Source organism: Shewanella sp. NKUCC05_KAH, assembly GCF_019345585.1.
Taxonomy (GTDB): Bacteria; Pseudomonadota; Gammaproteobacteria; order Enterobacterales; family Shewanellaceae; genus Shewanella; species Shewanella oncorhynchi.
On record NZ_JAHKQZ010000011.1, the window covers coordinates 115,344 to 172,183 of the forward strand.

Sequence of the window (56,840 nt, forward strand, 5' to 3'; positions counted from 1 at the left end):
TTGTACTACTGCAACTATCGGTGCGTCAGTCACAAGTCTTATGTCACCAGCCAACACCATGATGTTTAAATTAAGACTATCTAATGGGATGGTATCGGTAAAATCCGTGATTACCTCATATACCTTGCTATCGACACTAAACCTATCAGTTACCTTATATAGGGTTTCTTCATAGCCTAGTGCAGTCTCAACCACTGCAACAGAGTGATCGATAAATACATCTTTATCTGTTTTGATCGTCATACCGTAGACGGTCGCTGTCGGTAATGTGGTAGGTTGTATATTTGTCAACTTGGACAATATTTTTGAACTAGTTTTTTTAGATGTTGCAATCAAATGGTCATGTGAAATTGTATTATCAATTGACTCACTTACGAGCATGTTTAAGTGTTTCATAATGTTCCTTTATGAAGTTATTTTCCTTATTTATCATGTTTTTATTTGGTTTGTTATTGCATTGGTGGTAATCGAGTGAGTACATAAAAAGTAGTGACATCGATGATGTATTCGGCAGGGAAGGTAGTTAAGTTTTTATGGCTTATTGAGCATGCCTATTAGAACTGATGTTATAAACTTTTTATCTATAATTTTTAGAGTTGATGATATGCCAATCATTCTGTTAACTCGACATAATTTAAGTGTTGGCGGTACGACACATAAGATGGAAGTATTCAAAATAATTAATTGTTATCAGCGTGTTGTATTGTATCAATCATGATATTGTTACCTTATAGATTTAGGTGAGAAGATAGTATATGAGTAAAGCTCTATCTGAGATGAACCAAAAAATGTGGAAGATGGAGGCAGTAGCATTTTATGCATTGCAATCTATCAAAGGCGTTGGTTTCCATACTTTATATAAAATCGCCAAGAGTGGTGTACGATTTTACGATCTTCTTTTTTCGACTGACTCTGATTCATTTCACAGTACATTAGGCATTAGTGTTAAAGATACTGCTGATGGAACCCCTTTTAACTGGGCGAGTTTTCAAAAAGATTGTTGGGGGTTTGGAGTCGAAACCGCTGCAAAATTAGGGCGAGATAAAATCGGTGTTATTTTTTACGATCAACATTCATTTCCAGCACAGCTCAGACATATAAACAACCCTCCATTATGGCTTTTTGTACAAGGTGAAATCTTGAACCTTCATAAAGCATCTATTGCAGTAGTCGGTAGTCGTAAGGCCAGTGATGATGGACTGTGGCTCACTAAGTTCGTTGTTGCTGCGCTTGCAGATTCTGAGATAGTGACGATCAGTGGATTAGCTGAAGGTATAGATCAAAAGGCACACGTTGAGTCAATGAAATTTAGTGTTCCTACCGTTGCTATTCTTGGTACTGGTATTGATAGTAATTATCCAAAAGGCTCTGACCTAATGAGAGCTGAAATTCTGTCTAAAGGTGGGACAATTGTATCTGAGTATCTATTGAAGCAGAGCTATAGTGCAGAGAACTTTGTAAGGCGTAATAGAATACAAGCAGGATTAGCTAATGCAGTCGTCCCTGTCGAATGGAAGATCAAGAGTGGTACAGCCCATACAGTTAAGTTCGCTCAAGATTTTAAACGACATTTGATAATGCCATACCTACCTAACTCTGAGATTCAAGATGAATTATCTCTAGTCAATTCGTACTCAAAAGGTAAAACTTTTTTGATCCCACATGAGAGTGGGGGATTTGTTGATCTAATTAGGGATTATAAAGCGGTAGAGTTTCAGAAAATGATTGAAAAAACTGAATCCGAAGAACAAATATCTTTTCATTTGGAATAGAGGCACATATGGCAGCGAGACTTAAGGGAATAATTCTTAGCGTAGAAGATGTTCTACTAAACAAAGGAACTGTTAACGAGAATGTGTTTAAGCAAGTTAGTATTTTTATGAAGTTTTTGAAACTCAGAGGGATACAAACTGCTTTGCTTTCTAATCAAAAATGGACTGTTACTGAAAAGCAAACCGGTAAGCAATTATGTTTATTTAAAGAACTTAAACAAATGTTTCCTGAGCTTACTATTTTTAGTCGCCATTTAGATCCAAGCATTCCAGCTAAACCTAATGCAGCATCAACAGCACATGTGTTGGATAGAATGGGATGGAAAGACACTGAGGTTGTCTATATCGGAAGTTCTGATACTGATATGAGAACTGCCGTTAATGGTAATTTGCTGTTGCTACGTGCAACTTGGTATAACAATAGTACCGATTATGGCTTTGAGTTTTCAGAGTTAAAACAGATCGCACGATTCATTGATACTCTTTGCTTGCGTGAGCACTTTTGGAGCCATGAGATTAAAGATGGTGACTTTGAGTTTTATGCTCTAGCCCCGTTTAGCACAATGAAAGCAGAATTTACACGTTATTCTGCTGATGCTCGTGATGCTGCGAAGTGGGGGGGCGGGCATCCTGATTTTTGGTTATCAGCATTAGTTACCAGTTTGTACTTTACTGGCATACATAAGCGAATCGATTTTATCGCAGCATACCCAGGCCATAAAGTTGGGGTAGGCAATGACAAAATGAATGACGACCTCATGACCTTTGCCAAGTGTTTTAGAAAGGGATACTTACACGATCTTATTGAGCGCCACACCACAGCGTTGAAATCGCAGGATGCGAGAAATAGGGGAATTGCGCTTGACCATCGTAACCAACTTAACACCATAAAATTGAATAAGTTGCCCACAAAAAACTTTAAAACAGTCTACAAAGCTGCACCGCTAAAAGAAGGTAAGACCGTGCTGTTAGTGGATGATATCTGTACAAAAGGGTATTCGTTTGAGTCTGCTAGACAATACATCGAGAGAACTGGTGCAAAAGTCATTATGGTGGCGTGGCTTAAGACAATTAATACAGATATAGAGAAGATTACTGCTTTAGGTAAGTTTGACCCCTATAAGCCTAATGTGTTCGAACGATATATGGTATTGAAAACTTATGGGTATCAAAAATATCTTGTTGATAGAATGGCTTCTGAAGAGTTATCCCAACAGTTTGATGATTTTATCAAGTGGGATTGGCCTGAAGTTGTCTTATAATTTATAAATTAATTGTACTTTGGGTGAGATATGGTTATTAAAGATAAAAATCTTAATAATATTGAAAAATTTAATAAATCTTCTATTTTATTTAATGTGGAATCATTGCGTTCTGATGCGAGTTTGTTAAAAGAAAGCTTGTCAAAAATATTTGAAAGGGTTGACCGAAAAAGTAATTCTTTAATTTTTCAAGAACAGGATGAGGCCAAAGGTAGTATCGCGTTGGTTAGCAATATTAACTCACGCGTACCAAAAATGGTGAATGCGGTAAAACCAATTTTTGTAAATATTGTAAAATGCATTAATTATACATCAATTGCTGATGATGAAGAAGATGCAATAGAACATATTGATGTCCATGGTAATACTAGATATGAGCTAACTAGAGTAGCACCTAATCTTAAGTATTTTTATAATAACAATATATCTGTTGGGTTTTCGACTCCTATATCTATGGCTGAAACTCCGAATGGTACAGAATATTTGTACTCGATTAAGAATTATTTGACAGGGTTAGTTTTGCCCCCGTCAATGAATTTGATTGAAGTCGAGGTTTTTGATTTAACACCTCAAAAAGTTAACGATATCATTGATAATTCAAGTTCAATTTCTTCTAGTATTGACAGTTACATTAAAAGTTATGGTGCATTCTTTAATAACATAAAAAAGTTGATGGATGATAGAGAGGCTGAGTATAAATCAATTCTTGATTCTATAAGTGTATCTATTGCTGAAAAAAATAGACTTGATGAGCAAAATAGTAAAACAGTTGAGTTTTTAAACCGAGTTAATGATGAAGTTAAAAATTCTCATGAAGAGTTAAGTACATTGCAAACATCTGTTTCATCGTATTCTTTGGAAGAAGAAGAGATGAAAAAGCGATTGAGTTTGCTAAGTTCAGATATTCAGGCTAATTCGGAAGCGTTAAGTAAACATAAAAAAGAAATAGTAGATTCCGATACAAAACTAACGTCATTAAAAGCAAAAATTACAGATGCAGAAAAGGATTTGAATTTATACACTTTTGACATGCATGGTTTTGATAAAGAATCAAAATTTCAACTAAAAAAATATTACATTGGCGTGTGTATTCTCTTGTCAATGTTGTTTATTATATTTGGAATTATGTATTTTAATGCGAAATCCTTTTCAGATTTAATGGATACTTCATGGAAGATTTCAACATGGGACATTCTTTTAAGTAGATTGCCATTATTTACAGCAACAGCTTTAATTATCGGTACTTTCTCTGCACTTTTATTTTTCCTTGTTAACCACATTATTGCGCTGAACACTGATAAGATGAATATGCTCAAGGCATCAATTTTAGCCGAACAAATAACAGGCACTTTAGGTTGCGAGCAAACTATGACTCCTGAGCAAGTAGTAGAGTTAAAGCGGAATACAAAAATTGAACTGCTTTTAAAAGTGTTTTCGCCAAAAGAAAGTACAAAGATTTCAAATACAAGTGAGCAAGTTGATGTGCTAGCTAAACTTTTGGATATTCTTAAACCTAAATCATAAAAGTTTATGCCGCATTATCAATATGCTGCAACATTATTATTTGAAATCAGCATATATATTAACAGGTTGCATGTGAATTGCGGAATGCGATAACGCACAGCCAATGAGATAACTTGCATTTATGTGGGCGACTTGAAGTTGAATTACTTTAAAATGAGATCTTCAAGCCGCTCAAAGGTAGTGTACCTATGAAAGTATGACTCGATTATCACCATGCTCAATGTTAGAAACATGGTCTACATAGACGAACGTTGGTTGGCGTGATGGTGATGAACAAAGTCATAATGCTAGGTAAACCTTTTCGCCAGATAGTCGATTGACACAGGGACTATGATGGTAAAAAGGTTTACCTTCTAGTGGTTTGAGCGCTAGACAAATTTTATATAAATTTAGAAGATTATACTTTCATTAATCGCATCTGCTTTCTTTATATAGGAAATGGCTTCTAATCGGTCTTTATTTATGTTGTTAAAAAACAGTAGTATTTCTTGCAGTAAGACTTCATTGAGTTTTTCTAATTTTATAATTTTAAATAGATTTAGTTTATACGTCCCATTACCTATATCTTCAGTTTTTAACTTGTTGTATTTTTTTAAGTTACGGTCGTTTAGCAACCGAAATGGTATCCATGTTATGTGATAATATACATTATACATGAAGTTGTTATAGTTATAGTTCATATTAGATTCTGAGCCTAAGATGGAACCATTATTGCTTATTGTTAAGTAAGTTTCGCCGAATAAATTTTTGATATCAATCGTATCTTTTATTGCTTCTTTATCTATATTTAGAGCTAGAAATGTGTTATCGATGTGTGGTATTAAAAAATGTTTTTTATAATTATATTCATCTATGGTTTCAAGGAATTTCAGTTCTTGAACGTAGGTTTCGTAATTTTTTGAAGCATGTGTGTAAAATTTGATTTTTGTATTTTCTTGCGCATACTCCTTTAAGTAGTGTGCAGCATGAAACTCTCTTATGCTTTTATGGATGAAGTGATATTCAAAACCCTCTTCTACAACTAGACATGTTACTTTAGTTATATCATTTAAAAATAGTTCGGCATTATCTATTTTAGAGTTTGAGAGTGCTATGGCTTCATCTGCTAACTTAACGGCTTCACTTTTTGTTAATGATGATTTTTTGGCTTTCATGCAACAAAAACAAAAACTATCAAATAGTTTAGATAATTGTGATTCTGTGAGTCCTGTTGCAAATTCTCTTTTAAACCCAGGCTTAGTTGAATCGTGTCGATAGCATAGTACCGTGAATAGTTTACTGTAAAACTCAGCTAAATTATTTGGAATTTCGTTAAATGATTTGTAAATGATAACCAAGAGTGTGAAAAGTAAAGGTGTGGTAATCACTTCCACAACGTGTGATTCGCTTGAATGTATTGCATTTAATATATTTTTGGTGTTATTTCCAGTTGAGAAAAATAATTTATTTAATAGTGGCTCGAAGTCTTCTGGTGTTAATTCATTTAAATTTGCAACTCTAAAAAATGCACTTTTTTGTATATCAGAATTTGGTCTTGATGAGATTATAATGCAGCAATTATAATGTTGGTTACAAATGCTTTCAATTGTCGTTATTGTATCATGTACTAAAGCATTAGGTATTTCATCAAAAGCGTCTAGTATTAATGAACACTTTCCTGTCGAAAGTAATGAGTCTAACTCGGTAAAATCTATATCCAAACCTATTTCTTTTAAATTATCCAATATAAGGTCGGTTAGACTTTTCTTTTCTGATATTTTTCTAAGTTCAATAAATATTGGTAGAGTTGTTGCTTTTTCCAACTCGATACCAGTGATATACCTCATTAATATTGATTTACCTTGCCCTGCAGTTCCTTGCACAATAAATTTACCATTTTCAGGAAACGAGTTTAACCCTTCGACTTTTATTTCTGTATCGTCGATTTGAATTTTAGAAGGGTAATAAAAGTCATGCAGACATACTTCCTTGTCAATTTGCCATATGGTTTTAACTTTTTTTACATTAGCAGCACTAAGATACGCATTTGTCGCATTGAGATTTCTTAATTTTTTAGCTAATGAGGCTTTGTTTGTGATTATAGGCCATAAAGAGTCTATTAGCTTTTTGAAAAAAAGTTGTTCCATCATGTGTTTATCCTTTTATTTTTCTTCTAATTATTATGCACTTATTTGTGATTTCACCCAAGACCTAAGCATAATTTTAAGGCAATAATGGAAAATATAATCAAAAGGAAATCAGGTTATTCATCGCAAAGCAACACCATAGACTTTCGGTAGGGGAGTAATGAGATTGATGTATTAGGTCTATGTGGCTAAAAATTAACTAAATTTTTCAAATGATTGACAATGAAATAGACTGAAAATCAGCTTGTTTTAGGGACTGAAAAGTCAACGCTAAATTATATACTAATCACTATATACTGTTATCCGTCGCATCGGAAACTCGAATCCCGCATTGATCAAGGCACTGCGTACTCGCTCACGGGCTTCTTTTACCGAAGCTTCGGGTAAGCCTACAAGATTAAATGCTGGTAAGCCGTTGCTGAGATGCACTTCAACTGTGACTTGAGGAGCTTCGACTCCACAACTGGCTCGGGTATTGACACAGGCTATCGCCATAAACAAATCCTTTTGTTAATTTTTTTGCGCTGAATTTGAGTGTAGCAGTAATTAATGGGAGGGGTTTCCTATCGCCTAGGTCGTTGCCCTTCTCATTAGCAAGCCGTTGACTCCGGCTTTGCTAATCGTGTGATAGGTTTGGCAATTTGCCTTATTTGAAGGTGGCAAATAGTTGATAGAAATGATAAAAAAACAAATATTGGAGTCGTGAGGTAAATATGGATATGTTGTTAGCAGAAAATTCCCCCATTCGTCAGCAGCTGCTAGAGCAAAAGTTGGCGCAGTTTAAAGACCCGCATCTTGCCCATACGCTTTCGGCATTTATTCGCAGTAGTGTCGATCTCTATCCCTGTGCAATCGAAGATTATGCTCAGTTAGGCAATAGTAGGCTGGGTGGTTTACCGGATTTGCCTGTCGGCATGGATTACCCCGTCACTCTGGTCGGAAGGGAGGAGATGTTGGATGGCTATGTTGAGAGCTTTGGCCATACCCGCGAGTTTATTAATGAGCATTGGCGGGAGGACTGGCAGGACGATTGGGAGACTGATGAGGCGCATCTTTGGGACTGGGACGAGGCGGCGCAAGCCTTCCGTGTGCCCATGCAATTTATCGCACAGCTCAACTGCAGCGACCTGAAGGCGTTTCAATCTTATTTGCCTCGAGAAGGGCGATTGTTGTTCTTTTTGGAGCGCTGGCGATTCTCGGAAATGCTTCGCGGCCATGTCTATTATGTCGCTGAGGATCAGCAACTGAACTCTGGAAAAGCGATTGCCGAACCTAAGTTCGACGATGCGGTATGTGCAAACTATGAGTATGAAGAGGCTTATCAACTTCAGGGAATTGCCAGCATTAAGATGATAGCCCCTGACATGATTAATAGTGACAACCCGCATTTAGTAAAGTTAGCCAAGGCACGTTTACAAGCGCTACCAGAACCGCAACAAGCTATGGTGCTGGAGGCCCTAGCGGTTGTGGATGATGAATTGGCACCAGAGTGGCAAGATCAGCTCAAGGGCTATGAGCTGATACAATTGAATGAGCACGGGTTTATCCCTGGTCAGATTCTCACTCAATCGCAATGGGCTAATACCGACTGGCAGTCATCCAACTTGCAGGCATTGCTGGTCCCCGAGCAGCCGCTGCCGTATTACAATGGTATCGCCAGCATTAATGGCCATGGCGATAGTCGCTATAAAGCCCCCGAACTCCATGCCGCGGCTGAATTAGGCGGCAATGCCGAAGATTATCTAGTACTGTTCAAAGTCGTCTACAGTGAGCATTCTATGCAATTGAATTTTATTATCCACCAAGCGGATTTAAAGTTAGGAAAATTCGATCGCATTTACTGCATTTATGATTATTAGTTCATTGAAAGGTTGGCTACAGCCAACCTTTTTGCTGGGCGATACGGGCTACACAGCAATAGGAGTACATCGAGACGATTGAAGGTGTATGTTGCGACCGATTAAAAGAAGAGTCACAAGCACAATTTAGTGCCTTTGAATGAATATGAGTTATAAAGGATTGATTCTGGGATAAATGATTACCACTGAATAGATTGAGTGCTTGATAGTTATATTTAATTATTTCAATCAGTTAATAGAGATTTGTCAACCTATGCCATTATATGAGGGCATCGTTGAGCAGTCTCATTTGGTTTACCCTCCACTGAAAATCATGGTTCCCCTCCCCACGACCTTGATTCAACTTGACCGCTAGGCTGCATTAACGTCTGAGTTCTAACTTGTATTCCTTTTAAGTCCCCGTCATTTTCTCCGTGGTTAGGTCGCAAGACTGACCATAAGGCCGCCACTTACCATCCCCATAAACATTCTGCTACTGAGCCACTCGAACTCCTTATACAGACAGGGTGTCGGAATAAATAGTCAGCATATAAAGTATACTTTGTATCATTTTGTGGTTTAATCGAAACATCTGCTGCCGATTTTAGCAACATTTTGGGCGGCGATGCGGTAACAAGGTTGTGAATCGATAATAATAAAGTGACCTCTTGTGAAGGATGACATTTGAGGGAACATGGTCGAGGAGAACTCGCCTATGCGTTCGTGGATGTTAGCGTGTGTGTTTATCTGTACTGCGGGTTTTGGTGGGGCAGCATGGGCAAAACTCGATGTGGTTTTTTTTAATCCTGGGGCTGTCGATGACAGTTTTTGGGGAGATGTCGACCAATTGATGTTGGCGGCATCGACGACACTCGATATTAAACTCGATATCATTCATTCCGATCGCAATCACTTCAAGATGATCACCCAACTCGATGAGTTGTTAGCTTCTGCAAAGGCGTTACCTAATTACGTTATTCTGGTTAATGAAAAACAATCCGCGATAAAAATGCTGCAGGCGCTTTATCCTCACCCTGTCTATGTGCAATTGATTTTAAATGATATTTCCCCTGGCGAGCGTGATGCCTTGCTGCAAGATCCTCATTGGCAAGAATATCTGTTACCCGCCATTATTCCCGATAATTACGCTATTGGTTCGGCGACCGCTAAGGCCTTAATGGACGACTTAGAGGGAAAGGCGGCTAAAGTTCTGTTGATTTCGGGCGATAAATCGACGCCTGCGTCAGTGTTACGTACCCAAGGCGCCAGCGACTATTTCTTTATGCAGTCCAATGCCACTCTGACTCAAACGGTTTATGGCCAATGGAGTGAGGCAGTGGCTTATGGGCAAGCGTTAACCCTGCTGAATCGTTATCCTGATCTGAATGTGATTTGGACCGCCAGTGATCGTATGGCGATTGGGGTGCTTAAAGCATTGAAGGAAACAGGTTTGGTGTCTGGTAAAGATGTATTTGTCGGTACGATCAATACTTCACCTGAGATTTTACAGCTTTGTCGCCAGCACTCTGTGAGTGTTATTGGTGGCGGGCATTTTTTGGTTGGCGCTTTAAGTTTGGTCGAATTGCAATATTATCAGCAGCATAAAAAATATCTCCCCTATGACAATGTTGCCTTGTTCGGTGTTTTGCAACCAGACTCGGCATTTTATCAAATGTTAGTTGCTCGAGATTGGCCACAGATTTTCCAGTCTCAGATTTTGAATAAGTTGCCCCTCAAGGCGTAATAACAGGTGTACATGAAGCATCATAATCATTCTATTAGCCACAAGATGACGCTGATTATTATTGGGGTGAGCTCGTTTTTTGCTGTGTTAACTATGCTGGTACAGTTGATTTGGAACTATCAGGATAGTATCGATAATGCGACTTCGGATATCCGCGAGTATTCAGAATCTATTTTGCCAAGCGTGGCTAAGTCACTGTGGGACGTCGACCGTAGCTTGTTATCGGATTTGCTCTCTGGACTGGGGATGATGCCATTAGTGTCGAGTGTACATTTAGACAGTATCGATGGCGTCACTATGCATCTGGGTAAACCTTTGTTAACCGATGATGAGTCGCAAACTCTATTTCACTATCCTGTGACCTATCAAGAGCAGTCGATAGCGACTTTGACCGTAGGGTTAGATACCAATCGGCTTTACTACGAGCTGTGGCGGCAGTTGATTTTTATCGTGCTCGGTAATGGTTTAAAGACCCTATTGATGATTTATTTGATTTTGACCTTAGTGCGACTCATGGTGACAGATAGATTGTCGGCATTGGAAGATTTCACTAATAAAATCAATCTTAACTCGTTAAAAAAGTTATCTGTGCCCGAGACGGTAACCGCAAGACCCGATGAAATAGCCCATGTGGCATTGTCACTTAAAGGTATGTATCAAAGGATACGTAATGATTTAGCCATCAATAAACGTCAGCAACGTGCACTGCAACAACAGCAGCATTTATTGTCTGACTTAGTCAAAGAACGAACTAAAGAATTAGATTGGCAGTCGCAGTCGAATCAATTGTTGGCTGAGATTTCGTTGCAATTTTTGAGCATAGATACCTGCAATGTGGATAAAACCTTAACTGAGGTATGCCACAAAATAGGTCAGTTATTTGATGTTGAAAGGGTGAGTCTTCTTGAATTCCATCAGCAGCATGCCTATTACCGCAGCTTTTGGACCAGTGACTTACACGCCAATAAGGTCCAAGTGATTTCGGTAGATAATATTGCTCAACTGGCTAAAAAATTCGAGACGGAATCGACCTTAGTGATTGAGGATCTTGAGGCGTTAAAGGCTTTTTCACCACAGGAATATGAGGTAATGAAATCCGTGGGGATATGTTCGATTGCCGCCTTTGCGATTAAAAATGCTGGGGAGTTATTGGGATTGCTCTCGCTGTCGACTGTGTCGCGGCCATTAAATTGGAACGCCCAGAAAAAGAATATGCTGACCCAATTCGCCTCCGCATTGAACGAGTTACTGCTACGCGAACAGAAAGAGCGTCAGATGATAGTGCTACAACAAGCGCTGGTTGCCGCGAATAGCCAATTAAAGGTGATGGCTGAAACCGATGAGTTAACTGGCTTAGCTAATAGACGACCCTTTACCGAAAGATTAGCTACTGTGCTACAAGCTAACATTCCAGCGGGATTGTTAATGTTAGATATCGATTATTTCAAATCCTACAACGACACTTATGGTCATCTTGAAGGCGATACTGTGCTTAAACAGGTGGCTGATGCCTTAGCACAGTGCGATATCCTGCCGCACAATGCTCTATTGGCTCGCATTGGTGGTGAAGAGTTTGCTTTGGTCGTCGAGCAGGTCACGCCAGCACAGTTAACGGCTATTGCTACGCAACTGTGTTATCTCGTTGAGCAACTCAATATTCCCCATCAAGTATCTCCCTTGGCTGTGGTGACGATCAGTATTGGCAGCGTGTTTTTGCCATTAGATAAGATCTCTGGGTTTAAGATGGCCGACGTATTACGCCGCGCCGATGTTTGCCTCTATCGCGCTAAGGATAAAGGTCGCAATAGAGTCGAGGTTGAAGTGATTTAATGGGAGCCGGTTGAAGGTGACGTTACTCTTTCGCCAAGATATCCCAACTCGTTGCTGGATTGGCTACTGAGCTTCAAGAGTCTAGGCGCTATGCTGCAAAATTGGAGACATATTCGGTTAGCATCACCACGCCACAGACGCCCTCAATCATGCTAACTAATTGATAACATTTATATGAAACATAGCGGTAGATAAGTCGCTAAGATAAAAATTACTCAAGGTGAGGTAATATTAGGCGGCAGATGAGATATAATCTGTCGCCTATTGTCGATTTAGCGATGCACTCTGAGTGACATCCATGCTGCCATTCTGGACGTATTTTACGTAACGCAACTAAGCAAAGCCACGACTGCATAGTCAATTCTATTGGCTTAAATGTACGTTCTAGCAGCTCAATATCAAAGCCACCGCGCTCGGATGTCTTATGCCATCGAGTCGAGTAAAATAATTAAATGCTGTATATTCAGTCGCTTCGACATAAAACATTACTTAAATGATGCAAGTGCATTAGCGCTATGCGTGGGCTGCGAGAGCGGAGTCACGCATAACTCGTGAATTTGCAGATATACTGAGTGCACCCTAAGGATTGTCATCTAAGCGCTCATTCATCTTAGGGATGAAAGTGGTCAATACAATCTTGTTGTGCAGCGACCAGACAAAGCAAACTTTGCTCAAATACAATGAATTCAACTGACTCGCGAGCAATAAGGCGCGGGTTGGTCCTAGTTAGTCCAGTGTTAAATGAAAGGTGTTACATGAGTCTCTTTGATAACGTGATGATTATATTGTGTCTAATCGGCGCGAGTTGTTTTTTCTCTATGTCAGAAATTGCACTTGCCGCTTCACGTAAAATTCGTTTACGTCAGTTAGCCGATGAGGGCGATGCACGAGCAGAAAAAGTGCTGCAGTTACAAGCCGTTCCCGGTAGCTTTTTTACGGTAGTACAAATTGGTCTTAATGCCGTTGCCATCATGGGCGGTATTGTGGGTGAGTCGGCATTTCGGCCTTACTTCTATCAGTTGCTTTCCCCTTTAGTTGCCGAGCCTTGGCTGAGCCAATTGAGCTTTGTTTTATCCTTCATAACGGTAACCAGCGCCTTTATTTTAGTCGCCGATTTAATGCCAAAACGCATTGCCATGGCGATGCCTGAGCCTGTCGCTTTAGCTGTTGTCGGGCCTATGTCTTTCTGTATTGTGCTATTACGCCCATTAGTGTGGTTTTTCAACGGCATGGCGAGTGGTATCTTTAAACTGCTGCAGATCCCAACCGTGCGTAACGATGCCATCACCTCCGACGACATTTATGCCGTCATGAATGCGGGCGCCGAAGCTGGGGTGCTAGATCGCGGTGAGCAACAGATGATGGAAAATGTGTTTGAAATGCAAACCGTTTCTGTGACTTCGGCCATGACGGCCCGTGAAAGCTTAGTGTACTTTTTACTGCAAGACAGTGAAGAAGATATCAAGCGTAAAATTTCTGAAGATCCCCATACTAAGTTCCTAGTCTGCGATGGTCAGTTGGATATGATCAAAGGCTTCGTGGATGCGAAAGAATTGCTGATCCGTGTGATCAACGGTGAGAATATCATCTTAAAAGGCAGTAACTTAATCCATACTTCGCTGATCATTCCCGATACGCTGAGCCTGTCAGAAGCGATGGAATACTTTAAAAATAGTCGCGCCGATTTTGCCGTGGTAATGAACGAATACGCCTTAGTGGTGGGGATTGTGACTACCAACGATCTACAGCGCGCCGTAATGGGGGCTTGGTCATTGCACGAAAGCGAAGAGCAGATCATCGCCCGTGATAGCAACTCTTGGTTAGTCGACGGTGTGACGCCTATTACCGACGTAATGCGCGCCTTTGGTATTGAGGAGTTTCCGCATAATCAGAACTACGAAACCATTGCTGGTTTTATGATGTATATGCTGCGTAAAATCCCTAAGCGTACGGATTTCGTGAACTATGCGGGCTATAAATTTGAGGTGGTCGATATCGATTCGTACAAGGTCGATCAGCTATTGGTGACTCGTATCGATCCTATTGATAAGCTCAACTCGCCGGATGTGTAATCCTGTCATCTTGTGTTGATTGCCTTGCGATAGAAATCCTGTGGCAATAGTTCGTTAGCACCAATTTGATAGCAACTGTTCGATAGTGAAGCGGTTCTCTTTAGCTAATTTTTTAGTTTTTTGAGAGCCGTTTCGGTTTTCTATCTCGTTGAAACTCTTCACTCGCCCTTTTATTTTTTGTATTACTTTCCCCGTTTAAATCACATCCAAAAACGCATTAACGATGGGATCGTCAAGCCGTTTCACTTTGCAGCAGCAACCTAACTCGAACGGTGGAATCGCAACCGGCGACGAGAGCAACTGAATGCGATCCCGCACTGGGCTATTATTGATCACCACTTCGGGGCTCATGCTCACGCCACAACCTAACGCTACCATAGAGGCGATAGCTTCTTGGCCCGACACTTGGGCGTAAATATTAGGGCTGATGCCCATTTGTTTGAACCAGTTATCGGCGCGGCGCCGTCCTGGGCCGTGATCTGGGATGATAAAGGGTACGCTCGACCAATCGATGGGCGTTTGGCTAACTTGTTGCTGTACTGCACAGCGGATCGTCGGTGCGATAATCGACAGTGGCACATCGTCGATTTTGGCAAAATGTAAGCTGCTGGGGAAAGGATCGGGCAGGGCGGCGATGGCGATATCGGCGCGATTCTGCTGCACTTCTGCTAGCGCGTTGGCTGCATCTCCCGTGGTTAAGGCGATTTCGACAAAGGGATGTTCTTGGCGGAATAGATCCAATAAACCCGGTAAATGACTGTAAGCAGCGGTGACTGAGCAATACAGATTCAGCCGACCGCGTAGCACGTCCTGCTTGAGATCGATACTGTGCTTGAGGGTGCTCCAATGGTTCAAGGTCTGCTCGGCGAATCGCTTAAACTCATGTCCCGCGTGGGTTAAGGTCACGCTGCGATTATCCCGCTCTAACAACTTAGCGTTTACTTCCTCTTCTAATCTTTGCAGGGCTCGGCTTAAGGTTGATGGGCTCACATGCATCTGCTCCGCCGTCTTGGCGAAGTGCAAACTGTCACATAAGTGCAGGTACAATTTGAGGGTACGAATATCCATAACTTATCCTGTTTAGCCTGAGCCTGAGTGCTGCATATTGCCGCCGATGTTGCTGCCAGTGTTACTGAGCGTTATTGCGGCTGACGTTGCGCATAATGCAATATGAAGTTCCGAATATATCATTTTAAGCAATGATAAGCATGGGTTATAGTGATTTCAATCACAACCAAGTCGTAACATTATGTTAGTTTGGTTGCGTCCAAAATTTCTGACTTATAGGTGGTATATCAGATGGCTAACTATTTTAACTCTCTGAATTTACGTCAACAATTAGCACAGCTTGGCCAATGTCGTTTCATGGATCGTTCTGAGTTTAGCGACGGCTGTAACTACATCAAAGATTGGAATATTGTTATTTTAGGTTGTGGTGCTCAAGGTCTTAACCAAGGCTTGAACATGCGTGACTCGGGTCTGAATATCTCTTTTGCCCTGCGTCCTGAAGCGATTGAACAGAAACGTGCCTCATGGCAAAAAGCAACCGATAACGGTTTCCGTGTCGGTACCTTTGAAGAATTAATCCCTGCGGCGGATCTGGTGCTTAACCTGACGCCGGACAAACAGCATTCAAACGTGGTTAACGCGGTTATGCCACTGATGAAGCAAGGCTCTACCTTGTCTTACTCGCACGGCTTCAACATAGTTGAAGAGGGTATGCAAGTTCGTTCTGATATCACCGTGGTGATGGTTGCGCCTAAGTGCCCAGGTACTGAAGTGCGTGAAGAATACAAACGTGGTTTTGGTGTGCCTACCCTTATCGCGGTTCACCCAGAAAACGATCCAAACGGTGATGGCTTAGAGATTGCTAAAGCCTACGCTAGCGCAACGGGTGGAGACAGAGCCGGTGTTTTACTGTCGTCTTTCATCGCAGAAGTGAAATCGGATCTGATGGGCGAACAGACCATTCTGTGCGGTATGTTGCAGACGGGTGCCATCTTAGGTTACGAGAAAATGATCGCCGATGGCGTTGAGCCAGGCTATGCGGCCAAGCTTATCCAGCAAGGTTGGGAAACGGTCACTGAAGCACTGAAACACGGCGGCATCACTAACATGATGGACCGTTTGTCTAATCCAGCCAAGATTAAAGCATTTGAAATTGCAGAAGATTTAAAAGAAATCCTCCAGCCATTATTTGAAAAGCACATGGATGACATCATCAGCGGCGAATTCTCACGCACTATGATGGAAGACTGGGCAAACGATGATGCGAACTTACTGCGTTGGAGAGCCGAAACTGGCGAAACAGGTTTCGAAAATGCGCCCGTATCGAGCGAGCATATCGACGAACAAACCTATTTCGACAAAGGTATTTTCCTTGTTGCTATGATCAAAGCGGGTGTGGAACTGGCGTTCGATACTATGGTGTCTGCGGGTATTGTGGAAGAGTCGGCTTATTACGAGTCACTGCATGAAACCCCACTGATCGCTAACACGATTGCCCGTAAGCGTTTGTACGAAATGAACGTAGTGATTTCAGACACGGCCGAATACGGTTGTTACCTGTTCAATCACGCTGCCGTACCTATGCTGCGCGACTACGTTAATGCCATGTCATCTGAGTATTTAGGTGCTGGCCTGAAAGACAGCGCAACCAGTGTCGACAACCTAACGCTCATCGCTGTTAACGAAGCGATTCGTGAAACGGCAGTGGAATATGTTGGTGCTGAACTTCGCGGTTACATGACTGATATGAAGAGCATTGTTGAGGCTTAATTGATAGTGAGTTAAGCCCAGCATTGGGGGAGAGGGTTGAGACTCAAAGGACTTGGGTCTCAACTCAGTTCTAAGCAACCTCAAGGCTCAATAGAGTAAAACGCGCATCTTGAGCTTGCTTAGTGATAAATCAGTTTAGTAAGAAACAAAATTTTTTCCTGTTCAGTGTGTTGTCGAGCGGGCAAAAACGACACAGTTAGTGAGTCGATCGTTCAGTAGGTGAATCGCGCCGACTGAGGATCAACAGTTAACGTTTTACTTTGTTGTTTTGCATTGTCTCGGCAGGGAAGCTGAATTTTTTTTGACAAAAGATATTTTTTATTGTGTTTGGCTGTCGCTTTATGGTAAAGCTAATAGCTCGCGGTCGGGCAAAGTCCAAAGCGAAACTAACTTTCATGCAATATCCCAATTTTAGAAACACCGATTAGGAATCCATATTGATGTTTAACCAAGCTGCCAAGCTCATTCTCGTGATTATTACCGTCGTGATTATTAAATCACAGCGGGGGCGGCGCATGGCGAACTGATAGACCTAAAAGGTTAAAAGTTTCGAAAGAACCCCCCGCTCCGAAAGGACCGGGGGGTTCTTCGTTTCAGGGCCTAGAGTAAGGTCCTAAACTTCGAAAGAGTAAAAAATTAGCGTCGATTTTCGGCAATTCAGGACTAACGTAGCGAGAGAGAATATGGAACCAGGGCAGATGATCAGAGGCGCAGACGCGGTAATTAAAGTGTTAGCAGCACATGGAGTCACCACAGTGTTTGGTTACCCAGGTGGTGCCATTATGCCAATATACGATGCCCTCTATGGAAGCCCTGTCGAACATCTGCTCAGCCGTCACGAACAAGGCGCCGCCTTTGCCGCCGTAGGATACGCAAGAGCCAGCGGTAAAACTGGCGTGTGCTTTGCGACTTCAGGCCCTGGCGCGACTAACCTGATCACTTCCTTAGCCGACGCGCTGTTAGATTCTGTGCCTATGGTGGCCATCACAGGCCAAGTCTCTACCGCTGTTATCGGCACCGACGCCTTTCAAGAAATCGACGTACTTGGCATGTCACTGAGCTGCACTAAGCACAGTTTTATGGTGACAGACGTCAACGAACTGATCCCAACCTTGTATCAAGCTTTTGAGATCGCCGCATCTGGTCGCCCTGGCCCTGTGCTGGTCGATATCCCGAAGGATATCCAAATCGCCCAATTGGAATATCGTACCCCTTTGCTGGCCGTCATGAACGAACCCCAAGCCGAGATGAGTGATATCGACGCCGCCCGTGCGCTGTTGGCTGAGGCTAAACAGCCTATGTTGTATGTCGGCGGTGGTGTAGGCATGGCGGGCGCGGTCGATCAACTGCGTGAGTTTATCAAAGTGACGGGCATACCTTCGGTCGCAACCTTGAAAGGGCTGGGCAGTATCGCCCATGGCACACCCGGCTACTTAGGCATGTTAGGCATGCATGGCGGTAAGGCCGCTAACTTAGCGGTACAGGATTGCGATTTGCTGATCGTGGTTGGCGCCCGTTTCGACGACAGAGTCACCGGCCGTTTAGCGAGCTTTGCCGACAAGGCCAAAGTGATCCATTTAGATATCGACGCCGCCGAACTGGGTAAATTGCGTATGCCTGAGGTGGCAATCGCCGGCGACTTACGCCAAATCTTACCTGCCTTAGCCATGTCGATGAACATCACGCCTTGGCAGGCCGAGGTGGAGCATTTATCCCGTAAACATCAATGGGATTATCAACACCCCGGCAGTTTGATCTATGCCCCAGCGTTGCTGCGCCGCTTAGCCAATAAGTTACCCGAAGACAGCGTAGTGTGTTGCGATGTAGGCCAGCACCAAATGTGGGTGGCCCAACATATGTGGTTCCGCCGTCCAGAAGATCATCTGTCCAGCGCGGGCTTAGGCACTATGGGCTTTGGCTTACCCGCCGCGATTGGTGCGCAAGTGGCCCGTCCCGATGCCACTGTAGTGACGGTGTCTGGCGATGGGTCTTTTATGATGAATGTGCAGGAACTGACCACCATCAAACGCCGCAAGCTGCCAGTGAAAATCGTGCTGGTTGATAACCAAAAGCTTGGCATGGTGAAGCAGTGGCAACAGCTATTTTTTGAAGAACGCTACAGCGAAACGGATTTATCCGATAACCCAGATTTTGTTTTATTGGCCTCCGCCTTTGATATCCCCGGCCGCACGATTTTCTCTTCCGACGAAGTGGAAGAAGCCTTAACCGAAATGTTAGCGGCTAAGGGCCCGTATTTGTTACACGTTGCAATCGACGATGCTTTTAACGTTTGGCCACTGGTGCCCCCCGGCGCATCAAACAGCGATATGATGGATGAAATGGAGAAACAAACATGATCCACTCTCTGGAATTAACGGTTCAACAACGCCCCGAAGTGCTTGAGCGTGTTTTGCGCGTGACTCGCCATCGTGGCTTTACGATTACCCAAATGCAGATGCGCATGAATGACGATGCGAGTCTATCACTGGATATGGAGGTCGATAGCGAACGTGCCATCGAACTGTTAAGTAATCAGCTGAATAAACTGATTGATGTGACTCAATGTAAGGTATTGTTACCGCTGAGCTTGCAACAAACGGCGAATGCTTAAGGCCTTGCTTGGGTGCATTTTAGTCCCTGATGTTGAGTGACTATGAGTGCCAGATATTGAGGGGAATGCGGCAAGTGCAGCATTCGCCATGTGAATTAAGAATACGATTTTCGATTTGAGATAAAGGATACAGTCAATGCCAAAGTTACGATCAGCTACCAGTACCGAAGGCCGCAATATGGCGGGTGCACGTGCGTTATGGCGCGCCACAGGGGTGAAAGACAATGATTTTGGTAAGCCAATTATCGCTATTGCTAACTCCTTTACTCAGTTTGTACCGGGCCACGTGCACTTAAAAGACATGGGCTCACTCGTTGCCAGTGCCATCGAAGAAGCGGGCGGTATCGCCAAAGAATTCAATACGATCGCCGTCGATGACGGTATCGCCATGGGCCACGGCGGCATGCTTTACAGTCTGCCATCGCGTGAACTTATCGCCGACAGTGTGGAATACATGGTTAACGCCCACTGCGCCGATGCCTTAGTGTGTATCTCCAACTGCGACAAGATCACCCCCGGCATGTTGATGGCGGCGCTGCGCCTTAATATTCCCGTCGTATTTGTGTCTGGTGGACCGATGGAAGCGGGTAAAACTAAGCTGTCGGATAAACTCATCAAACTCGACTTAGTCGATGCTATGGTGGCGGGCGCTGACTCGAACGTGAGCGATGAAGACAGTGCCAAAATCGAGCGTAGCGCGTGCCCAACATGTGGCTCTTGCTCAGGCATGTTTACCGCCAACTCAATGAACTGTTTAACCGAAGCACTAGGGTTATCGCTGCCGGGTAATGGTTCTATGCTGGCAACCCACGCCGATCGCCGCGAGCTATTTTTAGAAGCGGGTCGCCGCGTGATGGCACTGGCAAAACGTTATTATCACCAAGATGATGAATCGGCATTGCCACGTAATATCGCCAACTTCAAAGCCTTCGAAAATGCTATGACCTTAGATATCGCCATGGGCGGTTCATCTAACACCGTATTGCATTTATTGGCCGCCGCGCAGGAAGCCGATGTTGATTTTACCATGGCGGATATCGACCGTATGTCGCGTCTTGTGCCGCACCTTTGTAAGGTTGCACCATCGACGCCTAAATACCATATGGAAGACGTGCACCGTGCGGGCGGCGTGATGGGGATTTTAGGTGAGCTAGACAGAGCCGGATTACTGCATACCGATGTGTTCCATGTGGCGGCCGATGAAGGTGGCTATTTGAAGTCTGTATTGGCGAAATACGATGTGATGCAGACGCAAGATGAAAAAGTAAAACATTTCTTTATGGCGGGACCTGCGGGGATTCCGACCACTAAAGCCTTTAGCCAAGATTGTCGCTGGCCGTCACTGGATAATGACAGACAAGAAGGTTGTATCCGCAGCCGCGAATTTGCCTTTAGCCAAGAGGGCGGGCTTGCCGTATTGTCGGGCAATGTTGCCGAAAACGGCTGTATCGTTAAAACGGCGGGCGTGGATGAATCGAATCTGACCTTTGTTGGCTCGGCGCGCGTCTATGAAAGCCAAGATGACGCAGTGGCGGGTATTTTAGGCGGCGAAGTGGTGGCGGGTGATGTGGTGGTTATCCGTTACGAAGGCCCGAAAGGTGGCCCGGGTATGCAAGAAATGTTGTATCCAACCAGTTACTTAAAATCACGCGGTTTAGGTAAGGCCTGCGCGCTGATCACCGACGGTCGTTTCTCTGGTGGTACTTCTGGTTTATCTATCGGCCACGTCTCACCCGAAGCTGCCGCTGGCGGCACTATCGCCTTGATTGAAAATGGCGATCGCATCGAAATTGATATACCAAAGCGCAGCATCAAGCTGGCGGTAAGCGATGCTGAACTCAATGCTCGCCGTGAAAAAATGCACAGTCTTGGCCCAATGGCGTGGAAACCAATTGGTCGCCAACGTTATGTGTCACTCGCACTTAAGGCCTACGCCATGCTAGCCACCAGTGCCGACAAGGGCGCGGTGCGCGATCGCAGTAAACTGGAGGACTAATTATGTTTACTGCATCTATGTTGCCACTCTCATCGCAAACTCAGGCGGATTTAGCCCATTTTCAGTTGGCACAAAGCTATCTGCAAAAAATCCTGTTGTCATCTGTGTATGACATAGCGAAAGTGACGCCGCTTTCCAGCATGAATAAGTTATCGGCGCGTTTAGGTTGTCAGGTATTTTTGAAGCGCGAAGATATGCAGCCAGTGCATTCCTTCAAGTTACGCGGTGCCTATAACCGTATCGCCCAGCTGACGAAAGAAGAATGTCAGCGCGGCGTGGTGTGTGCTTCGGCAGGCAATCATGCTCAGGGTGTGGCGATGTCGGCGGCGAGTCGCGGTGTGGATGCTGTGATTGTGATGCCTGAGACGACGCCCGATATTAAAGTCGATGCGGTGCGCCGTTTAGGTGGCAACGTGGTATTGCACGGCCAAGCCTTCGATCAAGCCAATGGTTTTGCGATGGCGATGGCCAAAGAAGAGGGCCGAGTCTATATCGCGCCCTTCGACGATGAAGCTGTGATCGCAGGCCAAGGCACTATCGCCCAAGAGATGTTGCAGCAGCAGCGCGATCTCGAAGTGGTATTTGTACCCGTGGGCGGCGGCGGTTTAATAGCGGGTATCGCAGCCTATTACAAGGCGGTAATGCCGCAGGTGAAAATTGTCGGCGTCGAGCCAGAAGACGCCGCCTGTTTAAAGGCAGCGATGGAAGCGGGCGAACCTGTGACACTGGCGCAAGTCGGTTTATTTGCCGATGGCGTGGCGGTTAAACGTATAGGCACTGAGCCGTTTAGAGTCGCGAAACTTTATGTCGATGAAGTAGTGACTGTCACCTCAGATGAAATCTGCGCTGCGGTGAAAGATATCTTCGAAGACACCCGTGCGATCGCCGAACCCGCAGGGGCCTTGTCCTTAGCTGGGCTTAAAAAATATATCAGCGCTAATGCCAATGGTGATTGCGGCAATGGTGAGAAAATCGCGGCGATTTTAAGTGGCGCGAATGTGAATTTTCACAGTCTGCGTTATGTGTCGGAACGCTGCGAACTCGGTGAGCAAAAAGAAGCGGTACTGGCGGTGAAAGTCCCTGAGCGTCCGGGAAGTTTCTTAACATTCTGTGAGTTACTCGATAAGCGGGTGATGACAGAGTTTAACTATCGTTTCAGTAGTCGTGATCTTGCCGTGGTGTTTGCCGGCATTCGTTTAAGCCGAGGCCAAGGTGAGCTAGAACAAATCATTGCCACCTTAGAGGCCAATGGTTTTGAAGTGCAGGATTTATCCGGGGATGAAACCGCAAAATTGCATGTGCGTTATATGGTCGGAGGTCATCCACCAGAGCCTTTAGAGGAGCGTTTATTTAGCTTTGAGTTTCCTGAACATCCCGGCGCGCTGCTGAAGTTTTTGACCACATTGCAGAGCAAATGGAACATCAGTCTATTCCATTATCGTAACCACGGCGCGGCCTTTGGCCGAGTGCTGGCGGGATTTGAAGTACCCGCGAGTGATGCTTTGCCGTTCCAACAGTTTTTAACTGAGTTGGGTTTTGTCTATCAAGAGGAAACGCAAAGCCCTGCTTATCAGCTGTTTTTAAATGCGGGTAACGGCAACAAGGCGTTACAACCTTAGCGCACCATGCGCGTGATAGTTATGTTAGTCATAACTAAGGCTAAAGGAGGAGCGCACAGGCGCTCCTTTTTGTGGTAGTTTTGTAGACTTAATACTCTAGCCGCCGATTAATACGTCACAGTTAAGTCGCTGACGATTGGCTAACGAATAATAACTAGACTTCGACCTACACCTACACGCATTAAGGAGACATGATGTTACCAGCACCGCGTTTTACCGCTTTTAATCCTCCTCGCCGTATTTTAATGGGCCCTGGCCCGTCGGATGTTTATCCCGAAGTGCTTGCGGCACAGTCCAGACCTACAGTTGGCCACTTAGATCCGCTGTTTGTGGGCATGATGGATGAGCTTAAGAGTCTGATCCAATACGCCTTCCAAACTAAAAACGAAATGACCATGGCGGTATCAGCGCCGGGCAGTGCGGGCATGGAAACCTGTTTCGTTAACTTAGTCGAACCGGGTGAGAAGGTGATTATCTGTCGTAACGGTGTGTTTGGTGAGCGTATGCGCCAAAACGTCGAGCGTATGGGCGCCATTGCCGTGCTGGTGGACAATGAGTGGGGCACACCTGTTGACCCTGCTGCGGTTGAAGCGGCACTGAAAGCCAATCCCGATGCCAAATTTTTAGCCTTTGTGCACGCCGAAACCTCAACTGGCGCGCTGTCCGATGCTAAGACCTTGTGCGCATTAGCCAAAACCTATGGTTGCTTGAGTATAGTTGATGCGGTTACTTCCCTTGGCGGCGTAGAATTAAGAGTCGATGAATGGGGCATAGATGCCATTTATTCCGGCAGTCAAAAGTGCCTTTCCTGTGTACCGGGTTTATCGCCCGTGTCTTTCTCGCCTGCAGCCGTCGAAAAACTCAAGAATCGCAAGACCCCAGTGCAAAGTTGGTTCCTCGATCAAAGCTTAGTGATGGCCTATTGGACCAGCGCGGGCGGCAAGCGCAGTTACCATCACACTGCGCCAGTGAACGCGCTTTATGCACTGCATGAATCTCTACGTATGTTGGCGGCCGAAGGCTTAGAGAATGCGTGGCAACGCCATCACGAAATGCATTTAGTGCTGCGCGCTGGGCTGGAAAAGTTAGGGCTTAATTTTGTTGTGGCCGAAGATTCGCGTCTGCCACAACTTAACGCAGTTTACATCCCCGCTGGAGTCGATGATGCTGCGGTGCGGACTCGTTTGCTTAAAGATTATAACCTCGAAATTGGCGCCGGCCTTGGCGCCCTTGCGGGCAAAGCATGGCGCATTGGCCTCATGGGTTTTGGTGCCCGTCGAGAAAATGTCTCTTTATGCCTCAAGGCATTAGAAGAGGTGTTGAACTAATATGCCAAGATTACGCTTTGCCCTTTGCGGCCTAATGATCGCTTTGCTCAGTGCCTGTTCGGTGAACAATACCAGCAATGCGTCCTGCGATTTTGTACGTGGAACTAACAATAACCAAAGCATGCGAGAGGCGAGCGGCCACGATACGGGCAGCGCCGATGAGCGGCAAAAAGATGTCGGTATCGGCTTCTTGAATGTCATCTTCGGCGGCATCAGTCGAGCACTTTCTTCCGATGATTCATCGGATGGAAAGTGTTTGTAACTTAGTTAGTTTTAGTGGTTTTGATTAAACGAAAATCCCCGAAATGCGGGGATTTTTTAATTTTGTTAATAAAGTCGCTTTTGGCAGCAGGTAATATTGATTTAGCACTGTCATTCCAGTGACTCGCCGACTTTAGTTTAAAAAATAAGTTGACCCTATCGGCCCTACGGCGGTATCTGCTGTATATGGCTAGATTTATAACAAGCATAGAATGTCGCGAACACATGGATGTGAATGAGCGACCATGCCGCCAATAGTCACTTCCACGACAGTGCTTAATCCCGTTAAACCCTTGGTATACCTGATAGTCTGTTATTTACAATGATGCATTCCGAGAATTTAATACCAAGAATTTAATAATGGTGGTTCGTTAAGCTTTTTTGACTTGCGAGGGAATATTATTGCTGGCAACAGAGTAAAACGATGTTTACAATAAATTTAAGTATGCGCTAATGCTTTCTTAGGGACATTAAACTTTTAACCTATTACAGGGTAGTGATTTTGAGTACAAATCTACAGCCATTTTTTATTGTGCAATCAGATCCTGATGGTAAGGGAATACCGTATTTTATGGATAAAAATTGGACTCCTGAGCTACCTGACTATGAGTTTTATGACTCACCACCATGTGAGGTTGATTTTTTAAATGCTTATTCTCTTAAAGCAAAAACATATCAACTGAATGGTGATTATTTGGTTGATGAAAATTTAGTTTCTAATGAAATGTTATATTTGTGTGAAAAATTAAATGTTAAGTGTATTCGTATTCCTGTCGATATTAACTTGCATCGAGGAGTTCGCCCGCAGAAAAAGTACTTTTTATTTTTTCCACTAAGTTATTTGTCTATCTTAGATAAGGATGAGTCCATTTATACTATCTCAATTGACTTAGATTCTGGAAAATTGAACACGCAAGAGGAACGTGGGTTAAAGAAGACATATTATGAGTCTATAGATAAATTTAAAATAAAGAATAATATTTGTGAACATTTATTCTTTTGTAACGAGATAGCGGCTTCTGTATGTTCTATTCAGTTTAAAAATGAGTACGAAGCTCTTGGTTTGACGGGTGTGAGTTTTAAGGAAATAAATGATAATTATCAGTATTCTGCATGGGACTGAGTGCCTCATAAAATGATAATGTTGAAGCTAAGTACAAGGAGTGAATAATGGACTGGATTGAGTTAGAAGAGAAATGCTTTGAAATTACATACGATACAATCAAGATGTTATTGTTAGAAAATAAAGATGAGGCATTCTATGCGGTATCTCTTTACACTGACAGTAGTGCCATGTCAGCATCATTAAGTGCTAGCTCTGAGGGTAAGCTTAAAAGCATTCTCGCTGCTGAAGAAGATCAAAGCATAGAGTGTGAAAATTACTATAGATGGGCAGTATCTGAGTGGTTTTATGACGGATATAATGCGGGAGCCTTCTCCAAAATAAGTAAGATGCTTCGAGAGGACTCATCTCGAGAAATAAACTTTGCAAATTTTAAAAATGAACTAATTAAGACATTATCAAACGTACTGGTCAGAATAAAAAGAGAACTGCCTATTGAGCTAAATTCGACAGTGTGTTTTGCTTCAATGACTGACGACGATGAGTCTGAGGAAATAGAAAACTCTTCTGCAAAATTAATAAACGATGCACCACTTTTAATGGCATTTATTTCAAGATTTGACTAATTAACCGTACAGGTTTATCTATAAAAATAGAAACATAATCTTTTTGAAAAGATGAAAAAGATAGGACAAACGCATCTTTTATTCATGGCGATTATTCTAAATCTTGATTCAAAAGATATGACTGCTGAGATGGTTACCCCTATCTGGGGATTGGGCTTCGGTTCGGGTAGTTCTGGCTATCAGAACGTACGGTAGTTTACGGGATTAAGCACTGGCATGTAAGTGACCGTTGGCGGCATGGTCGCTCATTCACATCCATGTGAGCGCGGCATTCGCACTTCCGTGTGCAGCAGATGACGCCGTCGAGCCCTCAGGGATGACTTATTTTTAAACCAAAGTTGGCGCGTCACTGGAATGACAGTGCTAATCGCAACTCACTAAATATGCACAGGACAATCAGCCTTCGCTTTTTGCTAATTGACATATAATGTCATCCCGCTATTATGGCTGCACCTCAGATTACACGAACAAGATCCTATAAATGAAAAAGTTATTTATTATGCTGGCGATGATTTTTGCGGTTAGCTTAGTTACTAGCCCTGTCGTTGAAGCGAAAAAATTCGGCGGTAGTAAATCTATTGGCAAGAGTCACCAAACGGCTCCGGCTCAACCAGCTGCGACCAACACACCGACTACGGCGCCAGCGGGAGCACCGGGGAAAAAAGGTATGATGGGCGGCATGTTAGGCGGTTTATTAGCAGGTGGCTTATTGGCTGCGCTGTTTATGGGCGGTGGTTTTGAAAATATTCAAATCATGGATATTTTGATTATCGGTTTGCTGGCATTCGTGCTATTCAAAATCGTTCGTACTGTGATGGCCTCAAAAGCGGGGGCGCAGCCAAGACCGGCCTATGCAGGGGCGAGTCAGCCAAGTCCTAATCTACAGCGCCAACAGACTGAACAAACAGGTTTTGCTGCCAATGCAAACAGCGGCAGCAATGGTTTTGGCCAAGCGACAAGTGATGTGCCCTTTAATTTACCTGCGGGTTTTGATTTACCCGGCTTTTTGGAAGGCGCTCGCAGTCACTACAAAACTCTACAATTGGCTTGGAATGAAAATGATCTAAGCAAAATCCAAGAGTATGTTTCCATTGAACTATTCAACGAACTCAGCAACCAACGCCGTGAATTAGTGGGCGATCAGCACACAGAAGTGATGTTTTTGGATGCAGAACTTGTCCGCGCCACACACAATGCAAATCTTGCGGAAGTGAGTGTTAAATTTAGCGGCCGCTATAGCGATACCGTTGAAGGCGTAGAAGAGGACATTAAGGAAATCTGGCATTTAGAGCGTAACGTAACGCAAGCCAACTCACCTTGGTTAATTGTGGGTATCGAACAGTAATCAGCTCAGTGTTTAAAGCAGCCTTAATCTCTTAAGGCTGCTGTTTACATCCCCTTTCGTTTCAATCCAGCCTTACCCTAGCAGTTCAACGTCATCGATAGATTGAAAAAATCCGGCTGTCATCGCACTCACTATTGGCGGCAGCAAGACTTTGCTGATTATTTTAAAGTAGTTAATTAGTGCATCAATTGCTAAATAAAAAATCCCCGCACTTAGCGGGGATTTTGTTATTTGTTCAAAGGGTTACACAAATTGTCTGATGGCGATCGCGATAATCAGCACTGGACAAACATACTTCACATATCTTGGCCAAATGCGCCAAAAGAGTCCTGTGCTATTGACACCTTCTTGCCCACGAATTGCCTTGAGCAGCTGGGTTTGGCGCCAAATCCAACCTAAGTAAACCGCAATACCGAGGGCGACCAGCGGCTGGGCGATTTGGGTGGTCAGCATTATAGTGAAACTAAATAGCGTCTCAAAAAATACCGCCAGCAATAGGGATAATGAGGTCAGTAATAGGCCGATGATCAAGGTGGCGCGCTGGCGGCTGAATCCGAATTTTTGCATCACATAACTCGTCGGCACTTCGGCGATGGAAATGGCCGAGGTTAAACCCGCGATGATCAGCAGAACAAAGAAAATCACGCTGATGATAAGGTTAGCCGTATCGCCTAAGGTGGAAAATAACGCGGGTAAGACAGTAAACACCAATGCATCCGAATCGAGTAATTTGCCCTCAGCGTTAAAAATCTGCACGCCATTGTGCTGGGCGACATACATGGCTGGGATGATTAAAAAGGCGGCGAGAAAGGCGATACCGCTGTCGGTAAAGGCAACCCAGACGGTCAGTTTAGCAATATTCTCTTTTTGGCTCAGATAACTGCCGTACACCATCATGGCACCTGTGCCTATGGTGAGGGAGAAGAAGGTTTGTCCGAGCGCGCTGATCAAGGTATCTGGCGCCAGCGCCTTGGTAAAGTTAGGCGTTAGTAGCGCGCTTATCCCTTCACTCGCACCATTTAGGGTGAAGATATACGCCACGCCCGCGATCAGCATGATCAGTAATAACGGCATTAAGCGTTTCGACCATTTTTCTATGCCTTCTTGCACGCCTTGCAGTAATACTAGAAACACCAGCGTGCTGAAGATCAGTGTAAACACCAGATTACGTGACAGCGAAAAATCCACTAGCCAAGCGGCGGTATCATTCGAGCCAAAGGCAGTGGCGATAGGCGCGATGGCAAAGCTGACAAACCAGCCGGAGAGAATGCTGTAGAAGGTATAAATCAATCCCGCTGTCACTATGGAAAGCAAACCTATGGTCTTGCCTAAACCGCGGGTGAGCGAGTTGAAGCCGAGTTTACCCATGGCATCGGCGGGGTTGGTTTGTCCGTGGCGACCTATCATAAGTTCGGCCATCAGCATGGGAATGCCTAGAATGAAAATCAGCACTAGGTACACAAGTAGAAAGGCGCCGCCACCATGGGTAGCTGCTTGGGTGGGAAATCCCCAAATATTGCCGACACCAACGGCGCTACCAGCGGCCGCCATGATAAAACCTAAGCGTGAGCTGAAGTGGTTAGTTGAACTTGTATTGGCCGATTGCATTGTGCCTCCCGTAAAAAGAAGGCGTATCTTAGGCGGATAAATTAGGATTTCAACGCAATTTTAGTGCGTTAATTTGGTGTTAATCTGCAATAATTTATCTGTTTTTGGCTATAAGTTGATGTTGTGTGCCGTCTATCTGTTTTGTGCGAGATTTTATTGCTATCAGGTGCGACTGATGGTTGAGATTTGGTGAATCATTGCGATGATAAAAATTCATTGAATTGTGATCTTATGGTCAAAAAATACCGTATGGCAGATGTCTAATGGCTATTTTGTGCTATGACTGTTACTTGTGCATCTGTCTTGTTTGCGGTGTTTGCTGTGACTGTCGGGTGTTGGCTTATGCTTGAATGTTGACGTGCCCTAAGGGAATGGCCGTGTGGTCTTTAACCTTTTTGAGGACAAAGCTGGAATGCACCCCTGCGATATGCACGTTGGTCGTGAGTTTATCTAACAGGAAAGTGCGAAAGTGCGCCATATCTTGTACTAGTACTTTAAGTTGGTAGTCGGCCTCTGAGCCCGTGATCAGCGCGCATTCTTGGACTTCTTCGTAGGCGAGTGCATTGGTTTCAAATTGATTGAGAATCGCCGGCGTATGTTTCTCCATTCGAACATGGATATAAGCGGTCAAATGCAGGTTGAACTTATCCGCCGACAGACGCGTTGCATAATCGGCAATATAACCCGCTTCTTCTAAGGCTTTAACACGGCGCGAGCAAGGAGATGGCGATAGTCCGACTTTATTGGCCAGTTCGAGATTCGATAATCTGCCGTGAGTTTGCAGTAAGCGCAGAATTGTTAAATCGAGTTGATCGAGTTTGTAGGGGTGAGTGTCTGTCATCGAAAGCTTAGGGTTAACTTAGTCAGCCTCTAGTTTGCCAGTCTTAGCCGACTTTGCCAAAAATCTTGATCAAATGAGACATTTTAAGGTTGTGACAGTGATAACGGATAGAGATTTTGGGAGTCGCGCTGTTTGGAACTCCCGTTATTTACCGCTATTGTTATGATACTAATAAGAGTGAGACACTGTATGCGCTTGAGTTTGTTGCTAATCTGCTTATTCATATTACCGACTTATGCATTTTCTGCATCGTTAACCATTGGTAGTGCTCTAAATCGACCGCCTTATATTATCGAAGATGCTGAATCAGGGCTTGAGATCGATATTATTAAGGCCGCGTTTAAGGAAATGGGGCAGCCAGTCAACTTCAAATTCTACTCTCGTAAACGCCAAGTTTTATATTTCAATAAAGATCGATTGGATGCTGTAATGACGATGAACCCTGCAAATGGCGTTGATGGTTATTGGTCTAATGATTATGTTGAATATACCAATGTGGCGATCAGTTTGTCCGAACAACGCCTTGAAATAACACGTATTGCGGATCTTAAAAAGTACAGTGTTGCCGCTTTTGAAAATGCTCGCTTCTTACTTGGCCCTGAGTTTAATGCCGTAGCGCAACAGACTATTTATCGTGAAGTCGATAGCCAATTAAGCCAGAACCGTATGTTGTACTTAGGTCGCATTAATACTGTGATTGCCGATCGTTATATATTCGCTCAACTGAATAAGTTCGTTGAGGATGATGTTGATACCCAGCAAGCATTAAGCTACCACTTTATTTTCCCCCCAACATCCTATCGAATGGTGTTCCACAACTCAGTGGCGCGGGATACTTTCAATCAAGGGCTCGCTAGAATTAAGGCCAATGGGATTTATCAGGCCCTAGTGGCAAAATACTTAGGCAGTGCTTAGCAATGCCTAAGTATTTAACTTCATAGTGTTTGAAGCTGTCGTATTTGAGTCGACAGCCAAATCCAGACGCTGAATTAACAGCGTTAGCGCTCAGATCCTTTAGCAAACGCATGGGAGAGTGGACGCAACTTACTGACAAAGAACACGCTACATCCGCTGATGATGGCGGCTAAAAAGGTTGAAAACAGTACATCCTGTGGCCAATGCATGCCAAGCAGCATACGGCTTAATCCCATCAAAAATCCCCAGTTCCATAACGCCATGACTAAGCTAGGTAATCCAGCGAGTAGCAAATAGTAGCTGGCGGTAAGCACTAGCGTTACAGCAAAAATGGTATGTCCCGAAGGAAAAGAATAGCCGATTTCATCTTCCCAATGCTGATGGATCCGTGAGTCGAGTTTTAAGGCCGGTTCTGCAGCGATCAAGCTATCGAGTGCATTGGCAATTGTCTTTGAACGTGACTGTTTATCCAATTGATAAAAGGCATCGAGTGAAAGCGGTTCATGCTTAGGCAGTGCTTGTTCTGCTAGAAAAACGAGATTAGGTCTGGGTTCTTTAAAATAGGATTTGAGGGTGTGGCTTAAGCCTAAACTGATAACTTGGCTGAGGCTGATGGCAAAAAATAAACTTATAAAGAGTGGTTTAGGCATATGACGATAGGCGATCGCCAATACAAACAAGACTGTTGCGACGCCATAGGGCGCAGTGCCCGTCATGGTAATCCAATATAAGGTTTTGGCTAAGGTAGAGTGCAGATCGATCAGTGGAAACAGCTGATTCTGTGTCAGTAATAGTAAGCCCGGAATGGTTGCCAACAGTATCCAAGCTAAACCTAAACGGCGTAAAAGATAGACGCTATGGGTCAAAATATAAGCCTCTTCATAAAACGCCATAGGCTACAACGCGGCAATGGTTTTGCCAATAAAAAAATCCCGACAGCAAAAGATGGCGCTGTCGGGGGTCTTCAAGGGTGGATCGGTAGGGCGCTATTGCGCCGTGTTCTTAGGGTGATGCCTAGTCACGAACATCAAAATCAACAGTACGACTAACAGTAAACCTGAACCCATCAATAGGGCGTAATCTTCCAGTTGCAGTATCGAGTACAGCACTGCATATAAACTCACCAGCATAATGCCCACTAATGCACCGCGCTTAATACTTGCTGTGGCACTCCCTACATAAGCCGATACCGACAGCACGGGAATACAGGCGGCAATTAAATAGGCATGCAAGAAGGCTAGATGCTCAGATAGCGAGAGTAGTAGCAAATAGAACAAGGCCATGGCGCTGCCGACTAACACATATTGAATCGTGCTTAGGCTGGTTTTTTGTCCGATTTCGAAGATAAACAACATGATAAAAGTCAGCACGATAAACAGTAGGCCGTATTTTACCGAGCGATCAATCTTGCCGTAGTGAGTCACTGGTTCGAATAAAATCGCATTGGCCGACACTTCAGTGAGAGTCGATTGATTACTCTTAATAAACTCTTGTGGATAGTTACGGGTTAAGTGGCTGATATTCCAGCTAGCAGTAAAGCCTTGCGCGTTGATGTCCCGTTCTGCGGGTAATAATCCCTTAAAGCTTGGATGCGGCCAGTCGGCGCGAATATTGATTAGCGTTTGCTCGCCTAGTGGCAATGCGCTGATAGACTGAGAGCCGCGTAGTGTCATGGCAAAATCCACACTAAAATCACTCGCTTCGCTGACTTGGATCTTTTGATTAAAGCCTTTTTCTAAACCGCCAGTGGTTAACCCCGTGCCCGACATCAGCGAGCCAGAGAGTAAGGTCGATTCACCGGTGATTTCAATTTTTTCTACTTTATCAATTGCTTGATTCGATGACACCCCAAAGACTAACCGGGCATTTTTGTTATCGAAGGCGATAAGGTTAGGAATATCATAACGGTTAAGGCTGAATTCGGCCTGACCTTGTAGAGCTGCGTTATACACCAGCGATTGATAAATGCCACGGGTGCGAAAATCATGTTTTAGGTCTAAGTCGAGGGTGAGCTTTTTCGGTAGGATCACTAGCTCATCTTGATAGGTACGCTTCACTTCATGGCGAGTTTTACCGTCGTTACTGACTTCTTCTTGCAACACAAAATAGCTGTAAGGGATCACTAGCGCAGGACCTGAGAGGGTTTGCTGCTCACCCCATGAACGGCCGATTTCATCGACAACGCTGTGGTAAAGGGCTTGGCGGTCAGAAGTCATATCCATAATGATCCCCAGCGGGATCAAAGCGAGGATTGACAGTATGCCAATGGTTAAGGCTTTTAATAAGGTGGTGTTTTTTAATGCAGTTCCTTTTGCGGTGGCTACTGCCAACGGTTCTTGTGCTGACATATCGATTCCTTGACTTCGATTAAATTTTTTGAGGAGTGCGCGCACCACTAAATAGGCTGCGCTACCAAATAAGGCCAAACTAAGTAGGGTGAGTACCCAGAAAATAATGCTGAACATTGAATTTCATTCCCTATGAAATACGACCGAGACTTATCCGCTAAGATTGTGCAGAGTTAACTTGGTATCACGGCGGGTATTAAAACAGATTTTCTTACAAAAGTTGCGGGCAAGTTGCTGATCAATAGTGGCAACATTATGGCGATTGCCGCTAAACCTATACTCATTATTCAAGTTTATGAATCTGATAGTGGGGTGTCTTTGCTAAATTTGGGGTGTTTTTTCTCGTAGTCATTTTCTTTTTTAATATGCTTGAGCAGTGCTTCGAAGCTTTGCTTAAAGACATCAAGTTCTGCGGAATAGACTATGGCATGGTGGGAAAACCAGTGGTGTTTTTCTCGATCACGATTACTGTAATCGGGCCAAATACGCAGCTCATACTCATCACCCATGACGACAATGACATAGGCAATGGCGCCATTGCTAAAGATGATACATTGGGGCAGGTACACCAGCTCTTCGCCTTTAAATAACTCATACTCTATCGCTTCGGTGCGCCAACTCACTATCGGTAGCGGCGCCTCGATAGAGCAACCAATCGACTGATGCTGATTAAACAGTACCGCGTTAATGTCATCTATTGAAAAGGGCTGGTGATCGCCATTTTTAGCAGCAAGTGAATACAAGATATTCATTAAAAATGGCAGCTTAGTGCCATTACCTGTTTTGCGGCCGCAGAGTTGTGCTTGGCGATAGTAGATATTCATCATCAATCCTTAATGAAGAGCCTATGCCAGATAGGCTCTATTTCGAGTCGTGAAACTAACGGGCAGGTAAACCGATAGCCGTTAAGGTATAAATGGCTTATGTTATCCGAAGATACTGCCTAGTGAGTAGACTTGTGCGTACATTTCACAAACCTGCTCGTTGAATAGTGTGCTAAATACTTTTATTTTCAGTTTGTTATATTTTTTCTCTGGTTTGGTATTTGCTTGTCGTTGAATTTGGAGAATCGATGCCTAATCCCTTTTCACCCCGCGAGTGGCTGCAATTAAATATGCAGCAGCAAGGATTATTGCAACCATATACCTCTGTCACCGAGGCAATTTCACGTCTCAGTTATGTACAAATTGACTCTATCAACGTGGTTGAGCGAGCACATCATCATGTGCTGCATAGTCGTATGCCCGAATACCAGCCAAAGATGCTCGATATGGCTTTAGCCAAAGGAGAGATCTTCGAATATTGGTCCCATGCGGCAGCTTATTTACCGATTGCCGATTACCGTTTTAGTTTGCAGCGTAAACAGCAGCTGCAAAATGGCGGTAAGCATTGGTTTGAGCCCGACGATAAAATAATGCAGGAAGTGCGGGCGCGAATCCTTGCAGAAGGACCACTCAAGGCCAGTGATGTTGAACATAGTGAAGCTAAAAACGGTACCTGGTGGGATTGGAAACCCGCGAAAAAAGCCCTAGAGCAGCTCTTTATGCGTGGTGAGTTGATGGTGGTGCGGCGGGAGAAATTTCAAAAGGTTTACGATCTTACCGCGCGTGTGTTGCCACAAGATGTAAATGCCAAAGCACCGACAGATAGTGAATTTACCCGCTATCTAATTGATCGTTATCTTGATGCCCACGCCTTTGGTACTGCGGCGCAAATGGCTTATTTACGCAAAGGTATGAAATCAGCTGTAGCCCAAGAATTGGCAGAGTTGTTAGCTCACGGGCTATTAGCGTGTTTTAAGGCTGCGGGCCAAAGCTACTTTTATCGCCCTTCATTACAGCTAAATGCACCATTACCTAATAAAGTGTGGCTGCTTAATCCCTTCGATAATTTATTGATCCAACGGCAAAGGTTAAAGCAATGGTTTGATTTTGATTATCAAATCGAAGTCTATGTCCCAGCCGAAAAGCGTCAGTATGGTTATTATTCTTTAGCAATTCTGTGGCGCGACACTTTTGTTGGCCGCGTGGATGTTAAAGCCGATCGTCAAGCTAACCTATTGCTATTACAGCAATTGATTTTAGAAGAGGGCGTGATGGTGAATGGCTTAGATGAGGATTTCTGTGCGGCCTTTGATATCGCAGTCAGTGAATATGCTCGTTTCAATGGTTGTGACCGCTGGAAGTTAGTTAAGGCTAACCATAAAGGCCTTAAGCAAAAGTATGCTCGCCAACAAAAGCTTTAACTATTTGTCTCTTTAGTTGGAGCATCCATAAAGCGAAAGCAGCCATACAGTAAGATTAGATACAGCAGTGGCAACGCAGCAATGACTAAAGATGAAGAAGTCGCAGTACTATCGCTCGTAATGCGATAACAGGGGATATACACGGCGGGATAAATTAGGCTTCCCCATAGAAAACACTGATTCATCAATCGATAGATAAAAGCGGGTTTAATGCTTGATTGACTGGCCAGTCCCATCAAACTGGCGAGAAGCACACCGGGATAAGTGAGTAGCGGCAGGCCACCAAGCAACAATAATCCCCAAAGAAGATAGTCCTGATAGTGTGTGCTGATTGTGACATCCATTGTAGCTTCATTCCTTGATTGTTCGACGCTAAAGCATTAAGTCTGTTTATGCTCTGGTTGCAGCGGTGGCTTTACTGCCAGCCCTTGCTGCATCTTAAGCCAAAAGCTTTGCTGACATAGATTGCTAAAGGATTTTTGCTGCGGCGAAATCGCACTATGAGCTGTTACAACCCGATAGCTGAGCCAATAATCTTCACAAACCATGTCTGACTCATAAGCTTGTTTATCTTGCTCGCTTAGCTTGCTAATCACAACCCCGTTATCGAAGTGATAAAGCGTTATGGACTCACAAATCTCCACATTATCATCGTGATAGGTTTGCTGCTCGTTTGATTGGCTTACCACGTAGACAGGGCTTGGATAGCCTTCAATAGCAAGGATATAGCTGGCGAGTTGTTGCATTATTTCCCCAAGTGACTCAATGCTTGAAGTGTTAAAAACAAAAAGCACAGCTGCGCTATCGCTAACTGTGCTCTTTCAAACATGCATGATAAGTTAGCCCGCTGCGTTGAGCTTTTTTTCTAACTCATTGACTTGAGCTTGTAGGGCTTCTAATTTTTCGCGGGTTTTCAGTAGTACATGTTGCTGCACATCAAATTCTTCACGGGAAACCATATCCAACTTGAGCAATTGATTTTGCAGTACTTGCTTACTGCGCTCTTCAAATTCACCGGCAAATTGCTTTAGACCGCTGGGCAAACTTTCGCTCAATTGTTTCGCCATTTCTTCGATTTTCTTTGGATTGATCATAATCTTGTCCGCCTCTTTACTGAATAGCTCGATTGTAACTCAGTACGTTAGCTTTCAAAAGTAAAGCAGACGCGTGAACACTTTAGTTGGCTGTTGTTGGGGTTTATATCACGGAGAAGCTTATCTACAGAGTTGAGTTCTGCTCAACCTAAGCGGGGATTTGTTAGCCTTAAAACTGTCGATTCTGCTATGATCCCATCCCTTTCTGTCGACTTGTTTGGATATTGCGCAAAGATGAAACTCAATCCCGCCCAAAACGATGCTGTTCATTATGTTTCAGGCCCTTGCCTAGTCTTGGCGGGTGCGGGTAGTGGTAAAACGCGCGTAATTATCAATAAAATCGCTTACTTGGTCGAAAAATGTGGCTATAAGGCGCGTAATATCGCGGCGGTGACCTTTACCAATAAGGCTGCCCGTGAGATGAAAGAGCGGGTCGCTCAGTCTATGGGCCGCAAGGAAGCCAGAGGTCTGTGGATTTCAACCTTCCATACTTTAGGGCTTGAGATCATTAAACGCGAGCATAAGGTCTTAGGTTTAAAACCGGGTTTTTCGCTGTTTGATGATCAAGATACCTTGGCACTGCTCAAAGAGTTAACCCAAGACGAGTTGGATGAAGATAAAGATTTACTCAAAGCGCTTGCCAGTACGATTTCAAACTGGAAGGGTGGCTTAATTATTCCCGAGCATGCACGCAAAATCGCTAAAGATGAGCAACAGCACTTATTTGCTATGTTGTATCAGCGTTATGCTCAACATATGAAAGCCTATAACGCTTTAGATTTTGACGATTTGATTCTAATGCCAACCTTATTGTTGCGCCACCATGAAGAAGTGCGTACGCGCTGGCAAACCAAGATCCAATATTTGCTGGTGGACGAATATCAAGATACTAATACCAGCCAATATGAAATGGTAAAGCTGTTAGTGGGTGATCGGGCACGCTTTACTGTGGTGGGGGACGACGATCAGTCAATCTATTCATGGCGCGGTGCTAAGCCACAAAACCTCGTGTTATTGGGTAAAGATTTTCCACAGCTTAAGCTGATTAAACTGGAGCAGAACTACCGTTCTAGCCAGCGGATCCTACGGGCTGCTAACATTCTTATCGCTAATAATCCCCATGTTTACGATAAAGCCCTGTTTAGCGAGCTTGCCTATGGTGAGCCGTTGCGGGTGCTGTTTGCCGCCAATGAGGAGCAAGAGGCTGAACGTGTTGTTGCCGAAATTGTGCGGCACAAGTTTGTTGGCCGTACTCAGTTTGGCGATTATGCGATTTTGTATCGGGGCAACCATCAATCACGGTTACTCGAACGCGCACTGATGACGAACCGTATTCCTTATAAATTGAGTGGTGGTACGTCATTTTTTGCTCGTGCTGAAATTAAAGACATCATGGGCTATCTAAAGCTCGTGGTGAATCCCGATGACGATAATGCTTTCCTGCGCATCGTTAATTTGCCTAAACGTGGCATAGGTCCATCAACCTTAGAGCGTTTAGGTAATTTTGCCAACGAGAAGCATATTTCTATGTTTGCGGCGATTTTTGAGCCTGAACTGAATCATCATTTACCGCCTGCGGCTATGTCATCTTTGTATCAGTTTGGTCGTTTTATCGTGGAGACTGGGGATCATGCTGAACGTGGTGAACCCGTCGAGGCGGTGAAGCATTTGATCCGTAAGATCAATTATGAAGATTACTTATACGAAACCAGCACCAGTGCCAAGGCCGCTGAAATGCGGATGAAGAATATCTCAGAGCTTTACCGTTGGGTGACAGAGATGCTCGCGGGTGATGAGTTAGATGAGCCTATGACCTTGCCAGAGGTGGTGACTCGATTGACGCTCAGGGACATGATGGAGCGCAATAGTGAGGATGAAGGCGGCGATCAGGTGCAGTTGATGACCTTGCATGCTTCTAAGGGCTTAGAGTTTCCCTTCGTGTTTATGGTTGGAGTAGAAGAGCGTATTTTGCCCCATCAAACCAGCATAGACGAAGATAACGTCGATGAGGAGCGTCGGTTGGCATATGTGGGTATCACTCGAGCTCAACGAGAGCTTTGGTTCACCCTCTGCCGCGAAAGGCGTCAATTTGGTGAAACCATGCGTTGTGAACCAAGCCGTTTCTTACTTGAGTTACCTCAAGATGATGTGGTGTGGGAAAATCGTAAGCCACAACAAACGGAGCAGGAGCGGATGCAAACGGGGCGGGCAAATATTTCTAGCTTAAGAGATATGTTTAAAAAATAGCGAGCGGTTTCGCTTACTATTCTTTTAAATCAGCTACTTATTTTTTACTAGGCATATTCGAGCTGAGCACATATCTGTGGTTGGGTTTCACACAAGGTAAAAGTGTCGGCTAAAGCAGCCCCCTGGCCCAGCTGATAACCCAGTTCACTGAAGATACGTTTTTGTTCAGGGTTATCAATGCCATCGACAAAGGTTTGCAGTTCTAAGGTTGATGCCGTTTTTTGATAGGCTGACATTAACTTAAGCTGTTGCTCGCCTTGTATTTGTTTGGTGAGGTTGGCATCGAGTTTTAAGCCTTTTATCGGCAGAAACAATAAGCTATTTAATGCACTATAGCCGCTACCGTATTGGCTGATGCCGAGTTTTACCCCGAGTTTCTGCAACAATTCAAAGCCATTGATATGATTTTCAGTTTCCTGCACTAGGGCTTTTTCATTGAAGAATAACCACAAATGGCTCAGGTTTAACTGGGTTTGCTTGAGAGTGTTTTTCAAACTGCGCAGTACATGCTTATGCTTGAGATGTTGGCTCGAAAGCATGACATGTAATTCAACAGATTCATCATATTGCTTGAGGAGTTGGGGATAGCTGCTATCTATGATGCTGATCGTATATTTATCGAGCTCAACGGTAAGGTGTGACTGTTCAGCAAGCGTGCTAAGTTGTTCCTGCTGTAAGAGCCCACGCTGCGGATGTTGCCAGAACAGGCGGCTTTCTAATGCATGCACTTGACCTGTTTTAAAATTGACTACTGGTAAGTAACTAAGCTGGATTTCAGCATGGTGTAATGCATGTCTAAATTCAGTTTCTAACTCGACATCCTGCATGGCCTGATGTTGGGCGTTATCATCAAAAATAACATAGCAGCCTTTACCATTGGCTTTCGCCTGATACATGGCAGTATCTGCATTACGTAACATAGATTCACTGGTATCGATTCTGTGTTTGCCACTGATGGTGATACCGATGCTGGCTCCAGAACTAAATTCCATTGTGCCAAGTCGATAGGGCTGGGATATTTTTTGGATCACTCTTTCTGATATATCTTTCGCGTCGTTGATGTTGTTAATGCTATCGAGCAGTATCACAAACTCATCGCCACCGAGTCGCGCTAAGGTGTCGTTATCACGAATGCAGGACTTGAGTCGGCTTGCCGTCTCAATTAAGAATTTATCACCCTCTAGGTGTCCCATAGTGTCGTTAATCTGTTTGAAGCGGTCGAGGTCGATAAACAATAGGGCAAACTGTTCTAAGCTATGGCGACGAACATGCTTGATCGCTTGAGATAGACGCTCCATAAACATAGCGCGATTAGGCAGGCCTGTAAGTGCATCATGTTTGGCATCGTGAACTAGCTTGGCTTCCATACTACGGCGTTGTTGAATTTCTTTCTCAAGACTTTTATTCAGTTCGGCTAACGCTTTGGTACGATCAATAACCTTTTCTTCTAGCTCTTCATAACTGCGTTGTAAGGACTCTGCGGACAGCTTTTTCTCGATAGCCGAGCCTATATGTTGTGATACAAATGTCAGTAATTCTAAGTCTTTAACTTGGTAATTCTGTGTCATGCTAAAACTGTAAATCGTTAACGCACCACGAACTTGATCATGGATAAAAAGCGGGATTCCGATCCACTGATGCATGGTTTGAGTATGATTTAACGCTGGCGCTTTGGAATATAGCTCACCAGAGGCAATTAATGCATTGATACTGCTTTGATCTAGCAGTAGTGGGCGCTTATGTTTGAGCACATATTCTGTTAAGCCGTCTTGTAGCGGCCGAGTGCCTGGGTGCTTATTGGCTAATTGCGATACATAAAAAGGAAACGTGAGGTGGGTTTCTGTGTCGTCTAATAGGGCGATATAGCAGTTATTGGCCGGAATTAAATGTCGAATAACATTATGCAATTGGGCATAAAAGTCTGGGTTGTCAGCACTGGAACTTGCTAGCTCGGCGATTTCGAACAGTGATTTTTGTAAGCGTTCAGCTCTACGCCGTTCATAGACTTCTAGTTTTAACTTATCGTAGGCTTGGCTGAGTTCTTTTGTCCTTTGCTGGATAGCTTGTTCTAATTGTTCTTGATGTTTTAGCCGTTCCATTACCCCAGCAATATGGTGACAAATGAATGTCATTAACTCGAGTTCGATTTCACCATAACTGATGTTTGTGTCATAGGTTTGCACCACTAACACACCCGTTACTATGTCATCTTGTTTGATGGGCACGCCCAGCCACAGATGACAGGGAGAACCTAAATTAACAATTTCTCCAGCGGTAATCAGTTCATTGACTGTGTCATTGTTACACAACAAAGCTTTCCCAGTTCTGAGTACGTAGCCTGTTAATCCTTGCTGTAATAATGTAGATAGTGATTGTTCAGGATAAAGCTCTGCTGGATGGGCATCTTTCTCATCAGCGAAAAAGGGGATGGCGAGTTCACCTGTGTGAGTATCCAGGGTTGAAATAAAAAAATTATCAGCGGGAATCAGCTGTTTTAGATGGCTATGTACGCCGACATAGAATTCTTCGAGTGAAGAAGCATGAGTCGCAATATTGGATATTTCGAGTAATGCGTTTTGAATGATCTCAGCATGCTTATATTTATGCGCTAATTGTTTTAAGCGAATAATTTTTTTGCGTAAGCGTTCAGTTTCACTCACACGCGGCTGGCCAGTTTCATCTTCATCCTTAAACATGATACTCACTAGTTAAATATATGTTTGCTTTTACCAAAGTCTATAATTAGCATGAAATACTGTAACATCCAAGTCATATTTTGGCTGCATTCCGCTTTAAAAGTCAGCTAATGTGATAAAACTTGAGCAGTCAGTAAAAAAAGTGCAAAACAGCTATAGACTCAAAGGGGATTTGACCCTAGTATATGCGGCGCTAACCAAGGCGAGCGCCCATAGCTCAGCTGGATAGAGCGCACCCCTCCGGAGGGTGAGGCCGAAGGTTCGAATCCTTTTGGGCGCACCACTTCCGAACAGAGTTGTGAGCTTTAAGGTTAGCAAAGTAAGTGAAAATCAGTGGTGATTGTAGCTCAGTTGGTAGAGTCCCGGATTGTGATTCCGGTTGTCGTGGGTTCGAGCCCCATCAGTCACCCCATTCATTTACTTTGATATAAAGATTTTCATTCTCGGTGATTAGCGCAGTCCGGTAGCGCATCTGGTTTGGGACCAGAGGGTCAGAGGTTCGAATCCTCTATCACCGACCAAATTCTTCGCATGACTAGCGAGCTTAATGTAAGTTAAGTAAATAGTTAATGTTTTACGGTGATAAGCGCAGTCCTATAACGCATCCAGATGTTTTGGATGAAAGTGGACGAGAGGGTGAACCCTCTAAGCGTATGTAAACAATAGTACAAAATTTACGGTGATTAGCGCAGTCCGGTAGCGCATCTGGTTTGGGACCAGAGGGTCAGAGGTTCGAATCCTCTATCACCGACCAAATAAGTAGAAAAGCCTCAGCATTCATTAATGAATACACTGAGGCTTTTTTGCATTGGCGAAATGGAACTTACTCACTGGCATTATCATGTTTGTTGTTGCTTGATAGCGCATCCTCAACGAGTATAGAAGTTGGCCACAGTTCTTATTTACACCTGGCAGACTTGCAGAACTGTATCGGCATAGTCACTCAACCGTAGAAAAACAAAAAGCTCCTTACGGAGCTTTTTGTTTGCAAAATTACTTCTTAATAGTACGGCTTAGTCAAGATTCACTGGCGGGGCGATAAAGCCTTGATAGGCATCTGTTCTAAGCTCGTTAAAACGTTCTAGCTGAGCCTTTTCTTGAATACCCGTCACTATGACTTGAATGTCCAATCCTTTTGCTACGTTGATTAGGGCGCGGCACAATTCGCTATTGTGGTGTGTCTCATCATAGTAGGCGAAGGATTGATCCAGCTTCACATAGCTAGGTCTTAATTCCTGTAGATAAGACATAGAGCCAAACTGACGACCAAAGTGGTCAATACCAAACTTAGCACCGTTATCGCGAATGATGTTACATAAGTGCTGGCATGACTTAAGATCACTATAAACACCAGCCTCAGGGATTTCGAAGCAGATGCGCTCAATAAATGTGGCATTTCGCAAAAATTGATTTAGCCACTCATGGAACTGAGGATCGTTAATACTTTGGTGGGTTAAGTTAATTGCGAGCGGTTCATAGCTCCGCTCGAGCAGTTTTTGCTCGTAGACAGTTTCAATTAAGCATTTATCGAGTAAGGCACCAAGTGATAATAACTCGATATACGGCATAAATTGCCCTGCATGGGCGAGTTGATCACCAAGCTCTAATTGGCAATACAATTCCCGTTGCGCTATGCCATCACCATCGCAAAATTGGATGGGTTGCCATCTAAACTTAAACTTCTTATTGCTGATAGCATGGCTGAGGTTATCGCGCCATTGCTCGCGGGTGAATAATTGCTGCTCTGTGGTTTCAAACCAGTGGAAGGTTTTATTCTCTTGTAACGCTTTTTGAAGGGCATTGTCGGCTTGGGCCAAAATATCAGACACATTCATTTGCCCAATACGTTCTGCAATACCGATAGCAAAGTCTTCGTTGGGCTTACAGCCTGCTTTTGACATTTCTTGATTGATGGTACGGATAAGTGTTTGTAAATATTTACTGATCTGATCGTGTTCAACATCGGTCACTAAAAATGCAAATTCATAGGCGGCAATACGCCCTATGACCGAAGGCGTTATTTCGTTTAATTGCTGTTGAAACTTTTCTGCGAGGATCCGTATGGTTTCATCTCGAACTTGATAGCCATATTTACTGTGCACTTCTTCGAGCCAGTCGAGCTTGGCGAGGAATAAAGCGCCGCTGCTAGGTTCACTTAACCAACCATTTAAACGACTTACTACATATTGGCGGTTAGGCAGGCCTGACGCCGGATCGACAAGATTCTTCTTACGTAACGCGCCAACCTCTTCGTCAAGAGAATGGAACACTTGTTTCAATTGAGCTGACATGCTGTTAAATGCAGTCACTAAGTCTTTTAATTCGGTGGTTTTGGGGAGTGCCATGTCTGGACCAAATTGGCGTGCTGCGATACTTTTCGCGTGTTCAGACAGGGTGTGGAGAGGTTTCAATATCCATGTTAAGCCTACTCTTGCTGTAAAAATAGCAACGAGAAAAAGTAGTGAGAAGGCGATGATGGTATTGGACATGATTCGCCATAGTTCATGATAACCAAAACCAGGATGAGCAGTGATTTCAAGCTGTGCTAGCTGCAGCCAACCTGAGGTGATAGTGCTTTGTTTTTTGATGGTTTTAAACAGATCTAGATTGATAAACCATTGAGGGACATCTTCAATTTTTAAAGGATTATTCCACTCTTGTTGCTTACCATCGACCATCCAAGTCAATTTTACATTTTGATAGTAACCACCTTCAAAAATAACATTCACTAAGGTTTCTGCCGCTGCGGTATCGCCAGCTTCGAGTGCTGGGGTAAGCATTAGACCGAGTGAAGTGCTGGCATTGTTTAGATCGGACTCCATTTGCTTTGTTAAAAAGCTTTGAGTCTCAGTGAATTGCACATAGCCAAGGCTTGCAACTACAAGCAAGAACAGGCTAAAAAGCAGCGAATAAATCTGTCTAAACAGTGTCATTTTTGGTGCTACTCCAGTTTTAATTTTGGTTGCCTAAGACGGTCAACACCTAATCTATGGTTAAGATCGTTCCATTTTTCTAATCGTTTTGAGGACCCTGCCAGTACGCCTCGACCTTGCTCTTTATTGAGCCATAACTGTTTACCGTTAAAGCTATAAACAGGCAGTAGATCTTTTCTTTTTGTGGCGGGTTTTATTTCATGGTCAAGATTATCGAGCACTAAAGGAATTGATGATGGTGTTTCATAGTAAGCCAATACCATATGGTATTGATTAACCGTAGTGGCTTTAACCATAGTGATCCGCATCTTGTCCTCTTGAACACCAAGTTGGAGTAGGGTGAAGTATTTTGCGATCGAAAAGTCTTCGCAATCACCGCCATTCACACCAATAAACTCCATCGGCGTTGCCCAATAATTCGAGTCTCCCCATAATTTACTGTCATCCACAAAACGGAATAAATTAAAAAAGTTATTCACCTTCAATAACTTTTCTTTTTCATCTAGCGTACTCGCTTCCGATAACACTTTGAACCAAGCCCTTGCTCGCATTCCAGCACGTTCGCCGTAATGTTTTTCTAGGGTTGAAGTTATCTTCACTTCATCAAGGTTTTGTGTGGGGGCCGCATATAGGCAACATATGCCTAAGGCTGACGCTATTAGGCTAAAGCGGCAGACTCGCAATAATGAATCTTTATAATCAAGTCTGCCGTTCATAACCTAATGTGTTAGTCCTTTATTTTGAGTTGTCATCGACCGAGTAAATTGTCCATTTCATGTCTGCTGCCGTATCATCACCAGTGACTTCTGCAACAACACGACGGTTACGAATTTCTGCTTCCGGCGTCTGTTCTAAAACAATTGGGCGGCTAGACCCATATCCAATAGCAGTTAATCGACTTCTATCAATACTAAAGCGTTCAGCCAGTACTGCGGTGACAGCATTTGCACGTTCTTGAGATAATACTGTATTTCGTTCATCGGTTCCTGTGCGACTCGTGTGACCTTCGATAGTCACTTTGGTCGTTGGATACTGACGTAGAAAAATAGCCACCTCTTCAATTTGAGGATAGTACTCAGGCGCAATATAAGCAGAGTCATTCGGGAATAAAATATTTATTTCCTTTCGCTCGTTAATCGCTTTTATTTTGCCACAGCCATAGTTATCAATACCTGCCCCTTGGGCTGTGTCGTTGCAGCGTTCACGGGCTTCAATGACACCATCGCTATCTTTATCAGATAGATCATAGGTTTGAGTTGTGACCATTTCGTCAATATTAACCGTATCGCGCATCGAACAACCAGCTAAAAGAGTGACACTTAGAAAAAATGTGAGAGTTTTCATTTGTTAGCTCCTCCTTCATAATTGCGCTCTCCGCGCCACGCATCAGGTCTAGTGACTTTAAGTGAGTCTAATAATCGCCCTGTAGAATTGAGCACGCGATACTTAGCAATAACTTCATCATATTCAGCTTGTAAGTAGTCTTTACGTGCCTCGAAGAGCTCATTTTCGGTATCTAATAAGTCGAGTAGACTGCGTTGGCCTAAATTAAACTGTTGTGCATAGGCTGTTTGAGTATCCTTTGCGGCCACGACATGATCGCGAATATATTGTTTTTGCGGCGCTAGCATTTCAAATGCGTTCCAAGCTAGGTTTACCCCTTCAACAACTTCACGTTGGGCGCGTTGGCGGATTTCTTTCGCTTCACCTAACTTGTAAGCAGTTTCTTTTTCACGGGCAAGATCTTTACCCCCCGCAAATAAGTTGTATCTCACCCTCACCATGGCGACGAGATCGTTACTATGACCACCCACATCACTGCGGAAAGCACCAGCACCTGATATTCCATCTTCGCCGCTGATATCGTTATTCCAGTTACCATTCAGTTCTAAAGAAACCTGAGGATAGTAATTGGATTGTACTGAAGAGCGTTCATTTTCTGCGGCACTAATATCGTTTGCTGCAGATTTGAGTATGGGGTGATTCTCTTGCGCAACAATAATGCCAGAGCTAAGATCCTTTGGCAGCATGTCTGCATCTGGCACTGGTAATATTAAGTCTGCCGGAGCCGACGCTACAATTTTGACGTACTGTGCTTTTGCATCAAGTAAATTGTTGCGAGCAGAAATAACGTTAGCATTAGCACGCGCCAAACGTCCCGAGATTTGTGATAGGTCTGCGATTGAGCCTAAACCTGAGTCAGTACGTTGTTTAATCTGGTCATAAATTTCTTTATGGCTGTTAAGGTTTTTCTCGGCTAATTTTAACACTTCATCGGTGCGTAAATAGTTGAGATAGACTTTACTGACATCGAGTGCCATATCTTCAGCTGCAGCAAGCAGTGCCCATTGGTCTGCGCTAGCTTCAAAGCTATAACGATCAACTTCACTGCTGGTGTAGAAACCATCGAAAAGCATTTGTTTTATGCTAACACCAAACTCTCCGGGATTTAATTCAGCCACCCCTTTGCTATCGACTTCACCGATATTGGGTCGTCTACGTGTCGATACGCTGTCGGTTTGTTCGTAACCGTAGCCACCATTGACATCAATAGTTGGCATATAGCCTGCTATCGCTTGATTAACTTGTTCTTCTCGCGCTTTAAAGCGGTTGAAGGCTACTCGTAAATCTGGGTTTGTATCTAGCGTATGTGCAACGGCTTGTTCTAACGTCTGACTTTGAGCCGATAAAGGTAATAGGATTAATGACAGCACTATGGCTATCTTTGAACATTGAAATTGTCGTATTGCTGAAGTCTTCATGACCAACCTCCCGGTTTATAAAAAAAGGCTTAGTGCTCTCTGAGCGCTGTGTCCTTAGCCCTTAAAATTGGATTTAAAATGTACTCAAGTATGGATCTTTGCCCCGTGATAACGTCAACTGAAGTTAACATCCCCGGAATAATTGGCATCTGTGTGCCATCGTTTTTGGTTAAACTAGATTCTGCTGTCCTAACTCTGATGAGATAGTAGCTATTGCCTTCTTCATCTTGAGAAGTGTCGGCACTAATATGTTCGACAGTTCCTTTAAGGCCGCCATAGCGGGTAAAATCATAGGCGGTAATTTTTACTACGGCGGGTAATCCTGGATGTAAGAAAGCGATATCTTTAGGCAAGATTTTAGTTTCTATCAGCAGTTGATCTTCCGACGGAACTATCTCGATAATATCGATCCCAGGTTGCACTACACCACCCAGTGTATTGATATGCGTGGTTTTAATGGTGCCATTAACAGGGGAGGTGATAATCGCCTTACTGACTTTATCTTGCGCGCCAACTTGTGCTTCATTCATGCGAGAGAGGCGGGTTTGAGTTTCATTGAGCTGCGCGCGTAGCTCTGCAGCGTAAACAAATACGGCTTCACGGCGTTTTAAGATAGCCTCATCTAATGCAGCTTTTACTTTAGGGCGGAGTAAACGCATTGAATTCAATTCACCTTGCAAGTCGTTTACCGTGCGTTCGAGTTTGAGTAACTCAACTTCAGGAACAATACCTTTTTTGGCTAAAGGTCGAGTGAGTTCAAGCTCGCGGGATATTAGCTGCATGCTCGTCGTTAATGTCGTTGTTTTAGAGGCGAGATCATCAATTTCTTGCTGTCTTTGTTGAATTTGACGTACGAGGATCTCAAGTTGGTTACTTAAGTTATCTAAGCGCCCGTTGTATTCCTCTTGTTGTCTTTTCACTAAGGCGGGTTCCGCAGCAATGATAGCTTCAGGGAATATCAATGCTTCTTTAGTGATAAGCACTTGTTCACGCCAATCAGAGGTCATGTCTGATATTAGAATACTGTCGAGTTCGGCGCGCATGCGGATAGCATTGGTTTTTAAGCCATAAACCTCTTGCTCTTGTTGAGCAAAGTCGGAGCGAAAGCGGGTATCATCAATACGCACTAAAGGCTGCCCTTTTGTGACTATCTCACCTTCTTGAACGTAGAGTTCTTGCATTATGCCGCCATCTAGACTTTGGATAACTTGAACTTGTGATGAAGGAATCACTTTCCCCGTTCCAGTAGTAACCTTATCTAATTGAGCAAACCCCGCCCACAGTAAAAAACACACTACCATAGCAGCAAGTGCCCATATGATTAATCTGTGTCCGCTGGGAGCGTCTGTCATCATGGCGCCATAGACATCATCAACCATGTCTAAGTCGTTTGTTGTTAAATGTTTACTCATCTTTTAGCCTCTCCGTTCACTAGGCCAAAATTGAGTTTTTCTAGCACTTCTGCTTTAGGTCCATCGGCAACCACATGGCCGCGTTCAAGTACAATAATGCGGTCGACGAGTTGCAATAAATGCATCTTGTGGGTAATAAGAATTAACGTTCTATCTTTGCTGACATTTTGCATTGAACGAATAAATTGTTGTTCAGCGCGAGCATCTAAACTCGCTGTAGGCTCATCCATCAGTAACACAGGGGGATCATTCAGTGTGGCGCGAGCAAGAGCGACAGTTTGTCTTTGTCCGCGACTGAGTGACATGCCGCCTTCGCCGACCTGTTGGTCTAGGCCTTCTGCTTCTAGGTTGGTGAATTGACTCACACCAGAAAGCTGTACCGCGCGGATGAGTTGATGTTCAGTGACTTGACGTGTACCAAATAAAATATTGTCGCGAATAGAACCATGGAATAGGGTGACATCTTGGGGTAAGTAGCCAAAATTACGACGTAAATCACTCGGATGAATCTGTGCTGAGTCTAAACCGTCGTAGCGCAAGCTTCCTGCCGTGGGTTGAAATAGCCCAACCAGTAGCTTAGCGAGCGTACTTTTACCTGAACCATTTCGACCGATAATGGCAATGCGTTCGCCAGGATTAATCGTCAGCGACATCGGATGCAACACAGGCTTTTCAGAACCTGGATAACTAAAACCGACATGATCAGCATTGATCTTGCCTATGAGTCTTTGTTTGCTAACTAAATGCCCTTTATTTTCAAACTCATCTTCTTGAGTCATGATTTCATTCAGTTGGCGTAGTGCACTAGCTGTGTGGTTTGCTCTCGTCATCAGGCCTGCAAGTTGTGCCATAGGTGAAATGGCGCGGCTCGATAGCATAACCGCAGCAATAATTCCGCCCATAGATATCGCATTATCAGCCACACGATAAACGCCCAAAATCACCACGCAGACAACGGTAAATTGCACCGTAAAGTTCGCTACGTTCGATACTGAGTTGGAGAGCTTTTTTGACCTTAATTGCCAGTTTGCACTGTGGCCTATCATCTGTTGCCAGCTTTTTTGCACAATTCCTTCAGCACCATTAGCTTTAATTGACTCTAGCGCTGATAAGCTCTCGATTAAATGCCCATGTTTTAAGCTTGAAAATTTATTGCCTTCTTCGATTGCCGCTTTGAGTTTAGGTTGAATATAAAGCGTGAAGCCAATAATGATTATGCCGCCAATGACTGGAACTATAGCGAGATCACCAGCGACAATAAAAATAATGATTAAGAAAAATATCGCGAAGGGGAGATCGACTAAAGTTGTGATCGTTGCCGAAGTTAAAATTTCACGAATATTATCGAATTCACCTAACTGTTTCGCCATGCCGCCGATACTAGGAGAACGTTTTTCTAGGGGAATACCTATCGCTTTAGCAAAAAGTTGCGAAGACACAATAATATCTACTTTTTTTCCTGCAACATCGATGAGGTAACTTCTAAGTTGCCGCATGATAAGATCGAACATATAAGCAATCGCCGCACCAATCGCTAAAACCCAAAGGGATTCAAAAGCGAGGTTTGGGACGACTTTGTCATACACATTCATAATAAATAACGGTGAAACTAAGGCGAATAAATTCACCAATACAGAAGCGATTAATGCATCACGATAAATGGGTGCTGAATCTTTGAGGGTTTGGACTAACCAGTGGGTTTTATTATCGTGTAGATAAACATCGAAGCCCATGTCGCCACGGTATTCTTGTTTGACTAAGAATAAATATCCCACATATAAGGCTTCGAGCGACTCAATTGTCAGTGTCTCTTCACCGCCCGTCTCGGGTAATTGAATAATTGCTTTATCTGATGCAACATCAAGTTCTCGCAATATACAGGCTTTTTTGTCTTTTAATAATAAAATACAGGGGAGCAATATAGGTGATACTTCGTTTAAGCCTTTTCGAGACAGCTTAGCCGCTAGACCCGCTCTTGAAGCCGCCTGAGGCAATAAGTCGGGTGATAACACTGTACCTGACAAGGGCAAACCTGCCGCAAGCGAATCGCTCGAGCACGGATTGCCAAAATGCTCAGTGAGTAGCACTAAACAATCCAGCAAAGGATCCACTAACACTCTTTGTGAGGCTGAAATGGTCCATTGATCAATTTTTTCAGAAGCTGCAGATGACACCTAATTACTTATCCTTTGGATTTTTATATGGTTATGGCAAGTATCGGTCATGATGGCCTATATTTCTATAGGCCATCCAAACGATTTTATCTAAGGGATCACATTGCCATTGGTATTAGGATCATCAGTAAATCTAGTTAATCCCTGCGGTGTTTCTGGATTTACAGGCTGGGTATCGATAATTAACGGCCCACTACCATTGGTACCGAGTAAGCCATTAATAATACCCGCATTATCAGTTGCACCATATTGGCTATAGAGGTTAACCCCATCAAGCACAATATGTTGATCAATAACTCCATCTTTATTTGCATCTATATCGATAACGGTAGAGCCATTGCTATCTAGGCTAAAGTTCAGATAGCTTTCTAACGTATTAGCCGTTTCTCCTTGGAGTAAATCACTCAGATCAAGCTTATCTTCACTTACATTGAAGTCCATGATGTGGTCAGTACCTTGGTCTGCATCCGTATAGCGCCATACGAAGGTGTCAGCGCCGCTATCACCACGCAGGACGTCATCACCGAGTCCACCAATTAAGGTGTCGTTACCGTCTCCACCACGAAGTGCATCGTTGTGGCTACCACCATCAATATAATCATTACCAGTATGACCATAGAGAATGTCAGAGCCAGATTGACCATAAATTCGGTCATCACCGCTGCCAGCATTTACAATATCAGCGTTATGTGAAGCGACATCATTAGCCAATAATAGGCCGTTACTATCAACCATTCTGTTAGAGCCAGTTAATTCGCCCGTCATAATATGGTGATTTAGGAGCGTATTGACTGATAGCTCAAGAGCATCATCGGAACCATATCCAGTCGAGCCTGTTTTACCCGCATAGATAACATCGTTGCCTTTGCCGGTTTCAATATGATCGTTACCCTCGCCGCTATTAACGATTTGGGTATCCGTAGTGCTATAGCTCTTATTGTTAGCTCCAGAAGCAATAACCTCTTTGCCGTTACTGTTTGTGATGATACCGCTTTGGCCACCACCAAAACTGACGTTCAATATTTTTTGGTTTTGGTTATTAGCATTTTCACCATTAACAACGACCATAGTGTCATTCAGACTAGAGCCTTGAGTGGTAATAAGGTTGGCGTCCGCAATATTAATACCATCGCTATTGACGGGATTAACGTTGATTTTCAAGGTTGCACTTGATACATCACCGTCACTATCACGAATGGTATAAGTGAAGGTTTCTACCGCTCCTGCTGCTGGTAATTGGCTTGCATTCGCTGTGAGTTGGTACTTATAGGTACCATCTGCATTTAGTACCAGAGTGCCATATAAGCCCGTTATGGTTGAACCTACTTGCCCAGATACCCCGCCTGTATTGGTAAGATCGCCCTTGGCCACCCCAATAATGGTCAATGGACCATCAGCTCCAACTACATCGTTTGTCAACACATTACCGTCAGTGTTTGGTAAGGTATACCCATTACCGGCAACCATACGTACAACCAGTTGGTAACTTGTCGCAGCATCTTCATTCGTGTAGATAGATGTGACAATGTTGCCATTAGTGTCTTTAAATCCAATAACTTGCATTGTGTATACTTGACCTTCATAGTTGAAGGTCACACTAGTTTGCCCTACAGTGACAATATCGCGTGAAGCAATTGGGTCGTTCGTATTAGGTGTTTCGTTATGATTGAAGTTAAGTGTTAAGGTTACAGGTGTGGTTACTCCGTATGCATCTGTGACGTTAAAGGTCACTTGCATTGTGGCTGCAGTAATAGATGTACCTGATGTAATTGAATAATTGTAGTGGGTAAATGTACCCAAAACGATATCCTGGTTGAGCGATAGCGAGCCCTGTAAAGCTGCATCGTTATCCAAAAAGCCATAGCCTGATTGGCTTCCATACCAACTAGATGGGTCACCCCAACGAATCTGATCTAGGCCTGTATCGTTATCTGGACCATCATATTTAGTGATATTTGTACCACCAGTAGTACCTTGCCAATTAGCAACAACTCCAGAAAACTTAAATGAGTCAACAACAACATCCAGTTGGTCTGTATCATTTTTTGCAATATCCACATCATCAGCAACATTAACAGTGACAGTGGAATGTGCTGTATTACCCGCACCATCGATAGCAACAACTTTAATTCCATTTACCGTAAGATTATCCACATTTACGCTGTGGGGTAAATTAGTCAGTAATTCTGCGGTAACTGTGACATCTCCCTGTTCTCCTGCATTAATACGATCCCAATCTAAAGTTAAGCGAAGTGCTTCGCGTCCATAAACGGTACCGATTAATTGACCTGCAGCATTTACCACCCAATGAATTTGAGCATTAATACCTGTTACGGAAATACTATTAAAATCACCAAATTGGAAGCTACCAATGGAGTTGCTACCGGACTTAAAGCTGAGTGTTTGTACGCTCATATCAGGGGCGCCAGCCTGCAAGTCAGCTTCGTTAAGGCTTGCAATAGCGTTAGTGGTTAGAGCAACAGGTGCGATTGGGGTTGTATTGGGTGCTTCAAGATGGACGTTAAATCCGCCAGTATTAGTATCACCATCACTATCTGTGACTGTTACATCAAAATGTAAATCGACATTTTGAGTGGAGCTCACAATTGTCTGTGCAGTTGTGCCAGTAAATTGGAAGTTTGTCCCTGCTAAAGCTGATAATTCAATATAACCAATCGAACCTAAGTTCTGGATGACTTGGCCGCTAGTAATATTTCCTTCACCTAGCAGATTACCTTGTTCATCATAGGCTTTAAAATGAATTGATGTCGCGCCTGTAAAATTAAAACTCGCAGTCGCAGCATCTTCAGAGTAATTAACAATTAAAACTTCGTTACCACTAACACTTGGATTGTCAACTCCAAAGCCGTTGTTGGTGCCATTGACACGGCCAAGATCCCCATTTTGATCTCGGGCGGTCAGTGTGAATGCAATATTCTCCCCTGATGGGATTTTAGAAATATCGTTATAGACACCATAGCCACTCGCTGAGTTATTGCTCGTGACGTAGACAGCGTCACCGATACCGCCCTGTCCACCAACTAAGCCTGCGATTTGGATAGTCGAAAGTTCATCAATGCTTTGATTGGTATCGAAAGTGTACTCATTGCTATTAGAATCAGTCGTTAATGTAAATATTAACGTTTGGTTGGCTGCTCCCGTATAGGCAGAGGCTGTACCATTGGTATCTGTATATGCAATAAGCACATTTGGATTAGCTGGATCAACGTAGTAAAAGACAGTTAATCCATCGGCCGTTATACCAGAGTTAGCGAATGTAACTGTTGTTCCATTCCATCCCGTAATATTCGTTGTAAGGCTTATGCTGTAATTATCATCAAGGGTATGATCATTACCATCGGCTCCAATAATATTGAGGGCGCCTACTATGTTGTCAGCAGTAGAGCTATTTACTCCAGAGGTACTTACAGGGTCGATGGAGATTAGATCGTCATTAATAACGATGCTTAAATTACCAGTCAAAACGCTACCATCGGCGCTAACAGCTTCAATAATAATACCATTGATCAGTGAATTTAGATTTGTGCCATCGAGAGCATTCAAGTGTTTTATGTTATCGAGAAGTTCAACATTAATTGTGACATCACCCGCTGTACCAGCAGCAATTGAGCCGCCGCTGAGGGTTAATTGAATCACGTCAATACTATCTATCGAACCTATTAGCGCGCCATTTGCGGCAATGGCCCACACTATGCTTACACCAGCAGCAAGGTTGGTCGCAGCGTTAATGGTGGACTCATTAAAACGGAACTGTGTCAGTGCTTGGTTTCCTGCGGTAAAACTAATTGTACTTGAGACAACATTAGGAATATTGTCACGAAGATCACTTTCATTAACAATGATTTGGCGATTATCAGGCAGATAAACAGCTGCACTGTCAGAGCCGGAAGGAGAAGTATTTCCGGCAAAGTTTGTTTGGGTGGCGGTTACTGTAATGTTTTGGCCTGCCGCAGGTGTGCTTTCGGTCCAACTGATGACACCATTACTATAACTAAAACCTGTTGCTGGAGAACCATTTGCAAGTTGCAGTTCACCGTTGACCAGTTTGAGTTCGACATTGGTTGTTACACCACTGTTTGTAATAGTGAGATTGACATAGCCTCCAGCATCAAAATCAGCAGCATCAATTTCGACTTGTATTTGAACGTCGTCATTTCCTACTTCAGTAGGACTTAAATACGAGTCATTATTAGTGTCATCGATAATGGTCACTTCTGGTGCAGAAGGTGGCGCTATGTATAACTGCGGAATAACCGAGAACGAACCGTCGGTGTAGTCACCATCACGATCTGTTGCTCTTACTGTGAAATCAATATCGCCATCAGAAGGTTGGAGCATTTCTTGGTATTGGAAAAACTCCCAAGTGCCTGTTCCAGGTGTAAATTCTAATCTAAATACTAATTCACCATTTTCATCTATACCAGTAAGCGTATTTGCATTTTGAGTAATGGTAATTGTGCTGCCTGATGCTGTAAGCAAATTGTTTTCTGTACTGCCAGTCAACGTTAATGAGCCTTGACCATCAGCCCCCCACTCTGGGCTGATTACTCCCGTAGCAAAAGCGATTGCTGGAGGGGTTGGTGAACCAGTAAATTCAATTGCCGTTATTGTAAAATCACTATTATCGTTGCTGTGAGGCCCTTGACCATTATCTAGCGCCTTGATAACCATGGTATCAAATCCGCCTTGTAAGACTTGGAAATTAGCAGCATAGTCACCACTATTAGCGTCAGAGCTAAATGTTTGAGTGGCAATAAGCTGACCATCACGCCAGAACTCAACTATTCCGACTTCTAGCTCGCCGCCAAACATATGGGAAAACTGGATATTCACGCCGTAGGCAACAGTTCCTGGATCGAGAGTAATGATGATTTCTTCAGATGCAGAACTTCCATCTGCAAATTTACGGAAATCTACTTCATTAGCAAGATTATGATAAGGTGCCCCTACACTGCTAACTCCTATCCCGTTACCACTTCCATAGATTGCGGCATCAATTAAATTAGAGTTTGTTGAAGAGGTAAATCCTTTGGCTGTGATCGTAAAACCATCAAAATCAAGAAGATTATTGCTGCCACTATAGCCAGTTAGAGAGAATAGACCGACTAAAGTTTCAGGAATATCTATATTCGTTACTTCTACTGGGCTAATAGATGCGATGTCAGGTGCGTCATCTTCAACTGTAACACTAAAGCTACCTGTAGAGGTGCCACCATGATTATCATTAACAGTAATACCTATATCGAATGTAATAGTATCTTCAGATGTAGTGTCTGGATGATCAAGTGGTGCCTTTAAAGTCACATCATAGGTCCAATTGGAATCACCAGAAGTTGGAGCGGTTAGAACTACAGCCATTACTTCAACATAGGAAGATCCGCCAATAACACCTGTGTAGCCTATTAGTGTTTGTGTATCCGCATCCCAGAGCCAATTTACAGCTTGTCCGCCTGACATTAATTCTGTTGGGCCAGAAAGTGAAACGCTTAAAGAGTCACCATCAACATCATTAATATTTATTGTGCCGCTAGCAGAAACATCATCTGTAGTATCAGAATTACCAATAACATCAATTATACCGTTAAGTAGCCCCTCTTCAGATACCGTAGCATTTGATACGGAATTTATTACTGGATAGTCGTTCGCGCCGACAATGGTGATGGTCACGGTGTGGCTGGCGGTGCCATCGGCACTGGTGACTGTGATATCACGGGTCAGGGTTTCACCCGCCTTGAGTGACTGCACGTCG

The 56,840-nt window shown here is 43.7% G+C and carries 39 protein-coding genes, 4 tRNA genes and 1 pseudogene (1 of these 44 only partly in view); 24 read left to right on the forward strand and 20 right to left on the reverse strand.

Annotation, left to right across the window (positions count from 1 at the left end):
- Window positions 1-396 carry the beginning of a hypothetical protein gene (locus KO533_RS11730; RefSeq protein ID WP_219254264.1) on the reverse strand. 714 nt of this gene lie to the left of the window's left edge, so only the first 396 of its 1,110 coding nucleotides appear in the window; its start codon is at window positions 394-396; the stop codon falls past the left edge of the window.
- Window positions 397-755: 359 nt separating this feature from the next.
- Here KO533_RS11730 and KO533_RS11735 point away from each other — a divergent pair, with 359 nt between their 5' ends.
- The 3 genes from KO533_RS11735 to KO533_RS11745 are packed head-to-tail and all read left to right on the forward strand — an operon-like array spanning window position 756 to window position 4,558.
- Window positions 756-1,772, forward strand: coding sequence for a DNA-processing protein DprA (locus KO533_RS11735; RefSeq protein ID WP_219254266.1), 1,017 nt, complete (start codon window positions 756-758; stop codon window positions 1,770-1,772).
- A gap of 8 nt (window positions 1,773-1,780) precedes the next feature.
- Window positions 1,781-3,034, forward strand: coding sequence for a hypothetical protein (locus KO533_RS11740; RefSeq protein WP_219254268.1), 1,254 nt, complete (start codon window positions 1,781-1,783; stop codon window positions 3,032-3,034).
- A 30-nt stretch (window positions 3,035-3,064) separates the two neighbouring features.
- Window positions 3,065-4,558, forward strand: a complete 1,494-nt coding sequence (locus KO533_RS11745) for a hypothetical protein (protein WP_219254270.1) — start codon at window positions 3,065-3,067, stop codon at window positions 4,556-4,558.
- A 389-nt stretch (window positions 4,559-4,947) separates the two neighbouring features.
- Here KO533_RS11745 and KO533_RS11750 read toward each other — a convergent pair whose 3' ends face one another.
- Together KO533_RS11750 and KO533_RS11755 are read right to left on the reverse strand one after the other, a co-directional pair.
- Window positions 4,948-6,687 (reverse strand): NACHT domain-containing protein, encoded by a 1,740-nt coding sequence (locus KO533_RS11750; RefSeq protein ID WP_219254272.1) that lies wholly within the window; start codon window positions 6,685-6,687, stop codon window positions 4,948-4,950.
- A gap of 291 nt (window positions 6,688-6,978) precedes the next feature.
- Window positions 6,979-7,179: pseudogene (locus tag KO533_RS11755) on the reverse strand (magnesium chelatase domain-containing protein); the annotation flags it as partial.
- A 218-nt stretch (window positions 7,180-7,397) separates the two neighbouring features.
- Here KO533_RS11755 and KO533_RS11760 point away from each other — a divergent pair.
- The 4 genes from KO533_RS11760 to KO533_RS11775 all read left to right on the forward strand — a co-directional run bounded on the left by KO533_RS11760 (window position 7,398) and on the right by KO533_RS11775 (window position 14,168).
- Complete coding sequence (locus KO533_RS11760; protein ID WP_219254274.1) at window positions 7,398-8,543, forward strand: DUF1963 domain-containing protein; 1,146 nt, start codon at window positions 7,398-7,400, stop codon at window positions 8,541-8,543.
- Window positions 8,544-9,237: 694 nt separating this feature from the next.
- Window positions 9,238-10,266 carry an ABC transporter substrate-binding protein gene (locus KO533_RS11765; RefSeq protein ID WP_219254276.1) on the forward strand — a complete coding sequence of 343 codons (1,029 nt, stop codon included), beginning with the start codon at window positions 9,238-9,240 and terminating at the stop codon, window positions 10,264-10,266.
- A 45-nt stretch (window positions 10,267-10,311) separates the two neighbouring features.
- A complete protein-coding gene (locus tag KO533_RS11770) occupies window positions 10,312-12,096 on the forward strand; it encodes a GGDEF domain-containing protein (RefSeq protein ID WP_219254312.1) in 1,785 nt (594 codons plus the stop codon).
- Window positions 12,097-12,851: 755 nt separating this feature from the next.
- Window positions 12,852-14,168 carry a hemolysin family protein gene (locus KO533_RS11775; protein WP_105250472.1) on the forward strand — a complete coding sequence of 439 codons (1,317 nt, stop codon included), beginning with the start codon at window positions 12,852-12,854 and terminating at the stop codon, window positions 14,166-14,168.
- 195 nt (window positions 14,169-14,363) lie between these two features.
- On the opposite strand, the gene ilvY is transcribed toward KO533_RS11775, so the two are convergent.
- On the reverse strand, window positions 14,364-15,236 hold the full coding sequence (gene ilvY / locus KO533_RS11780; RefSeq protein WP_105250471.1) for an HTH-type transcriptional activator IlvY: 873 nt from the start codon (window positions 15,234-15,236) through the stop codon (window positions 14,364-14,366).
- Between the two features lie 231 nt (window positions 15,237-15,467).
- Between ilvY and ilvC the strand changes: the two genes are divergently transcribed.
- From ilvC to KO533_RS11830, 10 genes are all read left to right on the forward strand, one after another.
- Window positions 15,468-16,946, forward strand: coding sequence for a ketol-acid reductoisomerase (gene ilvC, locus KO533_RS11785; RefSeq protein ID WP_219254278.1), 1,479 nt, complete (start codon window positions 15,468-15,470; stop codon window positions 16,944-16,946).
- Window positions 16,947-17,629: 683 nt separating this feature from the next.
- The gene (gene ilvG, locus KO533_RS11790; RefSeq protein WP_172481228.1) at window positions 17,630-19,303 is read left to right on the forward strand and encodes an acetolactate synthase 2 catalytic subunit; all 1,674 of its coding nucleotides are present in this window, start codon (window positions 17,630-17,632) and stop codon (window positions 19,301-19,303) included.
- Window positions 19,300-19,557 carry an acetolactate synthase 2 small subunit gene (gene ilvM, locus KO533_RS11795; protein WP_006083459.1) on the forward strand — a complete coding sequence of 86 codons (258 nt, stop codon included), beginning with the start codon at window positions 19,300-19,302 and terminating at the stop codon, window positions 19,555-19,557. Before ilvG ends, ilvM begins: the two co-directional genes overlap by 4 nt.
- A gap of 136 nt (window positions 19,558-19,693) precedes the next feature.
- Window positions 19,694-21,553 carry a dihydroxy-acid dehydratase gene (gene ilvD / locus KO533_RS11800; protein ID WP_219254280.1) on the forward strand — a complete coding sequence of 620 codons (1,860 nt, stop codon included), beginning with the start codon at window positions 19,694-19,696 and terminating at the stop codon, window positions 21,551-21,553.
- Between the two features lie 17 nt (window positions 21,554-21,570).
- Complete coding sequence (gene ilvA, locus KO533_RS11805; RefSeq protein ID WP_219254314.1) at window positions 21,571-23,172, forward strand: threonine ammonia-lyase, biosynthetic; 1,602 nt, start codon at window positions 21,571-21,573, stop codon at window positions 23,170-23,172.
- A gap of 194 nt (window positions 23,173-23,366) precedes the next feature.
- Window positions 23,367-24,500, forward strand: a complete 1,134-nt coding sequence (locus KO533_RS11810) for an alanine--glyoxylate aminotransferase family protein (RefSeq protein WP_219254316.1) — start codon at window positions 23,367-23,369, stop codon at window positions 24,498-24,500.
- A 1-nt stretch (window position 24,501) separates the two neighbouring features.
- Window positions 24,502-24,762: a hypothetical protein gene (locus KO533_RS11815; RefSeq protein WP_219254282.1), complete on the forward strand. Its 261-nt coding sequence runs from the start codon at window positions 24,502-24,504 to the stop codon at window positions 24,760-24,762.
- Between the two features lie 495 nt (window positions 24,763-25,257).
- Window positions 25,258-25,884 carry a DUF1629 domain-containing protein gene (locus KO533_RS11820; protein WP_346014702.1) on the forward strand — a complete coding sequence of 209 codons (627 nt, stop codon included), beginning with the start codon at window positions 25,258-25,260 and terminating at the stop codon, window positions 25,882-25,884.
- 47 nt (window positions 25,885-25,931) lie between these two features.
- Window positions 25,932-26,450, forward strand: coding sequence for a DUF4303 domain-containing protein (locus tag KO533_RS11825; RefSeq protein ID WP_219254286.1), 519 nt, complete (start codon window positions 25,932-25,934; stop codon window positions 26,448-26,450).
- Window positions 26,451-26,931: 481 nt separating this feature from the next.
- Window positions 26,932-27,795, forward strand: coding sequence for a TIM44-like domain-containing protein (locus KO533_RS11830; protein ID WP_219254288.1), 864 nt, complete (start codon window positions 26,932-26,934; stop codon window positions 27,793-27,795).
- Between the two features lie 243 nt (window positions 27,796-28,038).
- Here KO533_RS11830 and KO533_RS11835 read toward each other — a convergent pair whose 3' ends face one another.
- Together KO533_RS11835 and KO533_RS11840 are read right to left on the reverse strand one after the other, a co-directional pair.
- Complete coding sequence (locus KO533_RS11835) at window positions 28,039-29,403, reverse strand: sodium-dependent transporter (RefSeq protein WP_219254290.1); 1,365 nt, start codon at window positions 29,401-29,403, stop codon at window positions 28,039-28,041.
- 340 nt (window positions 29,404-29,743) lie between these two features.
- Window positions 29,744-30,244, reverse strand: coding sequence for an Lrp/AsnC family transcriptional regulator (locus KO533_RS11840; protein WP_105253008.1), 501 nt, complete (start codon window positions 30,242-30,244; stop codon window positions 29,744-29,746).
- Window positions 30,245-30,433: 189 nt separating this feature from the next.
- On the opposite strand from KO533_RS11840, the gene KO533_RS11845 reads away from it, so the two are divergent.
- Window positions 30,434-31,159, forward strand: a complete 726-nt coding sequence (locus tag KO533_RS11845; RefSeq protein WP_131523352.1) for a transporter substrate-binding domain-containing protein — start codon at window positions 30,434-30,436, stop codon at window positions 31,157-31,159.
- 83 nt (window positions 31,160-31,242) lie between these two features.
- On the opposite strand, the gene KO533_RS11850 is transcribed toward KO533_RS11845, so the two are convergent.
- The 3 genes from KO533_RS11850 to KO533_RS11860 all read right to left on the reverse strand — a co-directional run bounded on the left by KO533_RS11850 (window position 31,243) and on the right by KO533_RS11860 (window position 34,331).
- On the reverse strand, window positions 31,243-32,025 hold the full coding sequence (locus KO533_RS11850) for a phosphatase PAP2 family protein (RefSeq protein ID WP_251073424.1): 783 nt from the start codon (window positions 32,023-32,025) through the stop codon (window positions 31,243-31,245).
- Between the two features lie 120 nt (window positions 32,026-32,145).
- Window positions 32,146-33,624 (reverse strand): cell envelope integrity protein CreD, encoded by a 1,479-nt coding sequence (creD, locus tag KO533_RS11855; protein WP_173496176.1) that lies wholly within the window; start codon window positions 33,622-33,624, stop codon window positions 32,146-32,148.
- 176 nt (window positions 33,625-33,800) lie between these two features.
- On the reverse strand, window positions 33,801-34,331 hold the full coding sequence (locus KO533_RS11860) for a hypothetical protein (RefSeq protein WP_219254318.1): 531 nt from the start codon (window positions 34,329-34,331) through the stop codon (window positions 33,801-33,803).
- A 248-nt stretch (window positions 34,332-34,579) separates the two neighbouring features.
- On the opposite strand from KO533_RS11860, the gene KO533_RS11865 reads away from it, so the two are divergent.
- Window positions 34,580-35,752, forward strand: coding sequence for a crosslink repair DNA glycosylase YcaQ family protein (locus tag KO533_RS11865; protein WP_219254294.1), 1,173 nt, complete (start codon window positions 34,580-34,582; stop codon window positions 35,750-35,752).
- Here KO533_RS11865 and KO533_RS11870 read toward each other — a convergent pair.
- The 3 genes from KO533_RS11870 to KO533_RS11880 form a co-directional block, all read right to left on the reverse strand.
- Window positions 35,749-36,096 (reverse strand): hypothetical protein, encoded by a 348-nt coding sequence (locus KO533_RS11870; RefSeq protein ID WP_219254296.1) that lies wholly within the window; start codon window positions 36,094-36,096, stop codon window positions 35,749-35,751. The two genes, KO533_RS11865 and KO533_RS11870, sit on opposite strands and share 4 nt — an antisense overlap.
- A gap of 36 nt (window positions 36,097-36,132) precedes the next feature.
- Window positions 36,133-36,498, reverse strand: a complete 366-nt coding sequence (locus KO533_RS11875) for a hypothetical protein (protein WP_219254298.1) — start codon at window positions 36,496-36,498, stop codon at window positions 36,133-36,135.
- Between the two features lie 93 nt (window positions 36,499-36,591).
- Entirely contained in the window at window positions 36,592-36,846 is a 255-nt protein-coding gene (locus KO533_RS11880) for an accessory factor UbiK family protein (RefSeq protein WP_006083441.1), read from the reverse strand.
- A 234-nt stretch (window positions 36,847-37,080) separates the two neighbouring features.
- Between KO533_RS11880 and rep the strand changes: the two genes are divergently transcribed.
- Window positions 37,081-39,093: a DNA helicase Rep gene (rep, locus tag KO533_RS11885; protein ID WP_113940857.1), complete on the forward strand. Its 2,013-nt coding sequence runs from the start codon at window positions 37,081-37,083 to the stop codon at window positions 39,091-39,093.
- 47 nt (window positions 39,094-39,140) lie between these two features.
- Here the strand turns inward: rep and KO533_RS11890 are convergent, their stop codons facing one another.
- Window positions 39,141-41,789: a diguanylate cyclase gene (locus KO533_RS11890; RefSeq protein WP_219254300.1), complete on the reverse strand. Its 2,649-nt coding sequence runs from the start codon at window positions 41,787-41,789 to the stop codon at window positions 39,141-39,143.
- 206 nt (window positions 41,790-41,995) lie between these two features.
- Between KO533_RS11890 and KO533_RS11895 the strand changes: the two genes are divergently transcribed.
- From KO533_RS11895 to KO533_RS11910, 4 genes are all read left to right on the forward strand, one after another.
- A tRNA-Arg gene (locus KO533_RS11895) sits at window positions 41,996-42,072 on the forward strand.
- Between the two features lie 53 nt (window positions 42,073-42,125).
- Window positions 42,126-42,201, forward strand: a tRNA-His gene (locus tag KO533_RS11900).
- 32 nt (window positions 42,202-42,233) lie between these two features.
- Window positions 42,234-42,310 (forward strand) — tRNA-Pro (locus KO533_RS11905).
- A 156-nt stretch (window positions 42,311-42,466) separates the two neighbouring features.
- Window positions 42,467-42,543: transfer RNA gene (locus tag KO533_RS11910), tRNA-Pro, on the forward strand.
- A gap of 259 nt (window positions 42,544-42,802) precedes the next feature.
- Here KO533_RS11910 and KO533_RS11915 read toward each other — a convergent pair.
- From KO533_RS11915 to KO533_RS11945, 7 genes are all read right to left on the reverse strand, one after another.
- Window positions 42,803-44,722, reverse strand: a complete 1,920-nt coding sequence (locus KO533_RS11915) for an EAL domain-containing protein (RefSeq protein WP_105250451.1) — start codon at window positions 44,720-44,722, stop codon at window positions 42,803-42,805.
- Window positions 44,723-44,730: 8 nt separating this feature from the next.
- Entirely contained in the window at window positions 44,731-45,438 is a 708-nt protein-coding gene (locus KO533_RS11920) for a transglutaminase-like cysteine peptidase (RefSeq protein ID WP_105250450.1), read from the reverse strand.
- A 19-nt stretch (window positions 45,439-45,457) separates the two neighbouring features.
- Complete coding sequence (locus KO533_RS11925) at window positions 45,458-46,066, reverse strand: OmpA family protein (protein WP_105250449.1); 609 nt, start codon at window positions 46,064-46,066, stop codon at window positions 45,458-45,460.
- Window positions 46,063-47,484 (reverse strand): TolC family outer membrane protein, encoded by a 1,422-nt coding sequence (locus tag KO533_RS11930; RefSeq protein ID WP_212600653.1) that lies wholly within the window; start codon window positions 47,482-47,484, stop codon window positions 46,063-46,065. The genes KO533_RS11925 and KO533_RS11930 overlap by 4 nt, the downstream gene beginning before the upstream one ends.
- Before the next feature lie 29 nt (window positions 47,485-47,513).
- Window positions 47,514-48,896 (reverse strand): HlyD family type I secretion periplasmic adaptor subunit, encoded by a 1,383-nt coding sequence (locus tag KO533_RS11935; RefSeq protein WP_168825932.1) that lies wholly within the window; start codon window positions 48,894-48,896, stop codon window positions 47,514-47,516.
- The gene (locus tag KO533_RS11940; RefSeq protein WP_219254302.1) at window positions 48,893-51,070 is read right to left on the reverse strand and encodes a type I secretion system permease/ATPase; all 2,178 of its coding nucleotides are present in this window, start codon (window positions 51,068-51,070) and stop codon (window positions 48,893-48,895) included. The genes KO533_RS11935 and KO533_RS11940 overlap by 4 nt, the downstream gene beginning before the upstream one ends.
- Window positions 51,071-51,160: 90 nt before the next feature.
- Window positions 51,161-56,836, reverse strand: coding sequence for a choice-of-anchor K domain-containing protein (locus KO533_RS11945; RefSeq protein ID WP_346014703.1), 5,676 nt, complete (start codon window positions 56,834-56,836; stop codon window positions 51,161-51,163).
- Window positions 56,837-56,840: the final 4 nt, after the last annotated feature.

Bases quoted from the DNA above. Each gene is read 5' to 3' on its own strand.
- KO533_RS11830 (WP_219254288.1), top strand. From the start codon at position 26,932: ATGAAAAAGTTATTTATTATGCTGGCGATGATTTTTGCGGTTAGCTTA.
- KO533_RS11930 (WP_212600653.1), bottom strand. From the start codon at position 47,484: ATGAAGACTTCAGCAATACGACAATTTCAATGTTCAAAGATAGCCATA.
- ilvA (WP_219254314.1), top strand. From the start codon at position 21,571: ATGTTGCCACTCTCATCGCAAACTCAGGCGGATTTAGCCCATTTTCAG.
- KO533_RS11825 (WP_219254286.1), top strand. From the start codon at position 25,932: ATGGACTGGATTGAGTTAGAAGAGAAATGCTTTGAAATTACATACGAT.
- KO533_RS11760 (WP_219254274.1), top strand. From the start codon at position 7,398: ATGGATATGTTGTTAGCAGAAAATTCCCCCATTCGTCAGCAGCTGCTA.
- KO533_RS11875 (WP_219254298.1), bottom strand. From the start codon at position 36,498: ATGCAACAACTCGCCAGCTATATCCTTGCTATTGAAGGCTATCCAAGC.
- KO533_RS11915 (WP_105250451.1), bottom strand. From the start codon at position 44,722: ATGACACTGTTTAGACAGATTTATTCGCTGCTTTTTAGCCTGTTCTTG.
- KO533_RS11880 (WP_006083441.1), bottom strand. From the start codon at position 36,846: ATGATCAATCCAAAGAAAATCGAAGAAATGGCGAAACAATTGAGCGAA.
- KO533_RS11935 (WP_168825932.1), bottom strand. From the start codon at position 48,896: ATGAGTAAACATTTAACAACAAACGACTTAGACATGGTTGATGATGTC.
- ilvM (WP_006083459.1), top strand. From the start codon at position 19,300: ATGATCCACTCTCTGGAATTAACGGTTCAACAACGCCCCGAAGTGCTT.
- KO533_RS11765 (WP_219254276.1), top strand. From the start codon at position 9,238: ATGCGTTCGTGGATGTTAGCGTGTGTGTTTATCTGTACTGCGGGTTTT.
- KO533_RS11920 (WP_105250450.1), bottom strand. From the start codon at position 45,438: ATGAACGGCAGACTTGATTATAAAGATTCATTATTGCGAGTCTGCCGC.
- KO533_RS11925 (WP_105250449.1), bottom strand. From the start codon at position 46,066: ATGAAAACTCTCACATTTTTTCTAAGTGTCACTCTTTTAGCTGGTTGT.
- KO533_RS11845 (WP_131523352.1), top strand. From the start codon at position 30,434: ATGCGCTTGAGTTTGTTGCTAATCTGCTTATTCATATTACCGACTTAT.
- ilvY (WP_105250471.1), bottom strand. From the start codon at position 15,236: ATGGATATTCGTACCCTCAAATTGTACCTGCACTTATGTGACAGTTTG.
- KO533_RS11735 (WP_219254266.1), top strand. From the start codon at position 756: ATGAGTAAAGCTCTATCTGAGATGAACCAAAAAATGTGGAAGATGGAG.
- KO533_RS11890 (WP_219254300.1), bottom strand. From the start codon at position 41,789: ATGTTTAAGGATGAAGATGAAACTGGCCAGCCGCGTGTGAGTGAAACT.
- ilvG (WP_172481228.1), top strand. From the start codon at position 17,630: ATGGAACCAGGGCAGATGATCAGAGGCGCAGACGCGGTAATTAAAGTG.
- creD (WP_173496176.1), bottom strand. From the start codon at position 33,624: ATGTTCAGCATTATTTTCTGGGTACTCACCCTACTTAGTTTGGCCTTA.
- KO533_RS11860 (WP_219254318.1), bottom strand. From the start codon at position 34,331: ATGAATATCTACTATCGCCAAGCACAACTCTGCGGCCGCAAAACAGGT.
- ilvD (WP_219254280.1), top strand. From the start codon at position 19,694: ATGCCAAAGTTACGATCAGCTACCAGTACCGAAGGCCGCAATATGGCG.
- KO533_RS11810 (WP_219254316.1), top strand. From the start codon at position 23,367: ATGTTACCAGCACCGCGTTTTACCGCTTTTAATCCTCCTCGCCGTATT.
- ilvC (WP_219254278.1), top strand. From the start codon at position 15,468: ATGGCTAACTATTTTAACTCTCTGAATTTACGTCAACAATTAGCACAG.
- KO533_RS11835 (WP_219254290.1), bottom strand. From the start codon at position 29,403: ATGCAATCGGCCAATACAAGTTCAACTAACCACTTCAGCTCACGCTTA.
- rep (WP_113940857.1), top strand. From the start codon at position 37,081: ATGAAACTCAATCCCGCCCAAAACGATGCTGTTCATTATGTTTCAGGC.
- KO533_RS11840 (WP_105253008.1), bottom strand. From the start codon at position 30,244: ATGACAGACACTCACCCCTACAAACTCGATCAACTCGATTTAACAATT.
- KO533_RS11775 (WP_105250472.1), top strand. From the start codon at position 12,852: ATGAGTCTCTTTGATAACGTGATGATTATATTGTGTCTAATCGGCGCG.
- KO533_RS11815 (WP_219254282.1), top strand. From the start codon at position 24,502: ATGCCAAGATTACGCTTTGCCCTTTGCGGCCTAATGATCGCTTTGCTC.
- KO533_RS11745 (WP_219254270.1), top strand. From the start codon at position 3,065: ATGGTTATTAAAGATAAAAATCTTAATAATATTGAAAAATTTAATAAA.
- KO533_RS11750 (WP_219254272.1), bottom strand. From the start codon at position 6,687: ATGATGGAACAACTTTTTTTCAAAAAGCTAATAGACTCTTTATGGCCT.
- KO533_RS11740 (WP_219254268.1), top strand. From the start codon at position 1,781: ATGGCAGCGAGACTTAAGGGAATAATTCTTAGCGTAGAAGATGTTCTA.
- KO533_RS11870 (WP_219254296.1), bottom strand. From the start codon at position 36,096: ATGGATGTCACAATCAGCACACACTATCAGGACTATCTTCTTTGGGGA.
- KO533_RS11865 (WP_219254294.1), top strand. From the start codon at position 34,580: ATGCCTAATCCCTTTTCACCCCGCGAGTGGCTGCAATTAAATATGCAG.
- KO533_RS11770 (WP_219254312.1), top strand. From the start codon at position 10,312: ATGACGCTGATTATTATTGGGGTGAGCTCGTTTTTTGCTGTGTTAACT.